This is a genomic window from Massilia sp. S19_KUP03_FR1 (assembly GCF_036688685.1).
Taxonomy (GTDB): Bacteria; Pseudomonadota; Gammaproteobacteria; order Burkholderiales; family Burkholderiaceae_D; genus JALYUM01.
Map to the genome: position 1 here is coordinate 115,344 of NZ_JAQQPS010000003.1, position 56,619 is coordinate 171,962.

Annotated in this window: 56 protein-coding genes and 1 other RNA gene (2 of these 57 running past the window's edge); 15 read left to right on the plus strand and 42 right to left on the minus strand. The window is 62.3% G+C overall.

Annotation, left to right across the window (positions count from 1 at the left end):
* Positions 1-102, minus strand: partial view of a response regulator gene (locus V6M87_RS03840; protein ID WP_332848417.1) — the 5' end (the start) only. It extends 2,442 nt beyond the left edge of the window; 102 of the gene's 2,544 nt are visible here — the first part of the coding sequence; the start codon lies at positions 100-102; its stop codon lies beyond the left edge, outside the window.
* A 162-nt stretch (positions 103-264) separates the two neighbouring features.
* On the opposite strand from V6M87_RS03840, the gene V6M87_RS03845 reads away from it, so the two are divergent.
* Entirely contained in the window at positions 265-1,071 is an 807-nt protein-coding gene (locus tag V6M87_RS03845) for a metallophosphoesterase (protein WP_332848418.1), read from the plus strand.
* A 12-nt stretch (positions 1,072-1,083) separates the two neighbouring features.
* Here the strand turns inward: V6M87_RS03845 and V6M87_RS03850 are convergent, their stop codons facing one another.
* The 26 genes from V6M87_RS03850 to V6M87_RS03975 all read right to left on the minus strand — a co-directional run bounded on the left by V6M87_RS03850 (position 1,084) and on the right by V6M87_RS03975 (position 26,927).
* Positions 1,084-1,467 carry a nuclear transport factor 2 family protein gene (locus V6M87_RS03850; protein ID WP_332848419.1) on the minus strand — a complete coding sequence of 128 codons (384 nt, stop codon included), beginning with the start codon at positions 1,465-1,467 and terminating at the stop codon, positions 1,084-1,086.
* 33 nt (positions 1,468-1,500) lie between these two features.
* Positions 1,501-2,442: a UDP-3-O-acyl-N-acetylglucosamine deacetylase gene (gene lpxC, locus V6M87_RS03855; RefSeq protein WP_332848420.1), complete on the minus strand. Its 942-nt coding sequence runs from the start codon at positions 2,440-2,442 to the stop codon at positions 1,501-1,503.
* Between the two features lie 68 nt (positions 2,443-2,510).
* Complete coding sequence (locus V6M87_RS03860; RefSeq protein ID WP_332848421.1) at positions 2,511-3,401, minus strand: DMT family transporter; 891 nt, start codon at positions 3,399-3,401, stop codon at positions 2,511-2,513.
* A gap of 60 nt (positions 3,402-3,461) precedes the next feature.
* Positions 3,462-3,965 (minus strand): peroxiredoxin, encoded by a 504-nt coding sequence (locus V6M87_RS03865; protein WP_332848422.1) that lies wholly within the window; start codon positions 3,963-3,965, stop codon positions 3,462-3,464.
* Between the two features lie 99 nt (positions 3,966-4,064).
* Positions 4,065-5,276, minus strand: coding sequence for a cell division protein FtsZ (ftsZ, locus tag V6M87_RS03870; RefSeq protein ID WP_332848423.1), 1,212 nt, complete (start codon positions 5,274-5,276; stop codon positions 4,065-4,067).
* Between the two features lie 153 nt (positions 5,277-5,429).
* Positions 5,430-6,662, minus strand: a complete 1,233-nt coding sequence (ftsA, locus tag V6M87_RS03875) for a cell division protein FtsA (protein WP_332848424.1) — start codon at positions 6,660-6,662, stop codon at positions 5,430-5,432.
* 16 nt (positions 6,663-6,678) lie between these two features.
* Positions 6,679-7,536 carry a cell division protein FtsQ/DivIB gene (locus tag V6M87_RS03880; RefSeq protein ID WP_332848425.1) on the minus strand — a complete coding sequence of 286 codons (858 nt, stop codon included), beginning with the start codon at positions 7,534-7,536 and terminating at the stop codon, positions 6,679-6,681.
* A gap of 3 nt (positions 7,537-7,539) precedes the next feature.
* Positions 7,540-8,505 (minus strand): D-alanine--D-alanine ligase, encoded by a 966-nt coding sequence (locus V6M87_RS03885; protein WP_332848426.1) that lies wholly within the window; start codon positions 8,503-8,505, stop codon positions 7,540-7,542.
* The gene (gene murC, locus V6M87_RS03890) at positions 8,505-9,899 is read right to left on the minus strand and encodes a UDP-N-acetylmuramate--L-alanine ligase (protein ID WP_332848427.1); all 1,395 of its coding nucleotides are present in this window, start codon (positions 9,897-9,899) and stop codon (positions 8,505-8,507) included. Before murC ends, V6M87_RS03885 begins: the two co-directional genes overlap by 1 nt.
* Entirely contained in the window at positions 9,896-10,984 is a 1,089-nt protein-coding gene (gene murG / locus V6M87_RS03895) for an undecaprenyldiphospho-muramoylpentapeptide beta-N-acetylglucosaminyltransferase (protein WP_332848428.1), read from the minus strand. The genes murC and murG overlap by 4 nt, the downstream gene beginning before the upstream one ends.
* Entirely contained in the window at positions 10,981-12,198 is a 1,218-nt protein-coding gene (ftsW, locus tag V6M87_RS03900; RefSeq protein ID WP_332848429.1) for a putative lipid II flippase FtsW, read from the minus strand. Before ftsW ends, murG begins: the two co-directional genes overlap by 4 nt.
* The gene (gene murD / locus V6M87_RS03905; RefSeq protein ID WP_332848430.1) at positions 12,198-13,697 is read right to left on the minus strand and encodes a UDP-N-acetylmuramoyl-L-alanine--D-glutamate ligase; all 1,500 of its coding nucleotides are present in this window, start codon (positions 13,695-13,697) and stop codon (positions 12,198-12,200) included. The genes ftsW and murD overlap by 1 nt, the downstream gene beginning before the upstream one ends.
* On the minus strand, positions 13,697-14,866 hold the full coding sequence (gene mraY / locus V6M87_RS03910; protein ID WP_332848431.1) for a phospho-N-acetylmuramoyl-pentapeptide-transferase: 1,170 nt from the start codon (positions 14,864-14,866) through the stop codon (positions 13,697-13,699). Before mraY ends, murD begins: the two co-directional genes overlap by 1 nt.
* Positions 14,867-16,237 (minus strand): UDP-N-acetylmuramoyl-tripeptide--D-alanyl-D-alanine ligase, encoded by a 1,371-nt coding sequence (locus V6M87_RS03915; RefSeq protein ID WP_332848432.1) that lies wholly within the window; start codon positions 16,235-16,237, stop codon positions 14,867-14,869.
* Positions 16,237-17,727 carry a UDP-N-acetylmuramoyl-L-alanyl-D-glutamate--2,6-diaminopimelate ligase gene (locus V6M87_RS03920; RefSeq protein WP_332848433.1) on the minus strand — a complete coding sequence of 497 codons (1,491 nt, stop codon included), beginning with the start codon at positions 17,725-17,727 and terminating at the stop codon, positions 16,237-16,239. The genes V6M87_RS03915 and V6M87_RS03920 overlap by 1 nt, the downstream gene beginning before the upstream one ends.
* A complete protein-coding gene (locus tag V6M87_RS03925) occupies positions 17,727-19,502 on the minus strand; it encodes a peptidoglycan D,D-transpeptidase FtsI family protein (protein ID WP_332848434.1) in 1,776 nt (591 codons plus the stop codon). Before V6M87_RS03925 ends, V6M87_RS03920 begins: the two co-directional genes overlap by 1 nt.
* Positions 19,499-19,771: a cell division protein FtsL gene (gene ftsL, locus V6M87_RS03930; RefSeq protein ID WP_332848435.1), complete on the minus strand. Its 273-nt coding sequence runs from the start codon at positions 19,769-19,771 to the stop codon at positions 19,499-19,501. The genes V6M87_RS03925 and ftsL overlap by 4 nt, the downstream gene beginning before the upstream one ends.
* The gene (rsmH, locus tag V6M87_RS03935; protein WP_332848637.1) at positions 19,768-20,709 is read right to left on the minus strand and encodes a 16S rRNA (cytosine(1402)-N(4))-methyltransferase RsmH; all 942 of its coding nucleotides are present in this window, start codon (positions 20,707-20,709) and stop codon (positions 19,768-19,770) included. The genes ftsL and rsmH overlap by 4 nt, the downstream gene beginning before the upstream one ends.
* A gap of 24 nt (positions 20,710-20,733) precedes the next feature.
* A complete protein-coding gene (gene mraZ / locus V6M87_RS03940) occupies positions 20,734-21,162 on the minus strand; it encodes a division/cell wall cluster transcriptional repressor MraZ (RefSeq protein ID WP_332848436.1) in 429 nt (142 codons plus the stop codon).
* Between the two features lie 340 nt (positions 21,163-21,502).
* The gene (locus V6M87_RS03945) at positions 21,503-23,053 is read right to left on the minus strand and encodes a Fic family protein (protein WP_332848437.1); all 1,551 of its coding nucleotides are present in this window, start codon (positions 23,051-23,053) and stop codon (positions 21,503-21,505) included.
* A gap of 245 nt (positions 23,054-23,298) precedes the next feature.
* An RNA gene (gene rnpB / locus V6M87_RS03950) (RNase P RNA component class A) lies at positions 23,299-23,643 on the minus strand.
* A gap of 52 nt (positions 23,644-23,695) precedes the next feature.
* Positions 23,696-24,169: an RES family NAD+ phosphorylase gene (locus tag V6M87_RS03955; RefSeq protein WP_332848438.1), complete on the minus strand. Its 474-nt coding sequence runs from the start codon at positions 24,167-24,169 to the stop codon at positions 23,696-23,698.
* Positions 24,166-24,792, minus strand: coding sequence for an antitoxin Xre/MbcA/ParS toxin-binding domain-containing protein (locus V6M87_RS03960; RefSeq protein ID WP_332848439.1), 627 nt, complete (start codon positions 24,790-24,792; stop codon positions 24,166-24,168). Before V6M87_RS03960 ends, V6M87_RS03955 begins: the two co-directional genes overlap by 4 nt.
* A 400-nt stretch (positions 24,793-25,192) precedes the next feature.
* The gene (locus V6M87_RS03965) at positions 25,193-25,882 is read right to left on the minus strand and encodes a DUF799 domain-containing protein (RefSeq protein ID WP_332848440.1); all 690 of its coding nucleotides are present in this window, start codon (positions 25,880-25,882) and stop codon (positions 25,193-25,195) included.
* Positions 25,879-26,277: a DUF4810 domain-containing protein gene (locus V6M87_RS03970; protein WP_332848441.1), complete on the minus strand. Its 399-nt coding sequence runs from the start codon at positions 26,275-26,277 to the stop codon at positions 25,879-25,881. The genes V6M87_RS03965 and V6M87_RS03970 overlap by 4 nt, the downstream gene beginning before the upstream one ends.
* Positions 26,235-26,927, minus strand: a complete 693-nt coding sequence (locus tag V6M87_RS03975) for a CsgG/HfaB family protein (protein ID WP_442920549.1) — start codon at positions 26,925-26,927, stop codon at positions 26,235-26,237. Before V6M87_RS03975 ends, V6M87_RS03970 begins: the two co-directional genes overlap by 43 nt.
* Positions 26,928-27,200: 273 nt before the next feature.
* On the opposite strand from V6M87_RS03975, the gene V6M87_RS03980 reads away from it, so the two are divergent.
* The 7 genes from V6M87_RS03980 (at position 27,201) to V6M87_RS04010 (ending at position 34,869) form a co-directional block, all read left to right on the plus strand.
* Complete coding sequence (locus V6M87_RS03980) at positions 27,201-28,904, plus strand: thiamine pyrophosphate-binding protein (protein WP_332848442.1); 1,704 nt, start codon at positions 27,201-27,203, stop codon at positions 28,902-28,904.
* A gap of 99 nt (positions 28,905-29,003) precedes the next feature.
* Positions 29,004-29,936 (plus strand): MerR family transcriptional regulator, encoded by a 933-nt coding sequence (locus tag V6M87_RS03985; RefSeq protein WP_332848443.1) that lies wholly within the window; start codon positions 29,004-29,006, stop codon positions 29,934-29,936.
* A gap of 101 nt (positions 29,937-30,037) precedes the next feature.
* Entirely contained in the window at positions 30,038-31,324 is a 1,287-nt protein-coding gene (ftsY, locus tag V6M87_RS03990) for a signal recognition particle-docking protein FtsY (protein WP_332848444.1), read from the plus strand.
* Positions 31,325-31,327: 3 nt separating this feature from the next.
* A complete protein-coding gene (locus V6M87_RS03995; protein WP_332848445.1) occupies positions 31,328-31,987 on the plus strand; it encodes a cell division ATP-binding protein FtsE in 660 nt (219 codons plus the stop codon).
* Complete coding sequence (gene ftsX, locus V6M87_RS04000; protein ID WP_332848446.1) at positions 31,984-32,904, plus strand: permease-like cell division protein FtsX; 921 nt, start codon at positions 31,984-31,986, stop codon at positions 32,902-32,904. The genes V6M87_RS03995 and ftsX overlap by 4 nt, the downstream gene beginning before the upstream one ends.
* Positions 32,905-33,225: 321 nt before the next feature.
* Positions 33,226-34,125: an RNA polymerase sigma factor RpoH gene (rpoH, locus tag V6M87_RS04005; protein ID WP_332848447.1), complete on the plus strand. Its 900-nt coding sequence runs from the start codon at positions 33,226-33,228 to the stop codon at positions 34,123-34,125.
* Between the two features lie 75 nt (positions 34,126-34,200).
* Complete coding sequence (locus V6M87_RS04010; RefSeq protein WP_332848448.1) at positions 34,201-34,869, plus strand: hypothetical protein; 669 nt, start codon at positions 34,201-34,203, stop codon at positions 34,867-34,869.
* Between the two features lie 5 nt (positions 34,870-34,874).
* On the opposite strand, the gene V6M87_RS04015 is transcribed toward V6M87_RS04010, so the two are convergent.
* On the minus strand, positions 34,875-38,579 hold the full coding sequence (locus V6M87_RS04015) for a PAS domain S-box protein (RefSeq protein ID WP_332848449.1): 3,705 nt from the start codon (positions 38,577-38,579) through the stop codon (positions 34,875-34,877).
* A gap of 185 nt (positions 38,580-38,764) precedes the next feature.
* Here V6M87_RS04015 and V6M87_RS04020 point away from each other — a divergent pair, with 185 nt between their 5' ends.
* The 4 genes from V6M87_RS04020 (at position 38,765) to V6M87_RS04035 (ending at position 42,610) form a co-directional block, all read left to right on the plus strand.
* A complete protein-coding gene (locus V6M87_RS04020) occupies positions 38,765-39,160 on the plus strand; it encodes a hypothetical protein (protein ID WP_332848450.1) in 396 nt (131 codons plus the stop codon).
* A complete protein-coding gene (gene ggt, locus V6M87_RS04025) occupies positions 39,157-40,902 on the plus strand; it encodes a gamma-glutamyltransferase (RefSeq protein ID WP_332848451.1) in 1,746 nt (581 codons plus the stop codon). Before V6M87_RS04020 ends, ggt begins: the two co-directional genes overlap by 4 nt.
* An 81-nt stretch (positions 40,903-40,983) precedes the next feature.
* Positions 40,984-41,751: a hypothetical protein gene (locus V6M87_RS04030; protein ID WP_332848452.1), complete on the plus strand. Its 768-nt coding sequence runs from the start codon at positions 40,984-40,986 to the stop codon at positions 41,749-41,751.
* Positions 41,729-42,610, plus strand: a complete 882-nt coding sequence (locus V6M87_RS04035) for a hypothetical protein (protein WP_332848453.1) — start codon at positions 41,729-41,731, stop codon at positions 42,608-42,610. Before V6M87_RS04030 ends, V6M87_RS04035 begins: the two co-directional genes overlap by 23 nt.
* A gap of 94 nt (positions 42,611-42,704) precedes the next feature.
* Here V6M87_RS04035 and V6M87_RS04040 read toward each other — a convergent pair whose 3' ends face one another.
* The 4 genes from V6M87_RS04040 to V6M87_RS04055 all read right to left on the minus strand — a co-directional run bounded on the left by V6M87_RS04040 (position 42,705) and on the right by V6M87_RS04055 (position 45,814).
* Entirely contained in the window at positions 42,705-43,286 is a 582-nt protein-coding gene (locus V6M87_RS04040) for a TerD family protein (protein WP_332848454.1), read from the minus strand.
* A 21-nt stretch (positions 43,287-43,307) separates the two neighbouring features.
* On the minus strand, positions 43,308-44,003 hold the full coding sequence (locus tag V6M87_RS04045; RefSeq protein ID WP_332848455.1) for a TIGR00266 family protein: 696 nt from the start codon (positions 44,001-44,003) through the stop codon (positions 43,308-43,310).
* 54 nt (positions 44,004-44,057) lie between these two features.
* Positions 44,058-44,633, minus strand: coding sequence for a TerD family protein (locus tag V6M87_RS04050; protein WP_332848456.1), 576 nt, complete (start codon positions 44,631-44,633; stop codon positions 44,058-44,060).
* Between the two features lie 107 nt (positions 44,634-44,740).
* On the minus strand, positions 44,741-45,814 hold the full coding sequence (locus V6M87_RS04055) for a DUF475 domain-containing protein (RefSeq protein ID WP_332848457.1): 1,074 nt from the start codon (positions 45,812-45,814) through the stop codon (positions 44,741-44,743).
* A 125-nt stretch (positions 45,815-45,939) separates the two neighbouring features.
* On the opposite strand from V6M87_RS04055, the gene V6M87_RS04060 reads away from it, so the two are divergent.
* Together V6M87_RS04060 and V6M87_RS04065 are read left to right on the plus strand one after the other, a co-directional pair.
* Positions 45,940-46,854 carry a LysR family transcriptional regulator gene (locus V6M87_RS04060; RefSeq protein WP_332848639.1) on the plus strand — a complete coding sequence of 305 codons (915 nt, stop codon included), beginning with the start codon at positions 45,940-45,942 and terminating at the stop codon, positions 46,852-46,854.
* A 28-nt stretch (positions 46,855-46,882) separates the two neighbouring features.
* Positions 46,883-48,223, plus strand: coding sequence for a hemolysin family protein (locus tag V6M87_RS04065; RefSeq protein WP_332848458.1), 1,341 nt, complete (start codon positions 46,883-46,885; stop codon positions 48,221-48,223).
* Here V6M87_RS04065 and V6M87_RS04070 read toward each other — a convergent pair.
* From V6M87_RS04070 to V6M87_RS04095, 6 genes are read right to left on the minus strand one after another with little or no spacing between them, the layout of a single operon-like run.
* Positions 48,220-49,299: an AI-2E family transporter gene (locus V6M87_RS04070; RefSeq protein WP_332848459.1), complete on the minus strand. Its 1,080-nt coding sequence runs from the start codon at positions 49,297-49,299 to the stop codon at positions 48,220-48,222. The two genes, V6M87_RS04065 and V6M87_RS04070, sit on opposite strands and share 4 nt — an antisense overlap.
* Before the next feature lie 27 nt (positions 49,300-49,326).
* Positions 49,327-49,911: an SCO family protein gene (locus V6M87_RS04075; RefSeq protein ID WP_332848460.1), complete on the minus strand. Its 585-nt coding sequence runs from the start codon at positions 49,909-49,911 to the stop codon at positions 49,327-49,329.
* Positions 49,911-50,810, minus strand: coding sequence for a heme o synthase (gene cyoE, locus V6M87_RS04080; RefSeq protein ID WP_332848461.1), 900 nt, complete (start codon positions 50,808-50,810; stop codon positions 49,911-49,913). Before cyoE ends, V6M87_RS04075 begins: the two co-directional genes overlap by 1 nt.
* Positions 50,807-51,958 (minus strand): COX15/CtaA family protein, encoded by a 1,152-nt coding sequence (locus tag V6M87_RS04085; RefSeq protein WP_332848462.1) that lies wholly within the window; start codon positions 51,956-51,958, stop codon positions 50,807-50,809. The genes cyoE and V6M87_RS04085 overlap by 4 nt, the downstream gene beginning before the upstream one ends.
* 6 nt (positions 51,959-51,964) lie before the next feature.
* Positions 51,965-52,603 carry an SCO family protein gene (locus V6M87_RS04090; protein ID WP_332848463.1) on the minus strand — a complete coding sequence of 213 codons (639 nt, stop codon included), beginning with the start codon at positions 52,601-52,603 and terminating at the stop codon, positions 51,965-51,967.
* Complete coding sequence (locus V6M87_RS04095) at positions 52,566-53,306, minus strand: SURF1 family protein (protein WP_332848464.1); 741 nt, start codon at positions 53,304-53,306, stop codon at positions 52,566-52,568. Before V6M87_RS04095 ends, V6M87_RS04090 begins: the two co-directional genes overlap by 38 nt.
* A 35-nt stretch (positions 53,307-53,341) precedes the next feature.
* Here V6M87_RS04095 and V6M87_RS04100 point away from each other — a divergent pair, with 35 nt between their 5' ends.
* Positions 53,342-53,542 carry a twin transmembrane helix small protein gene (locus tag V6M87_RS04100; RefSeq protein ID WP_332848465.1) on the plus strand — a complete coding sequence of 67 codons (201 nt, stop codon included), beginning with the start codon at positions 53,342-53,344 and terminating at the stop codon, positions 53,540-53,542.
* Between the two features lie 126 nt (positions 53,543-53,668).
* Here the strand turns inward: V6M87_RS04100 and V6M87_RS04105 are convergent, their stop codons facing one another.
* The 4 genes from V6M87_RS04105 to ctaD form a co-directional block, all read right to left on the minus strand.
* Positions 53,669-54,565, minus strand: coding sequence for a cytochrome c oxidase subunit 3 (locus tag V6M87_RS04105; protein ID WP_332848466.1), 897 nt, complete (start codon positions 54,563-54,565; stop codon positions 53,669-53,671).
* Between the two features lie 37 nt (positions 54,566-54,602).
* Positions 54,603-54,812: a DUF2970 domain-containing protein gene (locus V6M87_RS04110; RefSeq protein ID WP_332848467.1), complete on the minus strand. Its 210-nt coding sequence runs from the start codon at positions 54,810-54,812 to the stop codon at positions 54,603-54,605.
* Positions 54,809-55,369, minus strand: coding sequence for a cytochrome c oxidase assembly protein (locus V6M87_RS04115; protein ID WP_332848468.1), 561 nt, complete (start codon positions 55,367-55,369; stop codon positions 54,809-54,811). Before V6M87_RS04115 ends, V6M87_RS04110 begins: the two co-directional genes overlap by 4 nt.
* A 109-nt stretch (positions 55,370-55,478) precedes the next feature.
* Positions 55,479-56,619: the 3' portion of a cytochrome c oxidase subunit I gene (gene ctaD, locus V6M87_RS04120; RefSeq protein ID WP_332848469.1), read on the minus strand. It continues 482 nt past the right edge of the window; the window shows 1,141 of its 1,623 coding nt (coding positions 483-1,623); its start codon lies beyond the right edge, outside the window; it ends in the stop codon at positions 55,479-55,481.

The window sequence follows — 56,619 nt, forward strand, 5'->3', positions numbered from 1 at the left end:
GCGCAGCAGGTCGCGATACTCGAGGCGGTTGTCATGCAGGCGTGGCGCGGGCGGGGCGCCGTCCGGCGGGGTTCGATCGAGGTCGGGCAGGTGGGTGAACATGGGCAGATTGCGGCGCGCGCCTTGCGCGGTCCGCTAAATGTTAATTGGTGCAAATATTTTACAGAAAAAGGGTCGCTGGCGGGATCAAGCGAACGCGACGTTCCCGGCGGCCGAAGCCCTCCCTGCATATTTCGCCATGCATATCTATATACTGACGCAACTATGCGCATCCAGCTCTTCTCCGACCTCCACCTGGAACGCGATCCGTCGTTTCGCCCCGTCATCTTCCCAGGCACTGACGTCATCGTGCTGGCCGGCGACATCGGCTCCTACCAGAGCGGCTCGCGCCTGCATTCGAGCGACTTCGGCCTGGAATTGTTTGCGCCCGCGCTGGGCGCCCCCTGCCCGGTGGTGCTGTTCGTCCCCGGCAACCACGAGTTCGATTCCCTCGATTTCGCCGAAACCACGGCACGCCTGCGCGCCACCTGCGCGCGCCTGGGCATCACCTGGCTGGAGCAGGAAGTGGTCACCATCGGTCAGGTGCGCTTCCTGGGCACAACGCTGTGGAGCGATTTCGATGCACTGGCCGTGCGCGCACCCGACGTGACAAAGCAGCTCGCGATGCGCCACAAGGCCATGCGGGCAGCGAACTATTACCTGAGCAAGAACACCACCCTGGCGCACGGCGAACCGGTGCTGGCCGAGGGCTTGCGCGCCATGTCGCTAGCCTGCCAGGCCTGGCTGCGCGCGGCGCTGGCCGCACCGTTCGACGGCAAGACGGTGGTGGTAACCCATTTCGCGCCGAGTTTATTGAGCGCCGACCCGCGCTATGGCCTGGCGGCCGGCACCGCAGGGTTCTGCAATGCGCTCGATGACTTGTTGGCGCTGGCCGATGTCTGGATGCATGGGCACCTGCATTGCATGAACGATTACGTGGTCCATGGCTGCCGCGTGGTGGCCAATCCATTGGGGTATCTGAGCAAGAACGAGCAGATCCAGTTTCGCGAGAACCTGGTCATCGAGCTGTGATGCGCGTTGCTGCTACGCGCGGTCGACGATCTTGCTGATGCGGCCCTGATCGAACGTAAACACGCTGCTGCCGTTGAACGTCAGCACTGTCCCTGCCGGCGGTCCACCGGGAATGTCCGCGGCCAGCTTGGCCTGGAATGCAATGTCGACGTTGGCATGACTGCCATCGAAGCTGAGCGCGGTGAGCCGTTGCTCCCGTTCCGCGAATAGTGCAGCACCGGTTTCCGCGAGCAGGCGAAATTCGCGAAGGCCGGACGCCTGCGCACCCAATTGCCCGTTGGAATAATGCTCGAATCGGATATCGGATGCGAGCAGTGCGCACATGGCATCGAGGTCGAACCGGTTATAAGCATCGATATAGGCGTTGATCAGCTCTGCAGGTGCGACCATCGACATGGACTTCTCCTCATCGTTGCAACAGGACAGGAACTAGTTCAGCGCCCACTCGCGCGCCATTTGCTTGCCGTAGGACATAGGCACGATGCCTGCGCCGGCTTCGTCGAAGGTAACGATTTCGTAAGCATCCGGGCGCGCCAGCAGGGCCAGCAGCAGCTGATTGTTCAGCGCGTGCCCGGATTTATGGGCTTCGTAGCTGCACAGCAGCGGATGACCAACCAGGTACAGGTCGCCGATGGCGTCGAGGATTTTATGGCGCACGAACTCGTCTTCGTAGCGCAAGCCATCGGCGTTGAGGATGCGGTACTCGTCCATGACGATGGCGTTTTCGAGCGAGCCGCCGCGCGCCAGGCCCATGCCGCGCAGACTTTCGACGTCCTGCATGAAGCCGAAGGTGCGCGCGCGCGCGACGTCGTGCACGTACGACACCGTGCCGAAATCGACCTTGGCGCGCTGGGTGGTGCCGTCCACGGCGGGATGGTTGAATTCAATAAAAAAATCGAGCTTGAAGCCGTCGTACGGCACCAGCCTGGCCCATTTTTCAGTGGCGCCGCTGCCATGGCGCACTTCCACTTCCTTGATGACGCGGATAAATTTCTTGGCCGCGCCCTGCTCTTCCACACCGGCTTGCTGCAACAGGTAGACGAACGACGAGGCCGAACCGTCCATGATCGGAATTTCTTCGGCCGACACGTCGACATACAGGTTGTCGATACCGAGCCCGGCGCAGGCCGACATCAGGTGCTCGACCGTGGACACGCGCGCGTTGTCCTTGACCAGCACCGAGGCCATGCGGGTGTCGCCCACCACGCCGGCACTGGCGACGAACTCGACGACGGGATCGAGGTCGACCCGGCGGAACACGATGCCGGTGTCGATGGCGGCCGGGCGCAGCGTCAGTTCGACCTTGGTGCCCGAGTGCAGGCCGACACCGGTGGTGCGCACCAGTTGTTTGACAGTTCGTTGTTTTAACATCCGTAAATTATATCGTTTCCCTGCTTTTGCCGCGCGGCATACCCCCCGCGGTAGCAGGAATGCAACGCTTATGGATGTTCCGATTCCGTGTGGACCGTTTCGCGCCGGATCAGGTACAGGCCGCTGGCGATGATGATGGCCGCGCCGATCAGCGTGTAACGGTCGGGCAGCACCTGCCACAGTACCCAGTCCAGCCCCACGCCCCAGGCCAGGGCCGAGTATTCGAACGGCGCCACGCGCGACGCTTCGCCGTGTGCGAAGGCTTCGGTAATGGCCAGTTGGGCAAAAAAACCGGAAAACGCGAGGCCGCACAGCAAGGGCAGGCGCTCCAGCGGCACCGCTTTCCAGTTCGGCCAGGCCAGTGCCGTCGCGCCGATGGCCATCAAGGTCATCAGCCAGAACACCATGTGCGCGCTGCTGTCGAGCCGGGACAGGATGCGCCCGGTAATCGACGAGACCGCGTACATGGCTGCCGCCGCCAGGATCGCCAGCCCGCCCATCGTCAGGACGCCCTCGCCGCTCGGGCGCAGTACCACCAGCACGCCGGCCATGCCCACGGCGATGGCCACCCATTGGCCGCCACTGACACGCTCTTTCAATATCCATACGGACAGCGCCGTGATCAGGGCCGGTGCGATGAAGAAGATCGAATACGCTTCGGCCAGCGACAGTTGATTCACGCCGAAGGCGAACAGCGCCAGCATCATGATGCCGAGCCCGGCGCGCAGCAAGTGCAGCGGCCAGTGCACGCGCAGGATGGACGTAAAGCCGCCGCGCCAGGCGACGTAAGCGACGATCAGCGGCAGCGAGGCGAGCGAGCGCAGGCTGGCCACCTGCATGGCCGGGAAATCGGCGGCCAGCAGTTTCATGGCGGTGTCCATCAGCGAAAACATGACGACCGCGATCAGCATCATGTAAATGCTGCGCAGGTTACCGACCGAGCCGCTCAAGGCTTGCATTCTGTCTCCCGAATAAAAAAAACGGCGCCGCAGCGCCGTCGGATTTACTGCTGCTTGCGCTTACGCCAACTGGGCCAGCATGGTCTCGGCATTCGACACCTCGAAACCGGTGGTCTCGACATTCAGCTGCGTGACCACGCCGTCAACCACGAGCATCGAGTAGCGCTGCGAGCGGGTGCCCATATTGTGCTTGGAAAAATCGGCCGACAGGCCCAGTGCGCGGCTGAAATCGGCGTTACCGTCAGCCATCATGCGCACGATGCCGGTGGCGTGTTGATCGCGGCCCCAGGCGCCCATGACGAAGGCGTCATTGACCGAGATGCACCAGATTTCATCGACGCCCTTGGCTTTGAGCGCATCGGCGTGCTCGACATAGCCCGGCACGTGCTTGGCCGAGCAGGTTGGCGTGTAAGCGCCTGGCAGGCCAAAGATGACGATCTTCTTGCCCTTGACGAGGTCGGCGACCTGGAAGGTGTTGGGGCCGAGCGAGCAGCCTTCGGTTGCGGTCTCGATGAACTCGGACAGGGTGCCTTCGGGCAGGTGGTCGCCAATTTTGATCGTCATGCGGGAACTCCGGTGGGTTGGGTGAATGAGGATGTCAGTATGCCCGAAAAAACGGGCCGCTTGCGCGACCCGTTCTATTCAAACTCGCTGACCGACGAATCAGTCCGCCTGCTTGCGCAAGAACGCCGGAATGTCATACGTCTCCACGCCATTCCTCTGCATTGCCTGAACCTGCTCGGAGGCCTGCTCGCGACGCCACACGGCTGGCTGCTTCATGCCGTCGAGGCCGCCGCCGGCAGCAGCCGTGGCCGCACCCATCGTCACGCCAGCCGTGCGCGTGCCTGGCATGCCGCCCATCACTGGCATGTTGTCGGTGCCGGTACGCAGCACTTGCTGTGGCTGCACCAGGGTCATCGATTTTTTGACTTTGCCCAGGCCCGTTGCCACCACGGTGACGCGGATTTCGTCGCCCATCGAGTCGTCGTACGCGATACCCTGCGCGATCGATGCATCCGGCGCGGCAAAAGCGCGCACGGCAGCCATGACTTCCTTGATCTCTTTACCCTTCAGGCTGCGGCTGGCCGTGACGTTGACCAGCACGCCGCGCGCGCCGGACAGGTCGATACCGTCCAGCAGCGGCGAGGCCACGGCCTGCTCGGCAGCGATGCGGGCGCGGTCCATGCCCGATGCGGTGGCCGTGCCCATCATGGCCTTGCCCTGCTCGCCCATGATGGTTTTCACGTCGTTGAAGTCGACGTTGATGTGGCCCGGGACGTTGATGATCTCGGCGATACCGGCCACCGCGTTGTTGAGCACATCGTCGGCGTGCTGCATCCACTCGATCATCGATTCATCTTCGTAGATCTCTTCCAGCTTTTCGTTCAGGATGATAATCAGCGAATCGACGTGCTGGGTCAGCTCGTCGAGGCCCGCTTCGGCGATGTCCATGCACTTCTGGCCTTCGTACGAAAACGGCTTCGACACCACCGCCACCGTCAGCGCGCCCATCGCCTTGGCGATTTCAGCGACGATCGGGGCCGCGCCGGTACCGGTGCCGCCGCCCATGCCGGCCGCGATGAAGACCATGTGCGCGCCGCGCAGCGAGTCTTCGATGCGCTGGCGCGACTGTTCTGCCAGCATACGGCCCACTTCCGGCTTCATCCCGGCGCCCAGACCGGAGTCGCCGATCTGGATGATGTTGTTGGCCGAGGAGGCGGCCAGCGCCTGCGCGTCGGTATTGGCGGCGATGAACTCCACGCCCGAGACACCCTTGTTGATCATGTGCTGCACTGCGTTGCCGCCCGCGCCGCCCACACCCACCACCTTGATGATGGTTCCCAATGCTGCGTTATCGACCATATGGAACTCCATGATGTACCCCTGTATTTTGTGTGGTGCCGTTTTCAAGCGCTAGCCCTCATGCGATGGCAGCAGGCCTGGAGATTGAAAACTGCGTTAAATTAAGAAAATTGTATAAATCGTTTTACTGCTGTGCGTTAGTCAAACCACCAGATCTGTGCCGGCTTAAAAGTTCCCTAGAAACCATTCCTTCATGCGCTGCCAGACCGCCTTCACCGAGCCATCCTGGCGCGTCACGATATGACCTCGTAAGTACTGCTTTTTTGCTTCGAGTAGAAGACCCAGCACGGTGGCGTAGCGCGGCGAGCGCACCACGTCGGCCAGCTGGCCGCGGTAGTCCGGCGTGCCCAGGCGCGCCGGTTTCAGGAAAATATCTTCGGCCATTTCGACCATGCCCGGCATGATCGCGGTGCCGCCGGTGAGCACGATGCCCGACGACAGCACGCCTTCGTAGCCGGAGTCGCGCACGGCCTGATGCACCATCGCGAACAGTTCTTCGACGCGCGGCTCGATGACAGCCGCCAGCGCCTGGCGCGACAGGTTGCGCGGGCCGCGGTCGCCCAGTCCCGGTACTTCCAGCGTCTCGCCCGGGTCGGCCAGCACCTGCTTGGCCACGCCGTAGCGAATCTTGATTTCTTCGGCTTCGCCGGTCGGTGTGCGCAGCGCCATCGCGATGTCGTTGGTGATCTGGTCGCCCGCAATCGGGATCACGGCCGTGTGGCGGATCGCGCCGTCCGAGAACACCGCAATGTCAGTGGTGCCGCCGCCGATGTCGATCAGCACCACGCCGAGTTCTTTCTCGTCGTTGGTGAGCACCGCATCGGCCGAGGCCATCGGCTGGAGAATCAGGTCCGACACTTCCAGGCCGCAGCGGCGCACGCACTTGACGATGTTCTGCACCGCCGAGACGGCGCCGGTGACGATGTGGACTCGTACTTCAAGTCTTATTCCGCTCATCCCGATCGGCTCGCGCACGTCTTCCTGGTTGTCGACGATGAATTCCTGCGGCACCGTGTGCAGCAGTTGCTGGTCGGTCGGGATGTTCACGGCCTTGGCCGTCTCGATCACGCGGGCGACGTCGGTGGCCGTGACTTCCTTGTCCTTGATGGCCACCATGCCGCTCGAATTGAACGAGCGGATATGGCTGCCGGCGATGCCCGCATAGACGTTGCGGATTTTGCAGTCCGCCATCAGCTCGGCCTCCTCCAGCGCGCGCTGGATCGACTCGACGGTCGCCTCGATATTCACGACCACGCCCTTTTTCAGGCCCTTCGATTCGTGCTGACCGAGCCCGATCACTTCGTGCCGGCCGTCCGGCATCACTTCGGCCACCACCGCCACCACCTTGGAGGTGCCGATGTCGAGTCCGACGATCAGGTTTTTCGCGTCTTTAGTCATTCTTGTCGCCTGCTATTCAAATTTGCTTGTTGGTTTTGCTGCTGCTTTTGCTGGTGGATGGCGGCTGCTTCTTGTTCGTCTTGCTTACTTTATTCGCGGCCTTCACAGGCTTGCTGGCGTCGCTCGGCACATGCAGTGCTTTCGACGCCAGCGCCAGCCCGTTCGGGTAGCGCATGTCGATCGTTTCGATACTGCCGTCCTGCAGGCGCGCGACCAGCTGCGGATACACCGCCACCAGCCGGTCCACGCGCGCTTTCATCGTGTCCTTGTCCTGCTCCCGCCCCAGCGCCACCGTCATGCCGTTGTCCAGGCCCACTGTCCACGCATACCGGTTCGACAGCGACAGCGTTTCCGGCACCAGTTTTACCGGCGCGAACCACTTGCGCAGTTCGGCAAATTTGCTCAGCACTTCCTTTTCGCTGCCTTCCGGACCGTCAAAACCGGGCAGCGGATGGTCGTCATCGGCTTCAGCCAGATTGGCGGTGAATACGTCGCCCTTGACTGAAAGAAGACGGCCGTCTTCGCCCCAGGTGCCGAGCGGTTCATGTTCTTCGACGTCCACGATCAACTGGTTTGGCCACTCGCGCCGTACCGTTGCGCGCCGTACCCAGGGCACCGCTTCGAACGTCGTGCGTACCTGCTCCAGGTTGGCCGTAAAAAAATTCCCGGTGATTTTGCCGACCACGCCGTTCCGCACGGTCAGTTCGCTCACGTGTTTCAGGTCCATGCTGTAGATGCTCTCGACGCGCACCGTCTTCAAGGTGAACATCGGACGCTGCGAAATCCACCACACGCCCGCCGCCAGACTGGCGACAACCGTCACGGCCATCAGGCCGCTCGCGGTTGCGTTCAGGGAGCGGATGTCATGCCACATGGTTTATGCCTGTGCCTTTACCGGTTTGCTCATCTTCAGGCGCGCCGAACGCAGGATTTCGATGCACAGATCCGGATAGTCGATGCCGACCGCGCGCGCCGCCATCGGCACCAGCGAGTGGCCCGTCATGCCGGGCGAGGTGTTCACTTCGAGCAGGAACGGGCGGTTGTCGGCGGCGCGCACCAGTACGTCGACCCGGCCCCAGCCCTCGCAACCGAGCGCGTTGTAGGCATCGACGGCGATGTGCGCCATCTCGGCCGCCAGCGCATCGTCCAGCACCGCCGGGCAAAAGTACTTGGTATCGTCCGTAAAATACTTGTTCTGGTAATCGTAATTGCCGGCCGGCGCGACGATTTCCACGATCGGCAGCGCGCGCGCGCTCTTGCCGCGGCCCAGCACGGCGACCGTGAATTCGCGGCCCGTGATGAACTGCTCGGCCAGCACCGCCTCGTCGAAGCCGTGTGCCAGGTCGTAGGCGGCCTGCAAGGCGCCGGCCTGTTCAACCTTGGTGATGCCGATGGTCGAGCCTTCGAGCGGCGGCTTGACGATCAGCGGCAGGCCGAGGTCGGCCAGCACCTGTTCGAGGTCCGAGTCCGGCGTCAGGGTCGCGTATTTCGGTGTCGGCAAGCCGTGCATCAGCCAGATCAGCTTGGTGGTGATCTTGTCCATGCCCACCGCGCTGGCCATCACGCCGCTGCCGGTGTAGGGAATGCCGAGCTGCTCGAGCGCGCCCTGCAGGCTGCCGTCTTCGCCAAAACGGCCGTGCAAAGCGATGAACACGCGGTCGAATTTTTCATCGGCCAGTTCGGCCAGCGAACGCAGCGCCGGGTCGAACGCGTGCGCGTCGATGCCGCGGCTGCGCAGGGCAGCGAGCACGCCGGTGCCGGACATGATCGACACTTCGCGCTCGGCGGAGCGCCCGCCCATCAATACGCCGACCTTGCCAAAGTTTTCCATTGTGTCAGTCATCACGCGGCCTTTACGAAATTGGTCAGTTGGTGCGGCACGCCGCTGATCGAGCCTGCGCCCATGGTCAGCACGACGTCGCCGTCGCGCACCACGCGCATGATGGTGTCGGCCATATCACCGATCGCCTCGACAAAAATCGGCTCGACTTTGCCGAGCGCGCGCAGCGCATGCGCCAGCGCGCGGCCGTCGGCGGCGACGATCGGCGCTTCGCCGGCGGCGTACACATCGGCCAGCACCAGCACGTCCGGATTGCCCAGCACTTTTACGAAATCTTCGAACAGATCGCGCGTGCGGGTGAACCTGTGTGGCTGGAAGGCCAGCACCAGGCGGCGGCCAGGATAGGCGCCGCGGGCAGCTTTCAGGGTCACTTCGGTCTCGACCGGGTGGTGACCGAAGTCATCGACCAGCGTGAACGACCCGCCGCCAGGAATGGCGACATCGCCGTAGCGTGTAAACCGACGGCCGACGCCGGTGAACTGCTCCAGGCCCTGTTGCGTGGCGCTGTCGTCAATCCCGATTTCGCGGGCGATCGCAATCGCCGAGCAGGCATTGAGCACGTTGTGCATACCTGGTTGATTGAGCACGAAATCGGTGTCTGGATAACCTTCCTGGGCAACCGTGAAATGCATCTGCAGGCCGATGGCGCGCGCATTGTAGGCGCGTACCTGGGCAGATTCGGAAAACCCGTAGGTGGTAATTGGTTTCGTCACTTGCGGCAGGATCGCGCGCACGTGGGGGTCGTCGATGCACAGCATCACGCGGCCGTAGAACGGCAGGCGGTGGGTAAAATTGACGAACGCCGATTTCAGTTTTTCGAAATCGTGTTCGTAGGTTTCCATGTGGTCGGCGTCGATGTTGGTGATCACTTCGATCATCGGCGCGAGGTTCAGGAACGACGCGTCCGACTCATCCGCTTCGGCCACAATGTATTCGCCGGTGCCCAGTTTGGCGTTGGCGCCGGCGCTGGTCAAACGACCGCCGATGACAAACGTCGGATCGAGCCCGCCCTGCGCCAGCACCGACGCGACCAGGCTGGTGGTGGTGGTCTTGCCGTGGGTGCCGGCAATCGCGATGCCGCGTTTTAAGCGCATCAACTCGCCCAGCATGATCGCGCGCGGCACGATCGGCACGGCGCGTGCGCGCGCGGCGACCACTTCCGGATTCGATTCATTCACGGCGGTCGACGTCACCACGACGTCGGCATCGGCCACGTTGTCGGCCGCGTGGCCCAGGTGCACGCAGGCGCCGAGCATGGCCAGGCGCTGGGTCGCGGCATTGCTGCCGAGGTCAGAGCCGGATACCTGGTAGCCTAGGTTGAGCAGCACTTCGGCGATGCCGCTCATGCCGCTGCCGCCAATGCCGACAAAGTGAATGTTTTTGATCTTGTGTTTCATCGTGCTGTGCTCTTTACTGCGAGTTGTTCAAGGATGTCGGCAATCGCATCGTTTGCATTGCGCTTGCCGACCCGTTGCGCCGCTTCGGCCATGGCCAGGCACTGCGCACGTGGCGTCGATTGCAGCAGTTGTGCCAGGCTGCCCGGCGTCAGGTCGCTCTGCGCCAGGTGGATCGCTGCCTGCTGGCTGGCCATCCACTTCGCATTGTCGCGTTGATGGCTGGTGGTTGTCGCCACGAATGGCACAAGCACGCTGGCGACGCCGGCCGCGGTCAGTTCCGAGACAGTAATCGCACCGGCGCGGCAGATCACCAGATCTGCCTGCGCGTAGGCAGCGGCCATGTCGTCGATGAAGTCGACCACGGTCGCTTCGACGCCGGCCTTGGCGTACGCCGCGCGCAGGGCGTCGATATTCTTCTTGCCCGACTGGTGCGTCACCTGCGGACGCACGGGCGCATCGATCAGGGACAGCGCCACCGGCACTGCGGCATTGAGCGCCTGCGCGCCCAGGCTGCCGCCAACGACCAGAATGCGCAAAGGTCCGCTACGATTGGCGAAGCGCTCGCTTGGTGCCACCATGGCCAGGATCTCGGCGCGCACCGGATTGCCGGTGACAACCGCCTTGCTGGCCGCGCGGCCGAAATCGGCCGGGAAGCCGAACAGCACGCGCTGGGCCAGCGGCGCCAGGGTTTTGTTCGACAGCAGCAGCGCCGCATCGGCGTTCACCAGCGCCAGCGGCACGCCGCGCAGGCGCGCCATGATCCCGCCCGGCACGGTGACGTAGCCGCCCATGCCCAGCACCACATCCGGCTGGCGTTTCGCGAGAAAGCTGCGGCAAGCGGCAAAGCTGGCCAGCAGCTTGAAGCCGCCCAGCACAGTGTGTTTCAGGCCCTTGCCGCGCATGCCGGTGAAGTTGATGGCGTCGAGCGCAATGCCGTGCTTCGGCACGATGTCCTGCTCCATGCCGTGTGCGGTACCGAGCCAGCTCACTTCCCAGCCGCGCGCGCGCATGGTCTGCGCGATGGCGATGCCGGGGAAGATATGTCCGCCGGTGCCGGCTGCCATGATCATCAATCGTTTGGTCATACGCGCCCTCCGCGCATGTGCACACGGTTTTCGTAATCGACGCGCAGCAGAATGGCGAGACCGACGCAGTTGAACAGCACGCCGGAGCCGCCGTAGCTCATCAACGGCAAGGTCAGGCCCTTGGTCGGCAGCAGGCCCAGGTTCACGCCCATATTAATGAAGGTTTGCACGCCGATCCAGATGCCGATGCCTTTGGCGGTCAGCCCCGCGAAGGTCTGGTCGAGGGCGATGGCCTGGCGGCCGATGTCGAAGGCGCGTTTGACCAACCAGTAGAACATGGCGATCACCACCAGCACACCGGCCAGGCCCAGCTCTTCGCCGATCACGGCCATCAGGAAGTCGGTGTGCGCTTCGGGCAGGTAGTGCAGTTTTTCGACGCTGGCGCCCAGGCCCACGCCAAAGAACTCGCCGCGCCCGAATGCGATCAGCGAGTGCGTCAGCTGATAGGCCTTGTCGAGCGAGTTCCCGGCTTGCCACGGGTCGAGGTAAGCGAACATGCGCGCGCGCCGGAACGGCGACAGGGCAATGATGGTGGTGAACACGATCACCAGCACGGCGCCGATACCGCCGAACCAGATCATATTAAAACCGCCCAGGAACAGGATGCCCATGGCGATGCAGACGATCACGCCGAATGCGCCCAGATCCGGCTCAAGCAGCAGCAGCATGCCGACAATCGCCATCGCCGCGGCCATCGGCATGAAGCCCTTGGTCAGCTTGTGCATGTACTGCTGCTTGCGCACCGTGAAGTCGGCCGCGTACAGCACCGCCACGATCTTCATGATTTCGGACGGCTGCAACTGCGCGATTTTCAATGGCAGCCAGCGCCGCGCACCGTTCACCGAGACACCAATGCCCGGCACCAGCACCAGCGCCAGCAGCACCAGCGTGGCGACGAACAGCAGCGGCGCGAAGCGCTGCCAGGTGGCGATCGGGATGCGGAACACGATGCTGCACAGGACGATCGACACGATGATGAACATGGCTTGCCGCACCAGGAAGTAGCTGCTCTTGTTGGCCAGATAAGCGAATTTCGGCGCGTCCGGCAGCGCGATCGAGGCCGAATACACCATCACCAGCCCGCCCAGCATCAGCAGCAGCACCACCCACACCAGCGGCTGGTCGTACTCCATCATTTTCGACGGCTGCGAGCGCGCGGCAATTGCCGCGTCGGCACTGGAGCCGGCAAACTTGAACGGGAACTGGAAGGCCATCAGATGTCCTGGCCTTTCTCGAGCGCGATTTCACGCACGGCATCGACGAACACCTGGGCGCGATGCGCGTAGTTGGTGAACATGTCGAGACTGGCGCAGGCCGGCGACAGCAGCACGGCGTCGCCCGCTTTGGCCAGACCACCGGCGCGGCGCGTGGCTTCCTCTAACGTGTCGATATCGAACACCGGCACGCCCGACGGCGCGATGGCTGCGCGCAGTGCGGGCGCATCGCGGCCGATCAGCAGCACCGCGCGTACATAGCGCGAGCATGGTTCGGCCAGCGGCATGAAATCCTGCCCCTTGCCGTCGCCGCCGGCCACCAGCACGATCTGTTGATCGCCTGTGAAAGCTTTGCCGAGGCCCTGCAGGGCGGCCACGGTGGCGCCGACATTGGTGCCCTTGCTGTCGTCATAAAAGTCGACGCCGTCGATCGAGGCGACCAGTTCCACCCGATGCGGCTCGCCGCCGTATTCGCGCAGGCCGTGCAGCAGCGGCGCCAGCGGCAGGCCAATGGCGCGGCACAGCGCCAGCGCGGCCAGCGCGTTGGCGGCATTGTGCAGACCGCGGATCCGCAGCGCATCGGCCGGCATCAGACGCGAGAGGACCGATTCGATTTCTTCAGCCGGCTCGTTCTTCTTGCGCTTTTTCTCCGGTTCTTCGCCGGCCACCGACGTAGCGAGCCACAGCACGCCGCGTTCGTTGACGAGGCCAAAGCTGCCGGCGTCTTTCGGGGCGTCGGTGCCGAAGGTGACGACGTCACCTGCGGCCATTTTCATGACCAGCGCATCGTCGCGGTTCAGGATGCGCACCGTGCCGGCGCCGAAGATGCGCGCCTTGTCGTTGCCATACGCGGCCATGTCGCCGTGCCAGTCGAGGTGATCCTGGGTCAGGTTCAGCACCGTGGCCGCATCGGCTTGCAGGCTGAAGGTCGTGTGCAACTGGAAGCTGGACAGCTCGAGGACCCAGGCTTGCGGCAATTCGTCACCGTCGAGCGCCGAATCGAGGCAAACCCGCAGGACATCCAGCGCGGCCGGGCTGATGTTGCCGGCCACGCGCGTGCTCAAGCCCGCGCGCTCGCACAACAGGCCGGTCAATTTGGTGACGGTGGTCTTGCCGTTGGTGCCGGTGATGGCGATGACTTTCGGCGCGTAATCCCGTTCGGCTTTCAAGGCCGCCAGCGCCTGGGCGAACAGTTCGATTTCACCCCAGACCGGGATGTTCGCTGCGCCTGCGGCGGGCGTGATAACGGCTAGTTCGCGCGCCGGCGCCAGGCCCGGGCTGACGCTGACGAAATCGACGCCCTCGAGCAGACTGGCCGTGAATTCACCGCCGACAAATTCCGCATCGGGCAAGGCCGACATCAGGGCGACCAGGCGCTGCGGCGTCTCGCGCGTATCGGCCACGCGCACGCGCGCGCCGGCACGGGCGAGCCAGAGCGCCATCGCCAGCCCCGATTCACCGAGGCCCAACACCAGAGCGAGTTTACCCGAGTAATTCATTAGCGCAGCTTCAACGTAGACAAGCCAATCAGCACGAGCACCATCGTCACGATCCAGAAGCGCACCACGACCTTGGTTTCTTTCCAGCCCTTTTGTTCGAAGTGGTGGTGCAGCGGCGCCATCAGGAACACGCGCCGCCCGGTACCGAAGCGCTTCTTCGTATACTTGAACCAGCTGACCTGGATGATCACCGACAGCGTTTCGGCCACGAACACGCCGCCCATGATGAACAGGACGATTTCCTGGCGCACGATGACGGCAACCGTGCCGAGTGCGCCGCCCAGCGCCAGCGCGCCGACGTCGCCCATGAACATTTCGGCGGGGTGGGCGTTGAACCACAGGAAGGCCAGGCCCGCGCCGGCCATGGCGCCGCAGAAGATCAGCAGTTCACCGGCACCCTCGATGTGCGGAATGAACAGGTAACGCGAGTACGTGACGCTACCGGTGAGATAGGCGAACAGGCCCAGCGCCGCGCCCACCATCACGGTCGGCATGATGGCCAGGCCGTCGAGGCCGTCCGTAAAATTGACCGCGTTCGAGGAACCCACGATCACACAATAGGTCAGCGCGATGAAGCCCCACACGCCGAGCGGGTAGCTGAAGGTTTTCACGAACGGCACGATCAGGTCGGCCTTCGGCGGCAGGCTCATTGAGAAGCCCGATTGCACCCACGCGAAGAACAGTTGGGCCACTTTCCACGGCGTCGGTGCCGACACCGAGAACGCCAGATACAGTGCGGCGGCCAAGCCGATCAGCGACATCCAGAAGTATTTTTCGGCCGAGCGCATGCCTTCCGGATCCTGGTAGACCACCTTGCGGTAATCGTCGGCCCAGCCAACAGCGCCGAAACCGATCGTTACCACCAGAACCGGCCAGACCAGCCGGTTGGACAGGTCGCACCACAGCAGCGTGGACAGGGTAATGGCGATCAGGATCAGCACCCCGCCCATGGTCGGGGTGCCGTGTTTTTTCAGGTGCGTCTGCGGGCCGTCGGTACGCACCGCCTGGCCGACTTTCATGGCGGTGAGCTTGCGGATCACGGCCGGACCGAAACCCAGGCCAATGGCAATGGCTGTGATGGTGGCCGACACCGCCCGGAAGGTGATGAAGTTAAAAATGCGCAGAAAACCGAAGTCCTGCTGGAAGTATTGTGCGAGCCAGAGCAGCATTTAGTGGGCATCCTTGCCAGTTGTGTGTAAGCCAAGCAGGTGTTGGACCACGCGTTCCATTTTCATGAAACGCGAACCCTTCACCAACACAGTTGCGTCAGATTTGCTGCCCAGTTTTAAATCCAGTGCTGCTAATAATTCGTCGAACTGCTCGAAATGGTGTGCGCCCGACGCCGTCAAATGCCGCGCGAGCTCCCCCGTCGCGTACACGTGGTCGATGCCGCGTGCCTGCGCGTAGGCGCCGATTTCCGCGTGATATTGCGGTCCCTGCGTGCCAACTTCGCCCATGTCACCCAGCACCAGGATGCGCGGCGCTGGCGCATTGGCCAGAACGTCGATGGCGGCGCGGACCGAGTCCGGGTTGGCGTTGTAGCTGTCGTCGATGACCACCGCGCCGTTGACGGCCTGCTTTTTCTGCAGGCGCCCGCCGACTGGTTGAAATGCTTCCAGGCCGCGCACGATGGTGTCGATGTCGATGCCGGCCGCCAGCGTGCAGGCGATCGCCGCGAGCGCGTTGCGCACATTGTGCTCGCCGGCAGCGGCCAGTTTGATCGTCACGTGGTGGCCGTGCAGGCCGGCCACGTCGACCTGCATGTCGCTGCCAAAATCGTTGGCAAGGTAGACGCAGCTGACGTCGCACTCGTCCGGTTTTAACCCGAAGGTCATCACCGGGCATGCGGCCAGCTTGTGCCACAGCGGCGTGTATTCGTCGTCGCCCGGGAAGATCGCCACGCCATGCGGCGGCAGCGCCTGCAACACGGCGCCGTTTTCAATTGCCACCGCTTCCACGGTGTGCATGAATTCCTGGTGCTCGCGCTGGGCGTTGTTGACCATGCCGATGGTCGGCGCCGCAATCGCGGCCAGGCGGGCGATTTCGCCCGGATGGTTCATGCCCAGCTCGATGACGGCGGCGCGATGCGCGTCGGTCATGCGGAACAGGGTGAGTGGCACGCCGATTTCATTATTCAGGTTGCCGCGCGTGGCCAGGCGCTGCTCCTCGCCGAACGCTGCGGCCAGGATCGACGCGATCATTTCCTTGACCGTCGTCTTGCCATTGCTGCCCGTGACGCCGATCACCGGCACCGCGAACTGGCTGCGCCACTGGTGGGCGATGGCGCCCAGCGCCTTGAGCGAGTCCGGCACCAGCAGCGCCGGCAAAGTAAAGCCTTCAGGCAGGCGTTCGGCGACGACGGCGACATCTTGCAGATTGCCGAGGAAATCGTGCGCGTCGAAGGTTTCGCCGCGCAGGGCGACGAACAGCGAACCGGGTGCCAGCTTGCGGCTGTCGGTCGAGACGCCTTCAAACGCCGCATCATTCACAATGCGTGCGCCGGGGATGGCTTGCGCCAGTTGCGAGAGCGAGCCGCGCATCAATTCGTCCTCATCATGGTCAAGCGTGCGGACAGCGCCAGGTTGGCGTGTTCGACATCGGAAAATGCCATCTTGCGGCCCTTGATTTCCTGGTAAGGCTCATGGCCCTTCCCGGCCAGCAGGATCACGTCAAGCTTGCCGGCATGTTTGACGGCCGACAGGATGGCGGCCGCGCGGTCTTCGATGGCCTGGAACGGCAACGCTGTGTCCATGCCCGCCGTGACCTGGGCGATGATGGCCGCAGGGTCTTCACTGCGCGGATTGTCGCTGGTGACGATGACCTGGTCGGCGCTCTGGGCGATTCTCCCCATTTGCGGGCGCTTGCCCGGATCGCGGTCGCCGCCGCAACCGAACACGCACCACAGGCGGCCGTGGCGCTCGTCGGCCACCTGGCGCAGCGCGGCGATGGTTTTTTCCAGTGCGTCGGGCGTGTGGGCGTAATCGATGACGACCATCGGCGCATCCTGGCCGCCCACCTGCTGCATGCGTCCCGGGGCCGGCGTCAAGGCTTCGATGGCGTCCAGCGCAGCGCGCAAGGCCACGCCTTTGGCCAGCAGGGCGCCCAGTACAGCCAGCGCATTGCTGATATTGAAACGGCCGACCAGCTGGGTCTTGGCGGTGCCGGCGCCGAAGGGCGACGCCAGGTGGAATTCCGTGCCGGCGTGGCGGCTACGCAGGTTCGACGCGCGCAGGATGGCCACGCCGTCGATGTCCGGCTGCGCCTCTGCATCGCGCAAGGTGTAGCCGGTCACCGCAACGCCGGCCGGAATCTGGCCGAGCAGGCGCAGGCCGGCTTCGTCGTCAAGGTTGACGACGGCAGTCTTCAGGCCCGGCCACGTGAACAGCTTGACCTTGGCCGCTTCGTAGCTGGCCATGTCGCCGTGATAGTCGAGGTGGTCGCGCGTCAGATTAGTAAACAGCGCGACGTCGAAATGCATGCCATCGGTGCGGCCCTGCTCCAGCCCGATCGACGACACTTCGATGGCCAGCGCCAAAGCGCCGGCGTCGCGCACTGCCGCCAGTTTTTCGGCCAGCAGCACGGCGTCGGGCGTGGTGTAGCCGGTGACGTCATAGGTCGGTTCGGCGCGGCCTTTGAACAGGCCCACTCCCAGTGTGCCGATCACGGCAGCGGGGGTACCCAGGCGCGCGAAGGCCTGGCCGAGCCAAACCGCGCACGATGTTTTGCCGTTGGTGCCGGTGACGCCGACGCTGAACATGGCCGCATCGGGCATGGCGTTGCACGCGTGCGCGATGGGGCCGGCCTGGCGTTTCAGGTCGGCCACGACCAGGTGCGGCACGCTCAAGGCTGCATCCCACGCGCCACCGGCGTCGTCATACACCACGGCGGCGGCGCCCTGCGCCACGGCCGCCTGAATGAAACGGTGACCGTCGGCATAGGCGAAGAACACATCGCCCGGCTGCACACGGCGCGAGTCCGACACCAGGCGGCCGGTTGGCGCAATCGAACGAATCCACTGGACGGCGTTCATCAATTCGTCTCCTCGACCAAGTCTTCCGGCAGGATGATATCGGTAATCGTGGAATCGGGCGGGATGTTTTCGGCGCGCAGCGCGTTGGCTGCCAGCGCGGCGAAAGTCGGCGCGGCCACACCGCCACCGGTGTGAATGGCGCCGGTCGGGTCGTCGATCATCACGGCGATAACGAAGCGAGGATTCGACATCGGCGCAATGCCGGCGAACGAGCCGACGTACTGGGTCTGCGAATAGCGACCGTTGATGACCTTTTGTGCGGTGCCGGTCTTGCCACCGACGCGGTAACCGGGAATTTGCGCCTGGCGCGCGGTGCCGCCCGGCAGGACGACGGATTCGAGCATGGCGCGCATCTGCTTGGCCGTGGTCGGCGAGATGATCTGCTGGCCAACCGGCTGATGATTCACCTTCTGGAACGACAGGGGAATCATGTCGCCGTCGCGCGCGAAAATCATGTAGGAACGGGCCAGTTGCAGCAGCGAGACCGAAATACCCTGGCCGAACGACATATTGGCCTGCTCCACCGGACGCCACGATTTGTACGGGCGCACGCGGCCGGCCACGGCGCCTGGAAAGCCAAAGCGCGGTGCCTGCCCGAAACCGAGCTTGGTGAACATGTTCCACATTTCTTCGGCCGGCATGCCCAGTGCAATCTTCGAGACGCCGATATTCGACGACTTCTGGATGATTGTCGATACATCGATCACGCCGTTATGGTGCGTATCGCGGATCGGCTTGTCGCCGACCATCATGCGACCATTGCCGGTGTCGATCATGGTGGTCGGTTTCACGCGGCCGGTGTCGAGCGCCAGCGCCACGGTGAACGGCTTCAGGGTGGAACCCGGCTCGAAGGTATCGGTGATGACGCGGTTGCGCAGCTGCTCGCCGGTGAGTTTCGAGCGGTCGTTCGGGTCGTAGGTCGGCCAGTTGGCCAGCGCCAGCACTTCGCCGGTGTGCACGTCCAGCACCACCGCAGCGCCGGCCTTGGCGTGGAATTTCTCGACTGCGTTCTTGACGCTGGTGAACGCGATGTATTGCAGCTTGCTGTCGACCGACAGGGTGATGTCGCGGCCATCATGCGGCTCGCGCGACAGACCGACGTCTTCGACGATGTGGCCGAGACGGTCCTTGATCACGCGGCGGCTGCCGACGGCGCCGACCAGCGCTTTTTGCTGCGCCAGTTCGATGCTCTCCTGGCCCACGTCTTCGACGCTGGTAAAGCCGACCAGGTGGGTCATGACTTCGCCCTGCGGATAGAAGCGCTTGTACTCCTTGCGCGTGTCGATGCCGTCGATTTTCAGCTTTTCGATCTCGGCAATCGTATCCATCTCGACCTGGCGCTTGAGGTAGACAAAGGTGCGGTCCGAATCGAGTTTTTTGCGCAGGTCCACTTCGGGCATCTCGAGCAGCTTCGCCAGCGCCGTGATCTTCGCTGGCGGCGAGGCCAGCACATCATCGGGAATCGCCCACACGGCTTTCACCGGCAGCGACGAAGCGAGCACCTGGCCGTTGCGGTCCATGATCTTGCCGCGCGTGGCGGGCAATTCGAGCGTGCGCTCATAACGGCTCTTGCCCTGCTGCTGCAGGAACTGGGTACTCATGCCCTGCAGCCACACGGCGCGCAGGCCAAGTGCGGCAAAAGCCGCGAACAGGACCACCAGCACCAGGCGCGAACGCCAGTTGGGCAGGCGCACGGCCAGCACCGGGCTTTTCGAAAAGGCGACGCCTTTCGAGGCGGCCACGCGCGCATTGGTCTGATGGGTGCCGCGCTTCATTTGGCCCCTTCGGTCAGGTACTGGGTGCGCGCAGGCGTGAGCGGCGTCATGTCCAGGTCGGTGCGCGCGATCTGTTCGATGCGTTCGTTCTTGCCGAGGGTCGACTGGTCCAGTTGCAGCTGCGACCAGTCGATGTCGAGCTGGCGGGCCTGAGCCTGATAGCGTTCGAGTTCAATGAACAAATGGCGCGCCTGATAGCGCGCGTTGACGAGCGAGAGCGCGCTGATCACCAGCAAGGCGGTCAGGATGATGGTCAACTTGCCGGTCATGCGCGGGGCTCCAGACGCTCGGCGACGCGCAGCACGGCCGAGCGCGAGCGCGGGTTCGCATCGACTTCTTCAGCCGAAGGTTTGATCTTTGCGATCAGTTTCATCAAAGGCTGCGGCAAATCGACCGCGCGGATCGGCAGGCGCCGGTCGGGCTGCGGGAGGTTCACTTTCGACGCCATGAACTGCTTGACCATGCGGTCTTCCAGCGAATGAAAACTGATCACCGACAGGCGCGCGCCGGGGGCCAGCATCGCGTAGGCTGCGCTCAGTCCTGCCTCAAGGTCTTCAAGCTCTTTATTGATGAAAATCCGGATAGCCTGAAAGGTACGGGTGGCCGGATCCTTGCCCTTTTCCCGAGTCTTGACCGCGCCTGCCACGATTGCGGCAAGCTGTCGTGTGCCTGAAATTGGTTCGATTGCCCGGCTAGCAACAACCGCCTTTGCAATCTGAAAAGCAAACCGTTCTTCCCCATAATCCCGTATCACCTTTTCCAATGTTTGTTCGGGCACGGTCGCCAGCCACGCGGCTGCCGATACACCCCGGGTGGTGTCCATCCGCATGTCGAGCGGACCGTCATTGCGGAAACTGAAACCGCGCGTCGCGTCGTCCACCTGCGGTGAGGAGATGCCCAGATCGAGCAGGATGCCGTCCACTTGCGTGATGCCATGTTCGGCGAGCGACTCGCGCATGGTGGCGAACGAGTCGTGGACAATTGCAAAGCGGTCGTCGTTGATCTGCGCCGCAGTAGCAATGGCCTGGGTGTCCTTATCAAAGCCGATCAGCCGGCCCTTGCTGGACAAACGGGAAAGAATCAGGCGGCTGTGGCCACCGCGCCCGAAGGTGCCATCTATATAGATACCGTCGGCGCGCGCGCCGGTAATGTCGAGCGCATCGACTGCTTCATCGAGCAGCACGGTGCGATGCTGGTAGTCAGACATCGTGGTCAAGGTCGTCACGTTGCCTCAGAAAGAAAAATTGGAAAGAACATCCGGCATGCCGCCGGCAATGGCTTGCTGCTCGCTGGCAGCGAGGCGGGTGGCATCCCAGATCTCGAAGTGGGTGCCCATACCGAGCATCATCACTTCACGCTCCAGCCCCACCGCAGCGCGCAGTTCAGGCGAAATCAGGACGCGCCCGGCGCCGTCCATGTCGACATCGCAGGCGTTACCGAGATAAATACGTTGCCACGCACGGGCCGCGATCGGCCATGCGACAATCTTCTCGCGCTGGGTTTCCCACACGGCGCGGGGGAAGAACAGCAGGCAACCGGCGGGGTCGCGGGTCAGTGTCAGGCGTCCTTCGCATTCGATTCCGAGGGCGTCACGGTGCTTGGCGGGGATCGACATCCTGCCTTTCGCATCGAGATTGAGTGCTGACGCGCCTTGAAACACGGGTTTTGACCTGACCTGGAATAGTTAATTGTAGGAGCTTTAACGGGGGAACAACCGATTTCATCCCACATTTCGACACTTTTTCACACTGTTTCCCACTTTAGATGAGTCCATCTGGCGGGTCAAGGGAATTCATGCATGGCAAAATCGAAATTTTCTAATGAAGTCAATGACTTAGCGCTCTTCGTTGAAGCTGGGTCAAGTTAAAATCCCGCGCAAAGTCAGGCACTTAGCGTTGACAGTGAAAGTGCAGTCTCAGCTATTCAAGCCGCATGCGTACTTTCTGCGTGACAATAAATACAATGGATGGGTCGTTTGGCCGCAACGGGCCGGGGATTTGTTACGGAAAGTCAGTTTTTATGGACTGAGAGGTCGCCATGCCGGCGAGCGCCTCGAATGCTTCTTGATAAGCCAACTCGATGCGGGCCAATTCATCGTCGCTGATTTCCCTGAACAGCGCGCGCCTGGCTTTGGCAAGCGCGCCCTTATTTTGGTACAGCAGCTTGATGATCAGGTCGAGCCGCGCATTCGGCATGTCGACGATGTCGCGGATCGACACTTTGACCAGGTCGTAAGCACGGATGAACAAGATCTCTGAAACAAGTTCAGTGCTGATGGTTTGTTCCACCGCGTGCAGCAGATAGGCCACCTGCGCCGTCAGGTCGGGGTAGCGCCAGCTTCCTTCCGCTTGATCCGGGTTCGTCACCGTCAACTGCTCGTCGTCATCCATGGCGATCCGGACCACGGCGCGCAGCGGCCTGGAAAACGCTTCGAGGGCACGGTCGTAGTCTTGCGGATGATGCAGCATCCAGGCCGATACCGGCAATACCATGCCATCCGGGACCACCCCGTCGCGACCGAGTACATCGTGGATCAGGTAACGGTGGATGCGGCCATTGCCATCTTCAAACGGGTGGATGAACACCAGGCCAAACGCTATCAATGCGGCGCGTACGACAGGGTGCACGCCCTGGGTTTTGCTGGCACAGTCGAACAGTCCGGCCATCAGGTCGGCGACCATGGCACCCGGCGGGCAGACGTAATGCACGATGGGGGACCTGCCGGGCATCGATTCGCCGACATAGTTCTGCCAGTCGCGGTAGCCGTGCTGCGCATAACGCGGCTCCACGATGAGGTTCTGCAAACCGCTCAGCCACGGTTCCGACAGCACGTCACCTAGTGCGGCCTTGCCGGCATCGCGCAGTGCGCGCACAAAACGCTGCTCCCGATCCGGCGTCGGCGTTTCACGCTCGATGTCGTACGAAGACCTGGTTTCCTTGAAATACAGGTAATCGACTGCGCGCTGAAACAATGCCGGCTCCACCGTGGCCTTGAAGGCTTGCAGGCGCGATCCGAAATCGGCATCGAGCAACGCTGCCACTGCGGGCACCTTGCGCACCATCGGACAAAACCGCGCGGTCCCGAGCAGGTTGTCATTGATATGCCAGCGCACGCTTTTTGCCGGTCGCACGGCCACCACGTACCTGCCAGGATCGAGCAGGTCCACATAGGGGCCGCCGATCGCCACGGGCAGGTCGAGTTGCACGCCCATCAGAAATTCAAACAAGTAACCGAGCTGGCGCGCGTACTTGCCATTCGGCTGGAGGGCGACGTATTGCACCATGCGCCCTGCGCCAAGTTTGCCGAAGGTCTGGCGCAGGATATCCAGGTTGAGGTCATCGTACTTGAGCGCGAAAACGAGATGATCGAAAACGTCCTCACCCGGCCAGTAATTGGGCTGAAACACTTTCAGCACTACCCCGGGCTGTGCCGTATCGAGGCGGGCGCGGGCGCCGATCGACGACGCGTGCGATAGTGGCATCGTGGCGAGCGAGCAGGTTTTGACAAGCCACGCATACCCAACCGGCCGATCGTTCGATTCCGCCTTCATGTCTGCACCAAAACGTTTAGAAGAGACCTAGTCTTGCATGAAAACGTGTGCGAGGGACTGGAAACATGCAATATTCTAGAAGATTGCATGAAAACGTTTAATTTGGATCGAATGTGCCGGTACCGTCATTCCGTGATCCGCGCGGGCGGACCACTGCCCGAACAGGCCGCTGGAGATGACTTTTGCATGCGCCGGCTATGCAGCTGACGGCAAGCAGCGTATGCCCGCTGCCTGTGTGAATATAAGTGTGAAGCAGGCCGATAGGCCGGATTTTGTTACGGCAGTGTCTCGCAACACCGCTATGACAGCCATTCCTCTAGGCGCAAAATTACTCCTGCGCTCAAGCTCCCTACCCGCACGCTCCGCGAGCCGCCTCAACGCGTGCCTATTTGGGATTGCTCCAGGTGGAGGTTACCGCGTTTCACCGTAACTAAATACGCTCGTCTCTGTGGCCCTATTCCTCGCCTTGTACACCAGCTTGCGCCGGTGCTTTCGGCGGACGGCCGTTAACCGTCACCCTGCTCTATGGAGTCCGGACCTTCCTCCCGCCGACGCATTACACGCCAGCCAGCGACTGTCTGGCCTGCTTCACCCGAACATTGTAACCGCTATAGTGCGTTTTAGCACCAAACCCGGCCAGACTTAGACGCGATGGTCGTAGACGAATTGCCGAACGCGTCCGGTCGTGATCAAGGCCGCGTCGGAATGGGCCGGATTGATCAACACATTGTCTTCCTCGTTGATGATTACCGACGGCACCACCAGCAGTGCTGAAGCACCGCCCGCCAACCAGGCTGAGCCAATCGAACGAGAGATCATGCCTTCGGGAACGACATTCCAGCCGACCGGCAAAGGACGGGGCGTCACCACGCGCGCCGCCCACAGCGCGTCCGGCACGTCGATGCGCACCAGAATACGGTTCCACGGCAGCAGCATCCCTTTTGCGAAGTGGGCGCGGGTTTCCCAGGCCGCCAGAGAAATCGATGTCGCAGCGTAGGTCACGTGCTCGCCGGCGTGGTTCCAGCGCGACCCGCCGCTGGCGGCTCCCTTGCCGGCCATGTCTTCGGCTGTGTAGCTGGTGGTGTCCGAGGCGATGCGCCACAGGCTGACCGTCATGCTGCCAGCCCGCCGCGCATACGCTCCAGTACTTGCTCAACCGCGCGCTGGCCTTCGGGATTGCGTAACATGTCGGCCGGCGTTTTGTTCCCCAGTTCAGGCAGCGTTTCATGGACCCAGCGCGCAAACCAACCTTCCAGATCAAATGTTTTCATCTGCTCCGGGTCACCGCTCTCGTCCAGCATCCTGCGCAAGGTGGCCAGCAGGCGCAAGTAGGCCATGATGCGATGCCCGGCAACGTCAGGCAACGGCCTGTTGGCCGCTTCGTTGCGCACAAAGGTCGTCTGCGACACACCAGCCAAGCCCATGATCACGGAAGCCGGTTCGCCGGTGGCCTTGGCAATCAGCTTGACGACGTCGGTTGGCACCCCGGCTTCCACCGCGTCGTACAGCTGAACGCCGGGCGCCTCGCGCACCCGCTCCACCAGCGCCCTCAGCTGAAACAGCGCGGTTTTTCCAACACTTCCGGCCGGCCCGATTTGTTTGGCCCACAGAATATGCATCTTGCGTGCAGCGGGTTGCGTACGCTCCACGACGCCCTTTTCTGCCGGCCGACTCCGGAGCGGCACATTCATTTCACTCGTTGTGGCCATGCTGAAACCCATTTGGTTAGATTGCGACATCCAAATGGTATTCCATAATACGGCAAGGCTCAATATTTAATCGCGGTGGAGCCTCCTCGCGGGCATCAGGCGTCCTGGCGGCTCGTGCACACTGCAAGGAGATGTTCATGTGCGTCCCCGCAAGCCCGCTCCAGGCAGACAGCGCCCCGCTGATCTGGACGGCATGCCTGATCCTGATCGGCGTCACTTCGCGTTGACCACAAGAGCTAGGCTGCTTCGTGCCCACTCGCTCTGTCAGGCGACCGCTCTTATCCGATTCTTGTCATCGGCTCGCAGTTGCGCTTCGCTGGGCGCACTGTGGTCATCTCGCGGCGGGACCTGCACCCGCAAGAGTGCGTCCATGCTGGCCGCACACGAAAAACGGCGCCCGCAGGCGCCGCTTATCGAATCCAGCCGACCATCAGTCTTTCTGATAGTTTGCTGAACGCGGGCCGTACAGCATGCCGTTGAACGCAGGTGCGCCGAGGAGGCGCTGATTGGCAACGCCTGCATAGTTAAATCCGGCATCGGCCGTGGTGTTGACGATCTGATTGACCACTGCTGTCACAAGCATGGCAGCGAGCCCCCCACCACCACTGCTTTGCTCGGCCGACGACGCACTGGCCGTACCGGTCCACAAGGTCGCGCCGGAGCGCAGATCGACCAGTTTTGCCTCAACGACCACCGTCGTTTCGCTGCTGATGACCATATAGGTCGTTCCGTAGCGCTTCACATGCATGTACAGCGCAGCATCCGCGCCGAAGATCTCGCGCAGCTTCGTCACTGGCAGCGCGTGAATATCTTCCGGTTGGGTCATGCCGTTCTGCCTGAAGGTTTCCGCAACCGTACTGACAGGAAGCACGTAGTAGCCCGCTTCGGCCAGTGGATAGACTGTCGATGTCATCACGCTCATCGTCGCCTTGACCTCCGGTGTTTCATTTACGGGCGGCAGAACCACGATCGATGTCGGGCGGCTTTGCTTGAACGCCGTGTAATCAAAAGGCACTTTGGGCGCTGCGCAGGCCGTCAACAACACGATGACAGGCACCATCACTGCCAGCCGTATACGGCCGCTGGCTTCCCGCGTTGCCATCCAGGATTTCAAGCTCATGATTTTTTCTCGCTCATTTGTTTCAGCAGAAAATCCATATACTGCGTCGATTCAGGGAAGGCCATTTTTTCGGCCTCAAAATCTTTCTTCGCCTCGTCATACTGGCCGAGCTGAATCTCCAGCATGGCAACGTGGGCACGGAATCCTGGCGGAAGCGGGCGCGCCGCTGCACGTGCGGCATCGGCCTGCTTCGACATACGTTGCAGCTGTTCGCCCGGATTGGCCGTATCGCCCTTCATGTAGTCATACACATTGCGCTGGTAATCGGGCCAGTGGTACATCTGCGGCGGCGCCGTCGCGCATCCCGCCAGGGCCAGGGCGGCGATCAATACCAGGCGTGAACCAGCGGACGTCATGGCGCACCTCGTTGACCGGTCGGCGATGGCGGCGTCCACTGTCCGCCGTCCAGACCCTTCACCAGGTTGTTGACCGCCTCGCGCATGGCAAGGTCGAGTACCTTGCCATTGAGCGTCGCGTCATAACCGGCGGTGCCGCCGAAACCAACGATTTCGCGGTTCGACAATTCGAACTCCCCAGCGCCGCGGGCGGAATACACCACCTCGGAGGTCAGGCTGTTCACAATATTGAGGGTGATCTTGGCGTAAGCGATTTGCGATTTGCCCCGACCCAGCAAGCCAAACAACTGATGATCGCCCACGTCCTTGCGGCCGAACTCGGAAATATCGCCGGTCACCAGGTAATCTGCGCCACGAATTGATTGCGCTTTTGCCTTGAACTGTGCTTCCTGCTGACCTTCCTGCAAATTGTCCCGGTCGAGCACATTGAAACGCTGGGACTGTTGCAAGTGCGCGATCAGTGTCGACTTGGCCTGACCACCGAGACGATCGATGCCATCGGTGAAAATGCCGCGCATGAAGGTCGACCGGTTTTCGAATTTACCTACCGCCACCAGCGTTTTGGCCCCGCGATATGGTGTTGCTGCGGACTCGACTTTTGCCACTTCCAGTGAACGCGATGTTTCAGTTGCACAGCCGGCGAGTGCAATGGCGCCGAGAACGATCAAACCTGTTTTAAACATGTGCATCTTCTAAATCCTCGTGAAATTTCTAGTTTTTAACTGGCGCCAACAATCAAGCAGCCAGTTGCATAGGCGCAACGCGGCTCAATATATTGCATTGTTGAAAAAATTGAAATATAAAGCATGTGACTTCCTGTACATTTACCAGATCGTCAATCTCTTACAACAACCGATATAAACGCATTGACGATTGTGAAAATCCATGTCGCCATTTCAAAAGCGGCGCTCGCAACGCTCACATAGAATGCGTCGATCCCATCCATTAATGAGGCAGCCGCCATGACCCACCCCTCCCGCACCGGCGGCCAGATCCTGGTCGACGCCCTCAAGGTTCACGGCGTCGACATCGCCTTCGGTGTGCCAGGCGAGAGTTATCTCGATGTACTCGATGCGCTGCACGAGTCGAGCATCCGCTTCATCGTCAACCGCCAGGAAGGCGGCGCCGCGTTCATGGCCGAGGCTTACGGCAAGCTCACCGGCCAGCCCGGCATCTGTTTTGTCACGCGCGGGCCGGGCGCCACCAATGCGTCGATCGGCGTGCACACGGCGTTCCAGGATTCGACCCCGATGATCCTGTTCATCGGCCAGGTGGGCGGCGATTTTATCGACCGCGAAGCATTCCAGGAAATCGATTACCGCCGCATGTTCGGGCAGATGGCCAAGTGGGTGGCGCAGGTCGACCGCGCCGAACGCCTGCCGGAATACATCGCGCGTGCCTTCCAGGTCGCCACCAGCGGCCGCCCCGGCCCGGTGGTGCTGGCCCTGCCGGAAGACATGCTCACCAGCGTCGCCCAGGTGGCCGACGCGCGCCGCTATCAGGCGGTGCAGGCGGCGCCCGCGGCGGCGCAGATCGCCAGCTTGCGCAACATGCTGGCGCAGGCGAAAAAACCGTTCGTGATCGTCGGCGGCGGCGCCTGGAATGCGCAAGCCTGCCGCGACCTGGCCACGTTTGCCACGGCCAACGCACTGCCGGTCGGCTGCGCCTTCCGCTTCCAGGATTTGCTCGACAACGCGCATCCGCATTACGCCGGCGACGTCGGCATCGGCATCAATCCGGCACTGGCGGCGCGCATCCGCGACGCCGACCTGGTGATCGCCATCGGACCGCGCCTGGGCGAAATGACCACCAGCGGCTATACGCTGTTCGACGCGCCGGTGCCGCGCCAGCGCCTGGTCCACATCCACGCCGACGCCGAGGAACTGGGCAGCGTGTACCAGGCCGACCTGATGATCAACAGCGGGCCCGCACAGGCACTGGCGATGCTGGCGGCCATGACCCCGGTCGACGCCGGCGCGTGGCTTGGGTCGGTCGCGCAGGCGAAGGCCGAACTGGCCACGTTCCAGCAACGCCCGCCGATTTTCGCGGACGGCGCGGCCCCGCTCGACCTGTGGCAACTGGTGCAGGAACTGATGACGCAGGCGCCGCATGACACCATCATCACGAATGGCGCCGGCAACTACGCCACCTGGGCGCACCGCTTCTATTCGTATGGCGGGATGCGCACCCAGCTCGCGCCCACCAGCGGCGCGATGGGCTATGGCGTGCCGGCCGGCGTGGCGGCAAAAATCGTCGACCCGGCGCGCACGGTGGTCACGTTTGCCGGCGACGGCGAATTCATGATGACAGGGCAGGAACTGGCCACCGCGGTCCAGTACCAGGCTGGCGTGATCATCATCGTCTTCAACAACGGCATGTTCGGCACCATCCGCATGCACCAGGAGCGCCATTATCCGGGCCGCGTCTCTGGCACCGGCCTGCACAACCCCGACTTCGCCGCCCTGGCGCAGGCGTATGGCGCGCATGGCGAAGTGGTCGAAACGACCGCCCAGTTCGGCCCGGCGCTGGCGCGCGCGCTGGCGCACACGCGCGCGCACGAGCTGCCGGCGGTGATCGAGTTGCGCTATGACGGCAACCTGATCACGCCGAACGCCACCCTGGACACCATCCGTAATAATGCAAAGAAAGCAAGTTCCGGGTCATAGTCTTGCACCATGATGAGGCACACGCCTACGTAACTGTTCCACGCTGGAGCGTACTTTGACTTAGAATGACTCGCTCTTATTTACAGTTAGTAGCGAACCATGTCCAACCCGGCGCAGAAACCAGCTTCCCACACCATCAGCGACGTCGAGCGGGACATTGGCGTTGCCAAGGAAACGCTGCGCGTGTGGGAGCGCCGCTATGGTTTTCCCCAGCCAGAGCGCGATTTCAACGACGAACGCACCTACCCGCTCGAGCAGGTTGAGCGACTCGCGCGCATCAAGCGCCTGATCGACCACGGGCATCGTCCCGGCAAGTTGATGGCCTTGTCCGACGCCGAACTGGCCGAACTGGGCGCCAAGGTGATCGCCCTGGCGCCGGCCGTCCTGTCCGACCCGGAACTGGCGGCCTGCATGGCACTGCTGCGCCGTCACCAGGGGTTTGCCCTGCGCGCCTACCTGTCGCAATCGCTGCTACGGCGTGGCCTGCGCGACTTCGTGGTGGGTCTGCTGGTCCCCCTGAGCGCGGCGGTGCGCCATGGCTGGGCCGACGGCAGCGTGACCACTTTTGAAGAACGCATCTTCGCCGAGACGCTCCAGCACGTGCTGCGCCCGGCCATCCTGGTCGCGTCGAGCCGCGACGACGAGCGCAGCACGCGCCCGCGCGTGCTGTTGACCACGGTGCCGCAGGAACGCAGCAGCGTTGGCTTGTTAATGAGCGAATCCTTGCTGGCCCTGGCCGGCGCGCACTGCATCTCGCTGGGCCCGCAAACCGCGCTGGCCGACATCGTCACGGCGGCGCAGGCGCTGCGCAGCGACATCGTGGCGCTGTCGTTTTCCAGCCGGGTGGCCACGCGCGTGGTTGCCGACAGCGTCGCGGAACTGCGCAACCGCTTCGACGGCAAGGTGGCCGTCTGGGCCAGCGGCAGCGGCGCCGTCCTGGCGCGCCGCCTGCTGGCCGACCACCACTTCATCGCCCTGGAAGATATCGGCACAGCCATCGCACGCTGGCACGGGACGCCGCGCCGCGACTGAGCGGCCCGGGTCCGGGCCTCTGGTAAAATACGCGCGACTATTTTCCACTTGCCCGGCGCCGCCCGGCAAGGCCATGCTGCACCCGCCCCGAATACTTATCCATGTTCAGTTTTTTCAAGAAGAAGCTCTTTGGGGGATCGACTCCTGATCCCGTCGAGCCTGCACCACCGGAAGCCATCGAACCCGCGCCGCTGGCGCCGCCCGCGCCGCCTCCTGCCCCGGTTGTAACGCCGCCGCCAGTCACGCCACCGGTCGACGCGCCGCAGCTTGTGCCAACCCCGGCACCGGTTGCGCCGGCGCCGTTCGTGCCAGCGCCGCCAGCCACCGTACCGGTACCACCAGCACCAGCGCCGGCCCCGGTCATTGCCCCCGCGCCGGCCGCCAAATCCTGGACCTCGTGGTTCGCCCCCGCTGCGCCCACGCCTGCCCCGCTGCAGGAAGTCGAGATCATCGCTGAAACTGCGGAGCGTCCCGTCTCCGAGGCCGACAAAAAGCAATCCTGGATGGCGCGCCTGAAATCGGGCCTGTCGAAGACGTCGAGCAGCCTGTCGCTGCTGTTCGTCGGCGCGAAAATCGACGAAGATCTGTACGAGGAGCTGGAAGCGGCGCTGTTGATGGCCGATGCCGGCATGCCTGCCACCGAATTCCTGCTCACCAACCTGCGCCGCAAGGTCAAGGAAGACAAGCTTCTCGACGCCGCCGCCGTCAAGGGCGCACTCAAAGTCCTGCTGCGCGATCTGTTGAAACCGCTGGAAAAGCCGCTCGAACTGGGCCGTCATCAACCGATGGTGATGATGATTGCCGGCGTGAATGGCGCCGGCAAGACCACCACCATTGGCAAGCTGGCCAAGCACATGCAGCGCTACCAGCAGTCGGTGCTGCTCGCGGCCGGCGACACCTTCCGCGCCGCCGCGCGCGAGCAGTTGATGGTCTGGGGCCAGCGCAATAACGTCAGCGTGATTTCGCAGGAATCGGGCGACCCGGCCGCGGTGGCCTTCGATGCGGTGCATGCGGGTAAAGCGCGCGCCATGGACGTGGTCATGATCGACACCGCCGGGCGCCTGCCGACCCAGTTGCACCTGATGGACGAGCTGAAAAAAATCAAGCGCGTGCTCACCAAAGCGATGGACGGCGCACCGCATGAAATCCTGCTGGTCATCGACGGCAACACCGGCCAGAACGCGCTGGCACAAGTGAAAGCCTTCGACGATGCGCTGCAACTGACCGGCCTGGTGATCACCAAGCTCGATGGAACCGCAAAAGGCGGCGTGCTGGCGGCGATCGCACGCACGCGCCCGATTCCCGTCTACTTCATCGGCGTCGGCGAAAAAGTCGACGACCTGCAACCCTTTAGCGCCGACGAATTCGTCGAAGCCCTGCTCGGATAACCCATGATCGAATTCCAGGGCGTCTCCAAGTCCTATACCCGCGACGCGTTCGCACTACAGGACGTCTCGTTCAATGTCGACAAGGGCGAACTGGTGTACCTGGCCGGCCCGTCCGGCGCCGGCAAATCGACCCTGCTCAAAATGATCGCCGCGATCGAGCGCCCCAGCAGCGGGCGCGTGATCGTCAATGGCCAGGACATCGGCAAGCTGAAACGGGCCAGCGTGCCATTCTTGCGCCGCAACCTGGGCCTGATCTTCCAGCAGCAGCGTCTGCTCAATGACCGCAGCATCCTGGCCAACACGATGCTGCCGCTGCTGGTGAGCGGCGCCTCGAATGTCCAGGCCGAGCAGCGCGCCCGCGCCGCGCTCGACAAGGTCGGCCTGCTCGAGCGCGCCAAAGCGCTGCCGCTGGAACTGTCCGGCGGCGAGCAGCAGCGCGTGGCGATTGCCCGCGCCATTGTCAACCGGCCGCAAATCATCCTGGCCGATGAACCGACCGCCAACCTCGACCGCGCCGCGGCCGACAAGGTGCTCGACGCCCTGCACGCCTTTCACGCCGTCGGCGTCACCTGCATGATTTCCACCCACGACGAACAGGTGCTCGACAGCGCCGCCCGCATCATCCGCCTCGGCGCCGGCCACATTGTGGAGGGCGCCGCATGAATACCTGGTTGCGCCAACACCGCTTCGCCCTCGGGCGCGCCCTCGCGCAAGTGCGCAAGACGCCGGGCAGCTTCGCCTTCAACGTCCTGGTTGTCGCGATTGCGCTGGCATTACCCTTCGCAGGATTGACCCTGCTGGAAAACGTGCGCCCGATGTCCGAGCAGTTGTCGGTCGATCCGGAAATCAGCCTGTTTGCCAAGACCGACACCACGCGCGAGCAGGCGCAAGCGCTCGCCCCCCAGCTGCGCGCCATCCTCGGCACGCACAAGGCGAAGATCGTTTTCGTGCCGCGCGAGCAGGCGCTCGACACGCTCAAGGACAAGGGCGGCCTGGCCGACGTGCTCGACACACTGGGCGACAATCCCCTGCCCGACAGTTATGTGATGAAGCTGGACGGTTTTGCCAGTACGGCGGCCGCCGGCGGCGTGGACGCGCTGGCCGAGCGCATGCGCGCCTTGCCGGGTGTCGAGACAGTGCAGGTCGACTCGGCCTGGGTCAAGCGCCTGGCCGCGCTCCTGAATATCCTGCGCCTGGCGCTGCTGTTCCTGGCCGTGACGCTGGGCACGGTGGTCATTGCGGTGGTGTTCAACACGGTGCGCCTGCAGGTGCTGACCCAGCGCGACGAGATCGCCATCTCCAAGCTGATCGGGGCGACCGACAACTTCATTCACCGCCCCTTCTATTACAGTGGCGCGCTGCTGGGCCTGTGTTCGGGCGCCGTGGCGCTGGGCGCCGTGACGCTGGCGCTGCGCCCGCTGAACGGCGCTATTGCCGAATTTGCGCGGCTGTATGCGTCCGAATTCCAGCTGCTGCCGATCGAACCGGTCGGCATGGCCTTGTTGCTGGCCCTGAGCGCCGCGCTGGGACTGGTCGGCGCCGTGCTGTCTGTGAAACGCCATCTCGCGCGCTTGAGCTAACGCATTTAAGCTGAATCTAACTCGTTACTGGTACCCTGATTTCTGCAGCTCGATGACGCCATTACGTGCGTCATGCAACAGATGCGGTGGTACTGGTAGCGCTATCCTGAACCTATCCCACATCAAGCCCACCCTATGAGATCGCGCATGGTTTGCCCCTCAAGAGTCGTGGTTTTCAGTCGATATTTTCATACAGATTCGCTATCGCGACCATAGGTGTGCGCGATTGGCACTCCCAAGTAGAGAGTGCTAAACTATGTCTCAATGTCCGGTGAAGCACATACCCGGACCCTGCAGTACAGAATTCAACAAGGATAAAAAATGACGATGGCTACCCCAGATATGGCTTTGGTTCCGACCGGCAATCGCGGGCTGGAACTCGGCTTTACCGGCAATCTTGGCAATATCGATGCCTATATTTCTGCCGTGAACCGCCTGCCGATGCTGACGCATGAAGAAGAAATGTCGCTGGCCCGGCGCCTGCAACAAAATAACGACCTGGATGCGGCGCAAAAAATGGTGCTGTCGCACTTGCGCCTGGTCGTGTCGATTGCACGTGGCTATCTTGGCTACGGGCTGCCGCACGCCGATTTGATTCAGGAAGGCAATATCGGCCTGATGAAAGCCGTAAAACGTTTCGACCCGAACCAGGGTGTGCGGCTGGTGTCGTACGCCATGCACTGGATCAAGGCCGAGATGCACGAGTACATCCTGAAAAACTGGCGACTCGTCAAAGTGGCGACGACGAAAGCACAGCGCAAGCTGTTCTTCAATCTGCGCAGCAACAAGGTGGGCCTGGATGCGATGACGCCGACCCAGATCGATGCGCTGGCGAAATTGCTCGACGTGAAGCGCGAAGAAGTGATCGAAATGGAAACCCGCTTGTCGGGCCGCGATATCGCCCTGGAAGCGCCAACCGACGACGAAGACGACAAGTTTTCGCCGATCGCCTACCTGTCGTCCGATCTGTCGGAGCCGACCAAGGTGCTGGAAGCCGAGCAAGTCACGCGCCTGCAGTCCGAAGGCCTGGAAACGGCGCTGGCAAAACTCGACCCGCGCTCGCGCCGCATCGTCGAATCGCGCTGGCTGGCGAACGACGACGGTTCGGGTGCCACCTTGCACACGCTGGCCGAAGAGTTCGGCGTGTCGGCCGAGCGCATTCGCCAGATCGAAGTGGCGGCACTGAAAAAAATGAAAACGGCGCTGGCAGCCTTTGTTTAAGTCTGCCCTGCACTGAACACAACAACCCGGCAGCCGCGAGGCCGCCGGGTTTTTTTACGCCTGACAGGAGTGCAGATGCCGCGCCAACGTGAAATCAACAGGGTGGGCCGGCGCCTGCTACACCACGGCTATCCGCGCCTCGAAATGGCGGTGCTGGTGCTGGTCACCGGCCTGGCCGGTTTTCTCGCCTCGTTCATCCTGCTCCACGCGGGTATCGGGAGCATGGCGCTACGCTATCCGCTGGCGGTCGGCTGCGCGTTCATCGTGCTGCTGCTGCAATTGTGGTTATGGCTGAAACTGCGCCACCGCTGGCGCCGCACACTGGACATCGGCGATATCCCATCCGGCAACGTCGACCTGTCGCCCGGCCACGGCGGCTGCGATGCAGACGTGTTCAGCGGCGCGATCGAAGCGGCAGCCAATGCCGAGGAAGCGGCGATTCCCCTGTTCGCACTGATTGGCATCGCGGCGGTGGCGCTGTCGATGGTCTTCCTGGCATTCTCGCTGGTGTCGAGCGCGCCGTTCCTGTTTGCCGAACTGATGATCGACGGCGCCATGTCGGCCAGCCTGTACCGGCGCCTGCGCAACCTGCCGCGGCGCCATTGGACGCAGACGGCCGTGCGCCGCACCATCGTGCCGTTCGCGCTGTCGGCGCTGCTGCTCGCACTGGTCGGCTTCGGCATGGCATGGGCGGTGCCGGGCGCGCACACCGTCGGCCAATTCCTGCACTTGCGCGGCCAGTAAGTTTATCAGTCCACGCAATCGGCCAGTGCGGCGCGCGCCGCCTGAATCGACGCGGCGGCCAGCGCGCGCAGGGTCGCATGGCCGCTGCCGGTTCCCGCCGGCGCTGCCAGCGCGTGCGCAAGGCGCGCCACACCCATCGTCAGCGCCATGCCTTTGAGCGCATGGCGCGTGGCCGCCTCGGCGCACGCATTGTCCTGTGCCTGCTCCAGTTCCAGGCGCGCGAACAGCTGCCCGCTCTCCTGCTCGAATTTGACCAGCATGCGCGCATACAAGGCAGCATCGTCAAAAAAGCGCGGCAGCGCGCCGGCAAGGTCGACCAGCGGCGCGGCGTTGCGTCCGATCAGTGAGCGCAGGCGCGCCACCACCTGGTCGAGATCGAAGGGCTTGCCGATATGGCTGTCCATGCCTGCCGCGAGGCAGGCGTCGCGGTCGGCGCGCGCGACATTCGCGGACATGGCCATGATGGGCAGCTGCGCGAGCCTGGGGACGGCGCGGATGCGCCGGGTTGCCTCGAGGCCGTCGACGTCCGGCATTTGCACATCCATGATGACGGCATCCCAGGCGCGCGCCGGGTCGAGCGCCATGTCGATGCCTTGCTGGCCGCCTTCTGCCAGCTCGACCAGCGCGCCCTCGGCGCCGAGCAGCTCGAAAGCCACCTGCCGGTTCAGGGCATTGTCCTCCACCACCAGCAAGCGCACGCCGGCAAGGCGGCGCGGCCGCTGCGCCAGCGCGAGCGGCGCCACGGCGGCCGGCGGCGCGGCGCTATCGGCCACGGTACCGAGCGTGATATCGAACCAGAAACGGCTGCCGCGCCCGACCTCGCTGCTGACCTGCAGCGTGCCGCCCATTAGGGCAACGATGCGGGTACTGATTGCCAGCCCCAGGCCGGTGCCGCCGAAGCGGCGCGCGGTGGACGCTTCGGCCTGGGTGAAGCCGTCGAAGATCATGCCCAGCTGGCTGGCCGCAATGCCGATGCCGGTGTCGGTCACGGCAAAACGCAAGGTCATGGCGCCAGGGTGCGCGGCCAGCACGTCGATCTCCACCACCACGCTGCCGGCAAGGGTGAACTTGAGCGCATTCCCGGCCAGGTTGACCAGTACCTGCCCGATGCGCTGGCGGTCGCCATACAAGTAAGCCGGGATCGCGGGGGCGACAGTGTAGCGGAGCTCGACCTGCTGGTTGAGACTATTCCCGCTCAACACCGTCGCCAGGTCGCGCAGCAGTGCATCGACGGCGAACACGTGGGGGTCGAGTTCGAGCTTGCCGGCGTCGATCTTGGAAAAGTCGAGTACGTCGTTGAGCAAGGCCAGCAAGGTCGTGCCAGCGCCGCGGGCTTTCTCGACATAGTCGCGCTGGCGCCCGGACAGTTCGGTGCGCAGCGTCAGTTCCAGCATGCCCAGCATGGCATTCATCGGCGTGCGGATTTCATGGCTCATGTTCGCCACGAACTGGCTCTTGGCGATGCTGGCCTGTTCGGCGCGGTGGATCGATTCGTGCAGGATGGCGTCATCGCGCTTGCGCTGGCTGATGTCGACGCCGATAGCGAGAAAACCGAGCACGGCGCCGCTGTCGTCGCGGATGGTGGTCACGGTCAGCAGCACCGGGAAGCGGCTGCCGTCCTTGCGCACGTAGGTCCATTCGCGCGCCTCGGCGCCATCGCGCTCGGCCATCAGCATGGTGGTGCGCACGCCCTCGACCGGCTGGCCGGTCAGCGCGCGCAGTTCGGCTGCGCGGGCGGCCAGCTCCATGCTGTCGTGGAACGGTGCCGGGGTGCTGCGCCCGACCAGCTCGGCGGCGGCGTACCCGAGCATGCGCTCGGCGCCGGTATTGAAGACCGTGATCAGGCCCTGCGCATCGGTGGCGATCACCGACATCTCCGACGCCGCCCGCAGCACGTTGCCAAGCAGCGCACTGACATGGCGCAGCGCGCTATCGGCCGCGCGGCGCGCCGTCACTTCGGTGTGCAGGGCGACATACCGTTCGATCACGCCATGTTCGTTGAAATACGGCGCGACCACGGTATCGAACCATTTCTCTGCGCCGTCCATGGTACGGTTGCACACGGTACCGTTCCAGGTGCGGCCGGCCATGACGGTCTGGCGCATGTCGGCCCAGAACGCGCGCTCGTGCTGACCGCTGCTCAGGAGGCGGTAGTGGACGCCGATCAGTGCCGCGCGCGCGTAACCGAACGCCGCGCAAAAATTGTCGTTCACCTCGAGGATGACGCCTTCCGCATCCGTCACCGAATACAGCATCTGTTCATTGATGGTGCGCACCAGCACATCGTTGACACGCAAGGCCGACGCCAGCGCCTGGCGGCTTTCGACGACCTCGCTGACATCGTGGATCAGCACGTAGAATCCCTGCACTCGCCCATGGGCGCTATCGGGCAGGTAATTGGCCAGGTAGTGGCGCGGGTTGCCGTCGGGGCCGGCCACAACCCGTTCGAAGACCGCGCTTTCGCCGCGCAGCACTGCGTCCACGTAGGGCGCGTTGAGAAGGTACAAATCAGCGCCGAGCAGCTCGCACATCGACCGTCCTGCCAGTTGCTCCGGCGTCTGGCAGAACAAGGCGCAGTAGCTGCGGTTAGCAAACCGGTTGCGCTGCTGGTCGTCCCAGTAGCCGATCATCGACGGCACCGCGTCGAGGATGGTGCGCAAGTCGCGCCGCGCCGCATCGAGCTGCGCGGTACGATCATCCACCAGCTGTTCCTGGTTCGCATGCAAGCGTTGCAAGCGCGCGCGCTGGGCGGCCAGGGCCGCGCCGAGTGCCGCGCTCAGCAGCGTCAACGCGGCCCCGGCCAGCCCGGCCTGCAAGGAGGAAGGCAGGCGCAACTGGTCGACGAAGGCCTGCGACGGCTGGAACGTCGCCACCCATTCGCGCCCCACCACGCGGCGCACCTGGCGCACGCTGGCCGACCCGGGTGCGCCGGCGCCGACGGCATAAAAACGGTACGCTGCGCGCCCCGGCACGGTGTCGGCCAGCGCAAACGCGCCGTCGGGCAAGCTGCCGGGCAAATTCGCCAGTACATCATGGATTGCCAGTGGTGCAAACGACCAGCCGGCCACCCTGCCGGCGTCGTAAACCGGCAGCAGCATCAGGAAACCTTGCTGCGGCCTGACGCTGTCCTGCACCAGCGTCAGCGGGGCGGTCAGCGCCGCCGTGCCGCTGGCGCTGGCGGCGTCCGCGCCAGCGCGCCGCACCGCTTCGGACGCGATGTCCAGTCCGATCGCGGCTTTGTTCGCATCGATCGGCGCGAGCAGTTCGATGATGGCGCGGTCCCCGTCATGCGGCTGGAACTGGCGCAGCGCAAAATCGGGCCGGCCGCGGCGGCGCTGGGCAGCGATATACGCCCCGGTGTCGGCGGGCGCAACGCGGCGGATGAAGCCGAACCCGCGCGCGCCGGGAAACTCCACCCGGTAATTGCGCGACTGGCTGTAGCGCAGGAACGCGGCCTGGTCCATCTGCGCGGGGCCGGTCACCGCCAGGGCGCCGCGCAAGCCGGCCAGCCCGTATTGATAGCGCTGCAGCAAGGCGTCGACCTGCACCAGCGTCGCGTCGACGGCGCGCTGCGCATGGTCCTGCACCACGCGTTCGTTGAGGCGGGCGATCCCGACGACGACGGATGCCGTGATGGCGCCGCCTGCCAGCAGGATGGCCAGCATTAGCTGTCGCGGGCGCCCGAGGCGCGCAAAATACTTCAAATTCATGTAAAACGGCAAAGTCGGCAATCAATCATTGAGGCCTATTTATATCAGTAAATATGGTGCATGGATACCGTCCCCCCAGCGGGACGTTTCATGAATGCAACGGATCGACGGTGCGACGCAAGCCAGTGGAAGCCACCTGTGCAGACTGTTATGATGAAGTCACCCATCACCACTGGAGGTTCACGATGTCCATTGCCCGCCTGCCTATGCTGGCCCTCATCGCCGCCATCTTGCCCCTTGGCGCCTGCGCCAACGGCGCCCCTGCATTGGGCAGCAAACTGTCCCTGTCCGAACGCCAGAGCATCACCGTGGTTCCCGGCGCGATCCTCACCTATGACAGCGTGAGCGACAGCCGCTGCCCGCCGGACGTCCAGTGCGTGGTGGCTGGCAAGGTGGTCTACAGCTTCACGCTCAAGCAGGGCGACACGCTCGAACACTTCACCTTGTCGCCAGCCGAACCTGATTACGTGTCCCCGGTCCTGCAAGGCAAGCATATTGTGCTGGCCGAGACGGCGCCAGCGCCGAAAGCGCAGCAGGCTGGCGCCAGCCACCCGGTCAGCATCAAGGTCGTCGCCCCATGACGGCACGACTGGTCGTCGTCACCCTCACGCTGTCGATCGTCCTCGCGCTGCCTGCCGCGCAGGCGAAAACGCCGTTGGCTACTGGCACTGGCGGCGCGGTCGCCACCATCAGCGAGCAGGCTTCGCAGTCGGCCATGACCATTTTGAACAAGGGCGGCAACGCCGTCGACGCGGCCGTCGCGGCGGCGGCCACGCTGGGCGTCACCGACCCGTTCAGTTGCGGCATCGGCGGCGGCGGCTTCATGGTGATTTACCTGGCGCGCGACAAGCGCGTCATCACCATCGACCACCGCGAAATGGCGCCGGCCTCGTTTACGCCGGCCGTGTTCCAGGACCAGCGGAAGGCCATCGATTTCGACACCGCCGTGGCCAGCGGCGCGGCCGTGGGCGTGCCCGGCACGGTGCGCGGCTGGCATGAAGCGCTGGAGCGCTACGGCTCGATGTCGTTCAAGCAGGTAATGGCGCCGGCCATCCACGTGGCCGAACAAGGGTTCAAGGTCACTGGAATATTCAATCATTTGGTGACGCAAAATGAAACAAAATTTCAGCGTTTTTCCAGCACCAGTGCACTGTATTTAAAAGACGGCAAGGCGCTGCCGGTCGGCGCCCTGCTGCGCAATCCGGACCTGGCGAAGGCCTACCGCGCCCTGGCGGCGGGCGGACAGCGCGCGTTTTATGCGGGGCCGATGGCGCAGGCGATGATCACCACCGTCAACCGCCCGCCCGTGACGGGTGCAGCCGTTCGCGCAGGGAACATGACGCTGGCGGACCTGGCCAACTACGAAGCGCGCATTCGCCAGCCAGTGCATTCGACCTATCGCGGCTACGATGTATACGGGATGGCCGAACCGTCCAGCGGCGGCGTGGCCGTGGCCGAAGCACTGAATATCCTGGAAGGCTACGACCTCAAATCGATGCCACGCGTCGACGTCGAGCACCTCTACCTGGAAGCGAGCCGCCTGGCGTTTGCCGACCGAAATGCCTATCTGGCCGACCCCGAGTTCGTCGACGCGCCAGTGGTCGGCTTGTTGAGCAAGCCGTTCGCGGCGCAGCGGCGCGCGCTGATCGATGCACGACGCGCGGCCAGCATTGCCGCAGCCGGCGACCCGTACACCTTCCAGGACGACCAGAGCGTGCCGCTGCGTCCTGCAGCGGCGTCGCTGCCGCGCGAGGGCGCGCATACGACGCACTTTACGGTGGCCGACAAGGACGGCAATATCGTCTCCTACACTTTTACGATTGAATCGTGGGGCGGCAGCGGGATCGTGGTGCCCGGTTATGGCTTCCTGCTGAATAACGAGATGACCGATTTCGACTTCACGGGCCCGCGCCCGAACGTGCCGGAAGCCGGCAAGCGGCCGCGCAGCAGCATGGCGCCGACCATCGTTTTAAAGGGTGGCAAGCCGGCGTTCACGATCGGCAGCCCGGGTGGGGCAACCATCATCACGACGGTCTTGCAGAGCATCGTCAACTATGTCGACCTGGGCATGCCGATGCACGCGGCAATCGATGCGCCGCGGCTGTCCCAACGGAATAATGCAGCGACGTCAGTAGAGCCGGGCTTTCCAGGCAGTGCGCAAGCGCAGGCGCTGGCGGCGTTCGGGCACAAGTGGGAAGCGGCGCCGGAAGAAATCGGGGCCGCGAATGCGCTGGTGTTCAATGCGGATGGCACCGTGACGGCGGTCAGTGAAAGCCGCCGGCATGGTGGCGGGGCGGCGCTGGTGCAGAGGGCGGCGCATTAGCGTCGTGTTTATCGTTATCGACGACGCATGAAGTTCGGATCGGCTTGCTTACTTTCCAAATTTGCAGAAGGCGCATAAATTATGGTGATCAAGAAATTTATTGCAGCTTCTTTAATCGGCGCAACGTCTGCCTTGTGTTGGGCACAGGAGAATCCTTCAGCCCTGCCCGAACCCAGGGTCGTCGTTGAATCGAAAATCAATAAGGGCGACTTACCCTACCGCAGTTTGTACAAGATGTACCAGCGTCTGCTGTCGTTTATGCCGCCGCCTCCACGCATCATCGAACCGGTTAACCAGTTGAGTTTCACCGACTTGCCGATCAAGGACGAGGATAATTTTCTGAAATTGTCATGGAATGTGGCGATTGTCGGAACCGATACCGACATCGACATCCCCACGCTTCGTGGTGGTTATTTTACGTTTCCTGCTTACGGTGACAAGCTCGCCAAGGATGCGAACCTCATGTTCAACAGCCAAACCAAAAAGAATTTCTTGCGGGTGGCGTGGAAAATGCCTTTGCATCCGAACCAGGCGCTCGGTTTTGCCGAGATGAAGCAAGCCTTGCATGAAGTGCGTGAGGTACAAAAAAACATCCCTTGGTACAGCATCGGCTGGCGACCGGAAAAATACGCGAGATTTGATGCAATCAAGGCGTGCTTTGCTGAAGACAACGGCGAGTTGCGCCTCGATGGCGAGGCACTCAACACCATCCATTCGGCGCGCTGCCGCATTTACAAAATCGATCCACGGCTGATCGATACCACCAGAGAAGTCAACTTTTCACCCGCACCGGAAATTGTTGTGCTCGAAGATAGCGCACGTTATCTTGCAAGACCTGCCGGTGGCTGACGCGGTGGATGGCGCAACTGTTTTCGCAGGCTATATCCCGACCAGTCAATCGAAACTGGGCAGAACAAGGAATTTCATGATCAGGAAATGTATCGCTGGTTCGCTTTTATCCGCATGCGCTATCCTTTGTTCAGCGCAGGATAATGCTGCACGGCCGCCGGAATATAATATTCTCGTTACGTCAAAAATCAACAAGGGCGACTTGCCCTACCGCAGCTTCTACAACTTGTTGGTCCGTCTGCGTGCGTTATTGCCGCCTGCGCCGCGCATCATCGAACCGGTTTACCAGATGAGCTTCTCCCACGTACCGATCGAGGAAGAGGATAATTTTCTGAAGCCGTCGTGGAATGTGGCGATCGTCGGCACAGATACAGATATCGAACTGCCCATGATCCGTGGCGGTTATTTTGACTTGCCAGAACCTGGAGACAAGGTTGCCAAGGATGCCAAGGATGCCAAGGATGCGAGCATCATGTTCAACAGCCAGACGCAAAAAAACTTTTTGCGCGTGGCGTACACAACGCGCCTGCGTCCGAATCACGCCCTTGGTTTTACCGACATGAAGCGGGCTTTGTTTGAGGTCAGCGAAGTGCAAAAGAAAATCCCGTGGTACACCCTCGGGTTCCGGGCCGAAAAATATGCGAAGTTTGATGCGATCAAGGCGTGCTTCGCAGCTGACGACGGCGAGTTGCGCCTCGATGGCGAGGTACTCGACACCATCCATTCGGCGCGCTGCCGCATTTACAAAATCGATCCACAGTTAATCGATACCAACCGGGAAGTCAACTTTTCACCCGCACCGGAAATTGTTGTGCTCGAAGATAGCGCACGCTACCTTCGCAAACATGCGAGTGGCTGATAGTAAAGCGCGGCGTCATCTATTTTGTTAAAAAAAAGCGCAGCACCTGATCGGCGCTGCGCAAAAGGGAGTATCTACCAGGTAAGACGGCGTGTTACAGATGCGGCGTAATCAGCGGCATCAAATCTTCGAACGTGCGTCCGCTGCCGTTTTCGCCGATCGCGTGCATTTTCCACTCGGCGTTATGGCGATACAGCTTGGCCATGATCTGCGCCGTGTGTGCACCCTGCACCGACAATTCGTAGCGCGCCACTTCCTGCTGGTTGGCCCCGTTCACGATGCGGCAATAGGCATTTTCGACCTGCGAAAAATTCTGTCCCGTAAAACTGTTCACGGTAAATACCAGCGACTTCACACTGGCCGGCACGGCCGACAAATCGACGTTGATCTGTTCATCGTCGCCATCGCCGGCGCCGGTGCGGTTATCACCCGTGTGGACAATACTGCCGTCCTTGCTTTTCAACTGGCGGAACCAGACGGTATCGACTAATTTACCGGCTTCGTCGAACATGACGACCGACGCATCGAGGTCGACACTTTCGCTCTTGCCGCCAAAACCGAACAGGCCCTTTTTCTTGATGGCGTCCCAGCCGAGGCCCATCGTAATGGTGCGCAATGCGCCGCCGGCTTCTTTATCCAGCGAGATCTTCTGACCTTTTTGCAAACTGACTGACATAACGGTGCTCCTTTATTCGAATTAGCTCCCCGCTTTCTGCGCCCAGGATTTGAACGCAGCGCGGTTGCGCGAACATACATAGACCTTGCCGCGGCCCGAGAAGCGCAACACCACGCCCTCGCCGCTGGTCTGGCTATTGACCAGATTGCCCAGGAAGCCGCTGCTTTGCCCGGTGGTGATCGAAATCTCGTATTTCAGGGTGCTGTCCCAGCACACCACGTGCGAGTTATCGATGATGATGTCCTTGCCCGACTCGACATCGAGCACGTTCATGGAACCGAAGCCCGATACCGCGAGCTGCCCGCTGCCCGACGTTTCGGTGACAAAAAAGCCGCCGCTCCCGGCAAACAAGGCATTGCCGACGCTTTGCGTGCGCACTTTCAGATCCACGCCCGAACTGGCTGCGACAAATGCGCCGTCGCTGATGATGTAGTTGTTCTTGCCCACATCGACGATCTGCATGGCGCCCGGCAGCGTCGGCGACAACAGGCAATCGCCATCGCCGCGGGTCGCTTCGATATGCTGCTGGAAGAACGACTCGCCGTTGGCAAAGGTGCGCATCAGCGCGCTGCCGAGGCCACCCTTCATCTTGCCTTTCAGATCGAGCGTGGCTTCCATCATCACCATCGCGTCGGATTCGCAATAGATGGTCTCTCCCCTGCGCAGGCTGACATGCAAAAAGGGATCGACATCTCCGGTCACGGTAAATACAGGCATCGCAGCATCCTTTCGAAGGCGGCTCCCCGAATGGAAAACCGCCGATTTTTTTAATTACACAGCCACGCCGAAACTCTTGGCCAGTGGCCCCAGGCCGCCCTGGAAGCCCTGCCCGATGGCACGGAATTTCCAGTCAGTGCCGTTACGATACACCTCGCCGAACACCATGGCTGCTTCCGTCGAACCGTCTTCCGACAGGTCGTAACGGGCGATTTCGGTGCCGCCGTCGGCGTTGATGCAACGGATGAATGCCTTGCTGACCATGCCGAAGTTCTGGCCGCGCGTTTCGGCGTCGTGAATCGTCACGCCAACCACGATCTTGTCGATATCGGCTGGCACGCTCGACAGGTCGATGGTGACGGTTTCGTCATCGCCTTCACCGGCGCCGGTCAGGTTATCGCCCGAGTGAACGATCGAACCGTCAGCGGACTTCAGGTTATTGTAGAAAATGAAGTCGGCGTCGGAACGCACTTTGCCGGTGGTATTGAGCAGGAACACTGCGCCGTCCAGGTCAAAGCCGGCGCCGTCGGTGGCGCGGGTATCCCAGCCAAGACCGATGGTCATTTTTTTCAGGCCCGGAGCTTCTTTCGAGAGGTTGACGTTGCCGCCTTTTTGCAGACTGATAGCCATAATGTGTGACTCCTAATAGTTAGAACATCTGAACACCGAGGGGTGACACACGCGGCAGGCTGGTGTTCTCGGGCCCGCCGCGGATCTTGCAAACTCATTGCAACTGCTTATGCTTCTTTCACCAGGCTGGTACTGCCATTCACTTCCAGTGCTGCCTGTTCCTTCCTGTGCTTGAGCGAAGACCACAGTGCGGCAAAGATGAAGGCCACACCAATGAGGCCGGTGAACAATTCAGGTACATGGAACTTCATGCTCGCCAACATGATCACTGCCAGGATACCGATCGCATAATGGGCGCCGTGCTCCAGGTAGATATACTCGTCCAGCGTGCCCTTGCGGACCAGATACACCGTCATCGAGCGAACAAACATGGCGCCGATGGCCAGGCCCAGCATGATGATAACCACATCGTTGGTGATGGCAAACGCACCGATCACACCATCGAAGCTGAACGACGCATCGAGCACTTCGAGGTACAGGAAGGCGCCGATACCACCTTTTTTGACCATGTCACCGACATTGCTCCCCGACTCTTCTTCCTTTTCGAGGAAGCTGCTGATGGCGTCGACACCGACGTAGATCAGAATGCCCCACAAACCGGCGATCAGCACGATCATTTTTTGCGCTTCGGTGACCAAATTCAAACTGGCCATCAAGGTACCCAGGGCAATCATCACCGAGATCGACGACACTTTGCCGAGCGAGCCGAGCTTCTTCTCGAAGTTGCCGAGCCAATGCAGTTCTTTTTCGTCATCCAGCAGGAAGTTCAGGAACACCAGCAGCAGGAACATGCCGCCAAACGCCGCCACTTCCGCGTGGTGCGCCGTCAGGTGCGCCGAATACTGCTTCGGATCGGTCAGTGCAAGGTTCCACACTTCCATCAGGCCCAGGTCGGCTGCAGCAGCCACGATGACCAGCGGGAACAGCAAACGCATACCGAACACGGCGATGATGATACCGACGCCGAGGAACAGCTTTTGCCAGAACGGATCCCAGGTTTTCAGGACTGATGCATTCACGACAGCGTTATCGAACGACAACGATACTTCCATGATGCCGAGGATGGCTGCCACGCCGAGCGCGGTGACCATGCCCGCCACGCCGCCATGGGAGTAACCCCAGTAGCCCGCAGCGGCCATGCACAGCGCCGTGACGATGAAGGAAACGCGGAAATGTTTCATATCTTGTTTTCCCTTAATAAACTGTGATGTATTTCGACTGAGCTGCAGTGTAGGTGTTGCCAGACCATAAGAAAAGCGAAGATAATAAGATGAACACTTCCGAAAAACAGAACCTTCCACATGTCATGAAAACCACCGGCCTGAATTTCCGCCATCTGTATTACTTCTGGGTGGTCGCCAAGGAAGGCGGCGTTACCCGTGCGGCCGAGCGGCTGGGACTGGCCGTCCAGACGGTCGGCACCCAGTTGCAACTGTTGGAACAGGCGATCGGCAAGACCCTGTTCAACCAGCAGGGCCGGCGCATGGTGCTGACCGAAGCAGGCCGCACGGCCCTGTCCTACGCCGACCAGATTTTTCTGTTGGGCCAGCAGCTGGAAGAAGCGCTGGATGAAGGCGACAGCGGGCGCATTCGCCTGGCGGTGGGCATTTCCGATTCGCTGCCCAAGCTGACTGCCTACCGGCTGCTGGAGTCGGCGCTTGCGCTCAAGACCAAGGTGCGGCTGGTGTGCCACGAAAATGAATTCGATGCGCTGCTGGCCGAACTGGCCCTGCACAAGCTCGATATCGTGCTGACCGACCGCAACGTGCGCACCACCTTGCGCGTGTTCAGCCATTTGCTGTTCGACAGCGAGACCATGGTGGTCGGCACCGCCGTGCTGGCGGCCCGCTATGCCGGCGGTTTCCCGGACAATCTGAACGGCGCGCCGTTCTTGCTGCCGACACGCAATAATGCCTTGCGCGGACGTATCGATGAGTGGTTCGAACTGCACCACGTGCGGCCGGACGTGGTGGGCGAATTCGAGGACAACGCACTCCTGAACACCTTCGGGCGGCGCGGCCTGGGCCTGTTCTTTGCGCCGTCGGCGCTGGCCGAGGAGTTGTCGGAGCAGTTCGGCGCCGTACTGGTGGGGCCGGTGCCGCAGGTGCGCGAGCAGGTCTACGCCATCTCGAATGAACGCAAAATCAAGCATCCGGCGGTGGAAGCGATCCTGGCCGCCGTCAATCCAGGGACACTCGGCGCAACGCGACCGGTACAATAACCCTTCGTCTTTTATATAAGCGTTCTCAATGACTAATGTATTGCTCGTCGTTCTCGCCCTGTTCCTGGTCGCGCTGAACGGCTTCTTCGTGGCAGCCGAATTCGGCATCGTTACCCTGCGCAAGACCCGCATCCGGGCAATTGCGAAAACCTCCGGACTGCGCGGCAAAATCCTGGCCAAGGTGCACGGCCAGCTCGACGCCTATTTGTCCGCCTGCCAGCTGGGTATCACGCTGGCCTCGCTGGGCCTGGGCTGGGTCGGCGAACCAGCCTTCGCCGCATTGCTGGAACCGCTGTTCGGCTACGTCGGCGTCACGTCCGAGAAAATCATTCACACCGTCTCGTTTATCTTTGCCTTCGGCGTGATCTCCTTCCTGCACATCGTGGTGGGCGAACTGGCCCCGAAAACGCTGGCGATCCGCATGCCGGAAGCGATCGGCCTGTGGTGCGCCATTCCGCTGTATGGTTTTTACTGGGCCATGTACCCCGCCATTTGGGTGCTCAACGGCAGCGCGTCGCTGGTGCTGCGCATGGCCGGCCTGTCCGGCGCCGGCGGCCATGACTCGCATTACTCCACCGACGAACTGAAACTGATCTTGCGCACCAGCCAGCCGGGCGAAAAATTTACCCGCGACGAGCGCCACATCCTGGCCCAGTCGCTCGACTTCGGCAAAATGACCGTCGCTGACCTGATGCGGCCGATTAACGAGGTCATTGCGCTGTACGAAAACCGCTCGGTCCAGGACAACCTGGAAACCGTGCGCCGCAACCGTTTATCGCGCTATCCGTATTTCGATGCGAATGGCGAAGATGTGCTGGGCGTGATTCACCTGAAAGACCTGTTTTTGGCGCAGCAATCGGGCAAGGCCATCACGGATTTGGCCGATTACCTGCGCCCGGTGGAAGTGATTTCGGCGCGCACGCCGGCGCCGGATATCTTCCGCCGCTTTAAAACCGGCGCGCCGCATTTTGCGATGATCGGCGAAAAGGGCAAACGCCCGGTCGGTTTTATCACCCTCGATAATTTGCTGGGCGCGATGGTCGGCGAAATTCGCGACGAATTCCGTCTGAACGAAAACGACTGGCTGACCCAGCCCGATGGCACGTTGATCGGCAAGGCCAGCCTGCCGATTTTCTCGCTGGAGCGGGCGCTCGGGATCGACATCGAAAATGAAGAGATGGGCCTCGATGAAGTCGAATCCGTTGGCGGCTTGCTGATGGTGAAGCTGGGCGATATTCCGACGCAGGGCCAGCGAATCGCGTTTTCACGCTTCGATGTGGTCGTCAAAAAAATGAACGGGCCGCGCATTGTGCTGGTTAAAGTGATTCCGCAGCTGGAGCGGGCCCTGGATGCCGACGAGCTCGATTAATCCAGGTTGCTGGCCCGGTCCGACGGCAAGGCAATTTCGTCGCCGCCGCCCGTCCATTCACTGAGCAGCGAATAGCCAACCGCCAGCAGCGTCGGGCCGATGAAGATCCCGACGAAGCCGAACGCCAGCACCCCGCCCAGCACGCCCAGCAAGGTGAGCAAAAACGGCAGCGAACTGCCGCGGCTGATCAGCATCGGTTTCACGACATTGTCGACACCGCTGATCAGGACGGTGCCCCAGATCACCATGAAAATGCCCCAGCCATTCTCGCCATGGCTGAACAGCCACAGCGCCGCCCCGCCCCACACCAGCGGGGGGCCGACCGGCACCAGCGACAGCACGAACACCATCACCGACAACAGCGGCACGGCCGGCACACCGGCAATCACAAAGCCGACCGCGGCCACCAGCGCCTGGGCCAGTGCGGTACCCAGCAAGCCGTACATGACGCCTCGCACGGTCTGGCTGACGGTGCGCAGGATGTGCGGCCCGGTCTCGCCCATGACGCGCCCCATGACCACCGTGATGGCGCGCAGCAGCGTCATGCCGTCGCGATAGAAAAAGAACGCGACAAACGCTGCCAGCGCCATCTGCGCAATACCGGTGCCGAGTACCATGCCGCTGATGGCCAGGTAGTGGCGCCCGGGTTCGAGCAGGCGCCGGCCCAGCGCCATCATCTGCTCACGGCTGCCAATCAGTTCTCGCAGATAATCGTCGACCTGGATGCCGACCATGGGGATATTCCGGATCCAGGCGGGCGGCGCCACCTCGCCGCTATCGATCACGCTGCGCAACTGGTCGAACAGGCGCGCGATGTTCTCGCCCAGGTGATAGCCGACCAGTGCGATGGGGATCAGCACCAGCAGGGTCAGGGTGAGGGTCATGGTCGACGCTGCCAGCGTGCGGCGCTGCTGCATGCGGCCCAGCAAGCGCTGGTACATCGGCCAGGACGAAATGACGACGCAGGCGGCAAACAGGATCGCGGACATGAACGGCGCCATCACAAACAGGCAGCCGAAGGTCAGGAGCGTGATGGCCGCAATGCGGGCGACGTTTTTACCGTTGGTGGGGGCCATCTGATCCTGGGATTCGCGTGAGCAATCTCAGGATAATAACTGACGCAGGTCCGGAACGATGGCGGCTGCCCCTTTGCCGTGGCGCAGGAACAGGCGCAGCTTGCCGTTGCGGTCGAACACGTAACTGCCGGCCGTGTGGTCCATCGAGTAGCTGCCTGGCGTGGAACCCGGCACTTTCGCGTAGAACACCTTGAACTCTTTGCCCACCTTCGCGGTCGCGGCGGCGTCGCCGTACAGGCCGAGGAAAGTCGGATTGAATGCCGGGACATATTGCGCCAGCAATTCGCGCGTATCGCGCTCCGGGTCGACCGTGACGAACAGCACTTGCACGTCCTTGCCGGCGGGACCGAGCTCTTTGACCACGTTGGCCATCTCGGCCATCGTGGTGGGGCACACATCCGGACACTGGGTGTAGCCGAAGAACATGACCACCACTTTGCCCTTGAAATCGGCCAGCGTGCGCGGCTTGCCGTTGTGGTCAGTCAGCGCAAAATCGCGCGCGTAGTCCACCCCGGTCATGTCGGTATTCTGAAATGAGGGCGGACGGGTGTTGATCTTGTCACAGCCGGCCAGCAGCAAGGTGAAAGCCAGGAAAGCCAGCAGTTTTTTCATCAGAGGGTGTAATAAAAGTAGTGGTCAACCAGCAAGGCGGCGAACAGCAGCGACAGGTATACGATCGAGTAGGTGAACGCCTTGCGTGCGATCAGGTCGCTGTAATGCTTGTGCACGCGCCAGCTGTGGCGCAGGAAAAAGAAATTCAGGACAACGGCAGCGGCCAGGTAGATCAGCCCGCTCATTTGCACGATGAACGGCAGCAGCGTCGTCGCCGCCAGCGCGATGGCGTACAGCCACACTTGCAGCCCGGTGTAGGCCATGCCGTGGGTGACCGGCAGCATTGGCAGGCCCGAGCGGATGTAATCGTCGCGCCGGTACATGGCCAGCGCCCAGAAATGCGGCGGCGTCCAGACAAAAATGATCATCACCAGCAACCAGGCCTGCATCGGGACGTCGTTGGCCACTGCCGCCCAACCCAGCGCCGGCGGCATCGCGCCGGACAAGCCGCCGATGACGATGTTCTGCGGCGTGGCCGGTTTCAGGATCATCGTGTAGATCACGGCGTAGCCGACAAAGGTGACAAAGGTCAGCCACATGGTCAGCGGATTGACCAGCGTGTACAGCACCAGCATGCCCAGGCCGCCGATCACGGCGGAAAACAGCAGGGTTTGCGGGCGTGTCAATTCGCCCATGGCCGTGGCGCGGCGCGCGGTGCGCGCCATGCGCGCATCGATTTCGGCTTCGACCAGGCAATTCACGGCGAATGCGGCGCCGGACAACAGCCAGATGCCAACCGTGCCGGCAATCAAGACTTGCCAGCCCGGGAAGCCGTCGGTGGCCAAAAACATGCCGATCACAGCGCAAAACACCGCCAACTGCGTCACGCGCGGCTTGGTCAGCGCCCAGTACTGGGCAATGCGATTCGGAGGCTTTTGAACGACGGTCTGGGTGCTCATGGGTGCGGGCTCGCTGGCGATAGTTGTGCAGACGCGATGGGTTGCGCGGGCACAGGCGATGCCGCTTCGATCTGGTACAGGGAGCGATAGTTTAACATGGTCACCAGCAACACCAGCAGCGCGGCCCCGGCGTTATGCAGGACGGCCAGTGTCAGCGGGAAGCTGAAATAGACGGTGGCGATGCCGGTGCAGGCCTGCAGCGCCAGCACGATGGCGATGCTGCGGGACAGCGGACGCAGCCGTGGATTGGTGCGCGCACGCCACGCGGCATAGCCCAATACCAGCACCAGGACGACCGCGAAATTGCGGTGGACCCAGTGAATCGCCGTCAAGGCCGACATGGGAATGTAGTGGCCGGCGGCGGTTTTGCCGAGTTCGCGCCAGAGCGTAAAGCCGTGTTCAAAGTCCATCTCCGGCAGATAGGTGCCGTTGCAGGTCGGAAAATCGCTGCATGCCAGCGTCGCATAGTTGGTGCTTACCCACCCGCCCAGCGCGATCTGCAGCGCCAGTGTGGCGGCGGCCAGCAGGTAGGGCCAACGCGGCGCCCTCTGCTTGACGATCCGGCCACCCGCCTGGTACAGGTCCTGGCGGCAACCGAGCCAGGTTACCATCGCCAGCAAACCCATGCCCAGCAGCAGGTGGATGGTGACAATCACTGGCTGCAATTTCAAGGTCACGGTCCAGGCGCCGAACGCACCCTGGACCAGGACGAAGACGAACAACAGCGTCGGCAGGCCGGGGGCATAGGTCGGCAAGTGCGTCTTCTTCCAGTGGCGCCAGGCCTGCACCATCAGCGACACCAGCAGCACGCCGATGCCCATCGCCAGGTAGCGGTGCACCATTTCGATCCAGGCCTTGGCCACCGTCACCGGACCGGTCGGCATGGCGGCCTGGGCGGCCGACACTTGTTCATGGGCCAGGAAGGGGTTGGCCATGCCGTAGCAGCCAGGCCAGTCGGGGCAACCGAGGCCGGAATCGGTCAGGCGCGTAAAGCCGCCAAAGACGATCAGGTCAAACGTCAAAAACGCCGTGATCCAGACCAGTTTGCGGTATTTATTGGCGTCAGTGGACATCCACACCAGGGTCAAGGGCAAGGTGGCGGCGATCAGGCCGGTCAGAAGCAAGAGTGCGAGGTGCGAGAAGGTCATGAAGCGTTATCCGATGGCCGAAGCTTTGAGAAGCTTGGCGATATCTTTCTTGATTTTGGCGTAGTGCGCCAGTTTATCGGTTTCCGGCATGGTTGCCGGGACCGCAGGGAAACGCATCATCAGGTGGCCGAGCGGATCGACCAGCCAGATGGCGCCGTCGAGCGGCGCCTCGGGCGCGACCGGCAGCCAGGCCGCGACCTGGGTTCTATTTGCGCGCAGCATCTGCATGCCGTCCAGTTCGCGGATCAATACCGTTTCCAGCGGTTCCTGGTCAGTAATCAGCCAGACCCGTTCGATCCGGTCCATCTCTTTGCCCTGCATGCTGCGCAACTGGCGCATAGCATACATCTGCTCGATGCAAGTCGTGTCGCAGGTGCTGCCGCCGACTTTCAGCATCAGCCATTTGCCCTTGAAATCGGCCAGCGTGACCGGGCGGCCGTCGAGCGTGGTGGTCGACAAGGGCGGAATCGGGTGCGCGGCCGGGTCGATCAGATAGCCGTAGTTGGTGCGGGTTTGCGGCTTGATGACGTAATAGGTGAAGTAGGAGGCGATCAGGGGCGACGCGCAGACCAGCAAGACCAGCAGCAGTTTCCAGCGGCCGCGCGTTTTATTCGGGAGAGGGGTTAAGCTTGTGGTTTGGGTCACGTCGGAATCCTGTGAATACAAAAAAGAGAACGGCCATGGTGGCCAGCGCGTACCACTGGAAAGCGTAGCCGCGGTGCTTGTCGACGCCGGTTGCCGGCGATGGCCAGTCGCGCACCAGCGTGTCGCGCGCTGCTTGCGGCCGTGTTTGTTGAATGAAAAATGGCAGCAGCGGCAAATTGCTGGCCCGGGCCACGTCGGCCACGGAGACGTTCTGCACCATCGCATTCGGCGTCAGCGGCGGCGCGGTTCCCAGCTGCATTACGTGTCCCAGGTCGAGCCGCATGACGCCTTCCAGCGTTATTGCGCCGGCCGGCGTCTGGTACAGCGGCAGCTGGCCGACTGCACCTGCTGCCCTCGGCAACCAGCCGCGCGCGACCAGCACGTACTGGTCAGCGCCCTCTATTTTAAACGGCATCACCAGATAGTAGCCGGCGCGGCTCTGGTAGGGACGGTTATCGAGGAAAACCGCAAAGCCCGGCACGAACTGGCCGCGCACGCTGACGCGACGAAATTCCTGTGGCACGTCGCTGGTGCCGCCCGTGAGGACCAGCGGCGCCTGCCTGGCGCGTTCGGTCAACTGGACCTGCAAGCCGGTTTTTTGGGCAGCACGCCGTTCCTGCCAGTTGCCCAGTGCGATGCCGAGCACCACGACCAGGATCGTGGCGATGCATGGAATCAGTCTAAAACGAAAGCGCAGACGCATTACAATGAACCCTCTTCCTGCACACGGACGCCGCCATGAAAATCTTCATCGCCATCGCCTTTATTCTGATTATCGGCAGCCTGGGTTCGGCGCTGTTTTTCGTCATGCGCGACAAGGGCCGCACCAACCGCGCCGTGAATGCGCTGGCGATGCGGGTAGGCTTGTCGGTGACGCTGTTTTTGCTGCTGCTCGGCGCGTATGAAATGGGGTGGATCGCGCCGACGGGGTTGCGCTGAGCAGCCCTGCTACGTCATTCCCGCGCAGGCGGGAACCTATACCATGCTCGAACTATAGCGGCTAACGCATAAGTGGTATGGATCCCGGCCTGCGCCGGGATGACGTATCAAAGGTAGCAGGTAAAGTTAGAGCCAGTAAATCACCACATACAAGCCCAGCCACACCACGTCCACGAAGTGCCAGTACCACGCAGCGCCTTCAAAGCCAAAATGGTGGTCCGCCGTAAAGTGCCCGCGCAGCACGCGGTACAGCATCACCGACAGCATGATCGCGCCCACGGTCACGTGGAATCCATGGAACCCGGTCAGCAGAAAGAACGTCGAACCGTAGATGCCCGAGGTGAGCTTGAGGTTCAGCTCGCTGTACGCATGCATGTACTCGTAAGCCTGGAAGCCCATGAAGGTCGCGCCCAGCAGGATGGTGGCGAACAGCCAGATGGCGGTTTTGGCGCGATGCCCGGCGCGCAGCGCGTGGTGGGCAATCGTCAAGGTCACGCCCGACGTCAGCAACAACGCGGTATTGATGGTCGGGATCGGAAACGGCCCCATGGTCTGGAACGGTTCGACCACGCCGGCCGGCCCGGTGTTACCCCAGTGGCCGTTATAGTCGGGCCAGAGGAATTTGTGGTCCAGGTCGGACAACCACGGCATGGAAATCTGGCGCGCATAAAACAGCGCCCCAAAAAAAGCCGCGAAGAACATGACTTCCGAGAAAATGAACCAGCTCATCGACCAGCGGAACGAGTAATCGATGCGCTGGCTGTACTGCCCAGCTTCCGATTCGCCGATGGCATCGCCGAACCAGAAATACAAGGTAAGCAACATGGCGGCGATGCCGCACAGGTTCAGCGCCGGTCCCCACGCCGCGCCATTCACCCAGCCCGACGCGCCAAACATCGTGGCCAGCATCGATACGCCCGCCAGCAGCGGCCATTTCGAGGGCCCGGGCACGAAGTAATACGGGGCGACGATGGTTTTCAAATCCGTGGGCAGATCTGCCGGCAGGCCGCGTGACACGTTCATGTTGTTCTCCTGAGTCAGTCTTTGCTGTTGAATGCTTTTACTGTGCTACTGCGAATTTGACCAGCATGACCAGCACACCGATAAAAATCGCTACGCCGACCACTGCCGCGACGATCACGTGGACGGGATTCAAATTGGCCACGTCATGCGCATGATCGCGCCCTTTGCGCACGCCGAAAAACGACCAGAATACCGCCTTCATGGTGGCGCCGAAGGACGCTTTTCGCTGCTGTGGCTGCTCGCTCATTGCAGCGCCACTTTGTCGGTGCCGGCAATTTCAAAAAACGTGTACGAGAGCGTGATCTGGCTGACCTGGCGGGGAATCTTCGGATCGATGAAGAATACCACCGGCATCTGGCGCGCCTCGTTCGGTTTCAGGGTCTGCTGTTTGAAACAGAAACAGTCGACCTTTTTAAAATACGGCATCGCCGACTGCGGCGCGTAGCTGGGAATGGCCTGCGCCTGCACCGTGCGCGCCTGGGTATTGACCACTTCATACATCACCACAGCCATTTCACCCGGGTGAACCGTCACGCTGTTTGTGGTCGGGCGAAAGCGCCAGGGGCCTTGCGCATTGCCGTCCAGGTCGACGGTAATGGAGCGGGTGGTATCGACTTGAGAATTGACCGGCCGCTCAACGGTGCCATCCTTTTGCGTCAGGACGTTGATGCCAAGAACTTCGCAAATTTGGCGGTACACGGGAATGAGGGCATAACTGAAACCGACCATCACGATGACGATCACCACCAGCTTGGTGAACGTGCTGCGATTGAGGCGCAAGCGCCCGGACTGTTCGGTGGCCATGTCAGCTCAGCCAGATGCGTTTCACGAACACGCTGAGAAAGAAGAACAGCGCCAGCGCCCCGATGATCAGGGCCAGGCGCAGATTCTTCGGATTTTTTGGCGCGGTCATTTATTTGACCAGTGGCGGCGTTTCGAAGGTGTGGAACGGCGCCGGGCTCGGCACGGTCCACTCCAGTCCTTCGGCTCCATCCCACGGTTTTGCTTCGGCCTTGACGCCGCCGCGAATCGTCGGAATCACGACGAACAGCAGGAAATACACCTGCGACAGGCCGAAGCCAAAGGCGCCGATGGTGGCGATCATATTGAAATCGGTGAACTGCGCGTTGTAATCGGCATAGCGGCGCGGCATGCCGGCCAGGCCCAGGAAGTGCATCGGGAAGAAGGTGATATTAAAGGTGATCAGCGAGGCCCAGAAGTGGAATTTGCCGCGCCCTTCCGGGTACATATGACCGGTCCATTTCGGCGACCAGTAATAGAAACCGGCGAACAGGGCGAACAGGGAACCGGCCACCAGCACGTAATGGAAGTGGGCCACCACATAATAAGTGTCCTGCAGCTGGATATCGACCGGCGTCACGGCCAGGATCAGGCCGGTAAAACCGCCCATCGTGAACACGAAAATGAACCCCACCGCGAACAGCATCGGGGTTTCGAAGGTCATCGACCCCTTCCACATGGTGGCGACCCAGTTGAACACTTTCACGCCGGTCGGCACGGCGATCAGCATGGTCGCGTACATGAAGAACAGCTGGCTGGTGACCGGCATGCCGGTGGTGAACATGTGGTGGGCCCAGACGATGAACGACAGGATCGCAATCGACGCGGTGGCGTACACCATCGACGCGTAGCCGAACAGCGGCTTTCTGGCGAACGCCGGCAGGATCTGCGAGACGATGCCGAACGCCGGCAAGATCATGATGTAGACCTCGGGGTGGCCGAAGAACCAGAAGATGTGCTGGTACATGACCGGGTCGCCGCCGCCAGCCGCATTGAAGAAGGAGGTGCCGAAGTGACGGTCGGTCAGCGTCATGGTGATGGCGCCGGCCAACACCGGCATCACGGCGATCAGCAAATACGCAGTGATCAGCCAGGTCCAGCAGAACATCGGCATTTTCATCAAGGTCATGCCGGGCGCGCGCATATTGAGGATGGTGACGATGATGTTGATCGAGCCCATAATGGACGAAGCGCCCATCAGGTGCAGGGCGAAAATCGCCATATCCATGCCCGGGCCCATCTGGGTGGACAGG

Coding starts and splice junctions, on each gene's coding strand:
- V6M87_RS03845 (WP_332848418.1), top strand. CDS start 265: ATGCGCATCCAGCTCTTCTCCGACCTCCACCTGGAACGCGATCCGTCG.
- V6M87_RS03850 (WP_332848419.1), bottom strand. CDS start 1,467: ATGTCGATGGTCGCACCTGCAGAGCTGATCAACGCCTATATCGATGCT.
- lpxC (WP_332848420.1), bottom strand. CDS start 2,442: ATGTTAAAACAACGAACTGTCAAACAACTGGTGCGCACCACCGGTGTC.
- V6M87_RS03860 (WP_332848421.1), bottom strand. CDS start 3,401: ATGCAAGCCTTGAGCGGCTCGGTCGGTAACCTGCGCAGCATTTACATG.
- V6M87_RS03865 (WP_332848422.1), bottom strand. CDS start 3,965: ATGACGATCAAAATTGGCGACCACCTGCCCGAAGGCACCCTGTCCGAG.
- ftsZ (WP_332848423.1), bottom strand. CDS start 5,276: ATGGAGTTCCATATGGTCGATAACGCAGCATTGGGAACCATCATCAAG.
- ftsA (WP_332848424.1), bottom strand. CDS start 6,662: ATGACTAAAGACGCGAAAAACCTGATCGTCGGACTCGACATCGGCACC.
- V6M87_RS03880 (WP_332848425.1), bottom strand. CDS start 7,536: ATGTGGCATGACATCCGCTCCCTGAACGCAACCGCGAGCGGCCTGATG.
- V6M87_RS03885 (WP_332848426.1), bottom strand. CDS start 8,505: ATGACTGACACAATGGAAAACTTTGGCAAGGTCGGCGTATTGATGGGC.
- murC (WP_332848427.1), bottom strand. CDS start 9,899: ATGAAACACAAGATCAAAAACATTCACTTTGTCGGCATTGGCGGCAGC.
- murG (WP_332848428.1), bottom strand. CDS start 10,984: ATGACCAAACGATTGATGATCATGGCAGCCGGCACCGGCGGACATATC.
- ftsW (WP_332848429.1), bottom strand. CDS start 12,198: ATGGCCTTCCAGTTCCCGTTCAAGTTTGCCGGCTCCAGTGCCGACGCG.
- murD (WP_332848430.1), bottom strand. CDS start 13,697: ATGAATTACTCGGGTAAACTCGCTCTGGTGTTGGGCCTCGGTGAATCG.
- mraY (WP_332848431.1), bottom strand. CDS start 14,866: ATGCTGCTCTGGCTCGCACAATACTTCCAGCAGGACTTCGGTTTTCTG.
- V6M87_RS03915 (WP_332848432.1), bottom strand. CDS start 16,237: ATGCGCGGCTCGCTCTCGCAACTGGCGCAAGCCATCCCCGGCGCACGC.
- V6M87_RS03920 (WP_332848433.1), bottom strand. CDS start 17,727: ATGAACGCCGTCCAGTGGATTCGTTCGATTGCGCCAACCGGCCGCCTG.
- V6M87_RS03925 (WP_332848434.1), bottom strand. CDS start 19,502: ATGAAGCGCGGCACCCATCAGACCAATGCGCGCGTGGCCGCCTCGAAA.
- ftsL (WP_332848435.1), bottom strand. CDS start 19,771: ATGACCGGCAAGTTGACCATCATCCTGACCGCCTTGCTGGTGATCAGC.
- rsmH (WP_332848637.1), bottom strand. CDS start 20,709: ATGTCTGACTACCAGCATCGCACCGTGCTGCTCGATGAAGCAGTCGAT.
- V6M87_RS03945 (WP_332848437.1), bottom strand. CDS start 23,053: ATGAAGGCGGAATCGAACGATCGGCCGGTTGGGTATGCGTGGCTTGTC.
- V6M87_RS03955 (WP_332848438.1), bottom strand. CDS start 24,169: ATGACGGTCAGCCTGTGGCGCATCGCCTCGGACACCACCAGCTACACA.
- V6M87_RS03960 (WP_332848439.1), bottom strand. CDS start 24,792: ATGTCGCAATCTAACCAAATGGGTTTCAGCATGGCCACAACGAGTGAA.
- V6M87_RS03965 (WP_332848440.1), bottom strand. CDS start 25,882: ATGAGCTTGAAATCCTGGATGGCAACGCGGGAAGCCAGCGGCCGTATA.
- V6M87_RS03975 (WP_442920549.1), bottom strand. CDS start 26,927: ATGCACATGTTTAAAACAGGTTTGATCGTTCTCGGCGCCATTGCACTC.
- V6M87_RS03980 (WP_332848442.1), top strand. CDS start 27,201: ATGACCCACCCCTCCCGCACCGGCGGCCAGATCCTGGTCGACGCCCTC.
- V6M87_RS03985 (WP_332848443.1), top strand. CDS start 29,004: ATGTCCAACCCGGCGCAGAAACCAGCTTCCCACACCATCAGCGACGTC.
- ftsY (WP_332848444.1), top strand. CDS start 30,038: ATGTTCAGTTTTTTCAAGAAGAAGCTCTTTGGGGGATCGACTCCTGAT.
- V6M87_RS03995 (WP_332848445.1), top strand. CDS start 31,328: ATGATCGAATTCCAGGGCGTCTCCAAGTCCTATACCCGCGACGCGTTC.
- ftsX (WP_332848446.1), top strand. CDS start 31,984: ATGAATACCTGGTTGCGCCAACACCGCTTCGCCCTCGGGCGCGCCCTC.
- rpoH (WP_332848447.1), top strand. CDS start 33,226: ATGACGATGGCTACCCCAGATATGGCTTTGGTTCCGACCGGCAATCGC.
- V6M87_RS04010 (WP_332848448.1), top strand. CDS start 34,201: ATGCCGCGCCAACGTGAAATCAACAGGGTGGGCCGGCGCCTGCTACAC.
- V6M87_RS04015 (WP_332848449.1), bottom strand. CDS start 38,579: ATGAATTTGAAGTATTTTGCGCGCCTCGGGCGCCCGCGACAGCTAATG.
- V6M87_RS04020 (WP_332848450.1), top strand. CDS start 38,765: ATGTCCATTGCCCGCCTGCCTATGCTGGCCCTCATCGCCGCCATCTTG.
- ggt (WP_332848451.1), top strand. CDS start 39,157: ATGACGGCACGACTGGTCGTCGTCACCCTCACGCTGTCGATCGTCCTC.
- V6M87_RS04030 (WP_332848452.1), top strand. CDS start 40,984: ATGGTGATCAAGAAATTTATTGCAGCTTCTTTAATCGGCGCAACGTCT.
- V6M87_RS04040 (WP_332848454.1), bottom strand. CDS start 43,286: ATGTCAGTCAGTTTGCAAAAAGGTCAGAAGATCTCGCTGGATAAAGAA.
- V6M87_RS04045 (WP_332848455.1), bottom strand. CDS start 44,003: ATGCCTGTATTTACCGTGACCGGAGATGTCGATCCCTTTTTGCATGTC.
- V6M87_RS04050 (WP_332848456.1), bottom strand. CDS start 44,633: ATGGCTATCAGTCTGCAAAAAGGCGGCAACGTCAACCTCTCGAAAGAA.
- V6M87_RS04055 (WP_332848457.1), bottom strand. CDS start 45,814: ATGAAACATTTCCGCGTTTCCTTCATCGTCACGGCGCTGTGCATGGCC.
- V6M87_RS04060 (WP_332848639.1), top strand. CDS start 45,940: ATGAAAACCACCGGCCTGAATTTCCGCCATCTGTATTACTTCTGGGTG.
- V6M87_RS04065 (WP_332848458.1), top strand. CDS start 46,883: ATGACTAATGTATTGCTCGTCGTTCTCGCCCTGTTCCTGGTCGCGCTG.
- V6M87_RS04070 (WP_332848459.1), bottom strand. CDS start 49,299: ATGGCCCCCACCAACGGTAAAAACGTCGCCCGCATTGCGGCCATCACG.
- V6M87_RS04075 (WP_332848460.1), bottom strand. CDS start 49,911: ATGAAAAAACTGCTGGCTTTCCTGGCTTTCACCTTGCTGCTGGCCGGC.
- cyoE (WP_332848461.1), bottom strand. CDS start 50,810: ATGAGCACCCAGACCGTCGTTCAAAAGCCTCCGAATCGCATTGCCCAG.
- V6M87_RS04085 (WP_332848462.1), bottom strand. CDS start 51,958: ATGACCTTCTCGCACCTCGCACTCTTGCTTCTGACCGGCCTGATCGCC.
- V6M87_RS04095 (WP_332848464.1), bottom strand. CDS start 53,306: ATGCGTCTGCGCTTTCGTTTTAGACTGATTCCATGCATCGCCACGATC.
- V6M87_RS04100 (WP_332848465.1), top strand. CDS start 53,342: ATGAAAATCTTCATCGCCATCGCCTTTATTCTGATTATCGGCAGCCTG.
- V6M87_RS04105 (WP_332848466.1), bottom strand. CDS start 54,565: ATGAACGTGTCACGCGGCCTGCCGGCAGATCTGCCCACGGATTTGAAA.
- V6M87_RS04110 (WP_332848467.1), bottom strand. CDS start 54,812: ATGAGCGAGCAGCCACAGCAGCGAAAAGCGTCCTTCGGCGCCACCATG.
- V6M87_RS04115 (WP_332848468.1), bottom strand. CDS start 55,369: ATGGCCACCGAACAGTCCGGGCGCTTGCGCCTCAATCGCAGCACGTTC.